The organism is Mesorhizobium sp. M0195 (assembly GCF_040322115.1).
GTDB lineage: Bacteria > Pseudomonadota > Alphaproteobacteria > Rhizobiales > Rhizobiaceae > Mesorhizobium.
Window position 1 is genome coordinate 1 of the sequence record NZ_JAMYSV010000013.1, and the last position, 55,272, is coordinate 55,272.

Genomic DNA, 55,272 nt, shown 5'->3' on the forward strand with positions numbered 1-55,272 from the left:
AGGTCGCCTACACGCCGCTTGGCATCGTAATTGCGCTGATCTTCATCGGCCTGCCCTTCGTCGTACGCACCGTGCAGCCGATCATGGAGGAGATCGACAAGGAGGTAGAGGAAGTGGCCGCCACGCTCGGCGCCAATCGCTTCCAGATCATCAGCCGCGTTCTGCTTCCCGGACTGGCGCCGGCCATCGTCACCGGTTTCGCGCTGGCCTTCGCGCGCGGCGTCGGCGAGTACGGTTCCGTCATCTTCATCGCCGGCAATCTGCCCTATAAATCCGAAATCGCACCGCTTCTGATCGTCATCCGGCTGGAGGAATATAATTACGCGGCGGCGACCGCGATCGCGGCGATCATGCTGGCACTGTCCTTCGTCATGCTGCTGGTCATCAACCTGGTGCAGACCTGGAGCCGCAAGCGCTATGGCTGACCCGGAGATCAAATCCTACGCGCCGCACCATGAAAGCCAGTCGCCGGCGGTGACCGAAAGCCGCACGGCGAGAACCGTGCTGATGGCCGTAACGTTTGCGTTCCTTGCCATCTTCCTGCTCTTGCCGCTGATCATCGTCTTCAAGGAAGCTTTCGCCAAGGGCATCGAGGCCTACACACAGGCGCTAGGCGAACCGGATACGCGCTCGGCGATCCGCCTAACGCTTCTGGTCGCGGCGATCTCGGTGCCGCTCAACATCGTCTTCGGCATTTCCGCCGCCTGGGCCATCGCCAAGTTCGAATTCAAGGGCAAGGCGTTCCTGACCACGCTGATCGACCTGCCCTTTTCCGTCTCGCCGGTCATTTCGGGGCTTGTCTACGTGCTCTTGTTCGGCGCGCAAGGCCTGCTCGGCGCCTGGCTCAAGGCGCATGGCATCGTCATCCTGTTTGCGGTGCCGGGCATCGTGCTGGCCACGATCTTCGTCACCTTCCCCTTCGTCGCCCGCGAGTTGATCCCGCTGATGCAGGAGCAGGGCAATGGCGACGAGGAGGCGGCCCTGTCGCTCGGGGCCAATGGCTGGCAGGCGTTCTGGTACGTGACGTTGCCCAACGTCAAGTGGGGATTGCTCTACGGCGTGCTGTTGTGCAATGCCCGCGCCATGGGCGAGTTCGGCGCGGTTTCGGTGGTGTCCGGCCACATACGCGGGCTGACCAACACCATGCCGCTGCATGTCGAAATCCTTTATAACGAGTACAATGCCGCCGCCGCCTTTGCCGTCGCTTCGCTGCTTGCCGGCCTGGCACTCGTCACGCTGGTCTTGAAAACACTTCTCGAGATGCGCTACGGCGCCGAGATCGCCGCGACGCGCGGACACTGACAAAATGCATGTCGCCCAAAAGTGGGAACCGGTTTTGGGATAACGACATGTATCAACTACAAAAGGGATTTGCATGGAAGTTCGCGTTGCCAACGTGCGCAAGGAGTTTGAGCGGTTTCCGGCCCTCCGCGACGTTTCGCTCGACATCAAGTCGGGAGAACTGATCGCTCTGCTGGGACCGTCCGGTTCCGGCAAGACGACGCTGCTCAGGCTGATTGCCGGATTGGAGCGGCCGACCCGCGGAAAGATCTTCTTCGGCGAAGAGGATGCCTCGCAAAAGTCGATCCAGGAGCGCAATGTCGGCTTCGTCTTCCAGCACTACGCGCTGTTTCGCCATATGACGGTCGCCGACAATATCGGCTTCGGACTCAAGGTCCGGCACGGGCCGTCACGCCCGTCGGCGAAGGAAATCCGCCGCCGCGCCTCGGAACTCCTCAACCTCGTTCAGCTCTCCGGTCTGGAAAAACGCTATCCGGCGCAGCTTTCGGGCGGCCAGCGCCAGCGCGTGGCGCTGGCCCGCGCCATGGCGATCGAACCGGCCGTGCTTTTGCTCGATGAGCCGTTCGGCGCGCTCGATGCCCAGGTGCGCCGCGAACTGCGCCGTTGGCTGCGCGACATCCACGACGCCACCGGCCACACGACGGTCTTCGTCACCCATGACCAGGAAGAGGCGCTGGAGCTTGCCGACCGCGTCGTGGTGATGAGCCAGGGCCGCATCGAGCAGGTCGGCACCGCCGACGAGATCTACGACACGCCGAACTCGCCCTTCGTCTACGGCTTCATCGGCGAATCGAGCTCGATTCCGGTCAAGGTCGAGGACGGCCAGGTCTGGATCGCCGACCGGCCGATCGGGCTTTCCGCGCCGCACGCACCGCAAGGCGAAGCGACGCTGTTCTTCCGCCCGCACGACGTCGATCTGGTGGAAGAATGCAACGGCTGCATCGCCGGCACGGTCGCCGCCAGCCGCCGCGTCGCCGGCACCAGGCGGGTCGAGCTCGAAATCGGCGGCGAACGTCAGCGGGTCGAGATCGAATTGCCCGTCGATCATCCGGCGGCGCAGAAAAGTCGAGTGGCTTTTAGGCCGCGGCGCTGGAAGCTTTTTCCGGCTGCTTGATCCTCTATCAGCCGCTACACCAGCCAGTTCTCGACCTTCAGGCCTTTGATCCGGTTGAACTCCCCGGTGTTGGCGGTCACCAGGGTAGTTCCAAGCGCACGGGCGTGGGCAGCAATAAAAAGGTCATTTTGGCCGATGGTCCCCTGCCTTCCAGTTCTGCGCGAATCGCGCCGTACTCGGCATCCACCGGCACATCGAGCGGCAAGACGGGTATCTCAGCCAGCAATTCCTCGACCTTCTTGTGCAACTTGGCTGATCTTTTCTTGACGCAACGCCGACGGCATCGGCGCCGCTGCCAAGCTGTCCTGAGACTCTGCTTGAAAGAAAAAACTAGAAATCGCCCACAACGGGACTACTTTTTCTCGCGATAATGTCGAGCGGCCGCTCTGCGTGCCTCGTCGCGCACGATGCCTTGCCGCTATGGTCCGGCATTAAGCTCATGGCATTGGAGCCTGTTTTCATGAAGCGATTTTTGCTTGGCGTCGCCACGTTGGCCGGCCTGGTCCTCGCATCCTCCCAAGCCTGGTCGGCCGACAGATTGCTGAACGCCTCTTACGATGTCGGCCGCGAACTGTTTGCGCAGGTCAACAAAGCGTTCGTCGCCGGACACCCCGGCGTCACCATCGATCAGTCGCATGCCGGAACCTCGGCACAAGCACGCGCCATCGCCGAAGGCCTCGGCGCCGACGTCGTCACGTTCAACCAGGTCATCGACATCGACTTCCTGGTCAAGAAGGGCCTCATCTCCGCCGACTGGCAGAAGGACTTTCCGGACAACGCCTCGCCTTTCTATTCGCTGCCGTCCTTCCTGGTGCGCGCCGGCAATCCGAAGCACATCAAGGATTGGAACGATCTCGTGCGCGACGACGTGCAGGTGATCTTCCCCAATCCGAAAACCTCGGGCAATGCGCGCTACACCTATCTTGCGGCCACCGCCTACGCCAAGGAAGCCTTCAAGGACGACGACGCCAAGGTGAAGGAGTTCGTCACCAAGCTGTTCAACAACGTGCCGGTGTTCGACAGCGGCGGGCGCGCCGCGACCACCACTTTCGTGCAGCGCGAAATCGGCGACGTACTCATCACCTTCGAGTCGGAAACGCGCGGCGTCCGCAAGGAGTATGGCGAGGACAAGTTCGAGCAGGTAACGCCTTCGGTCAGCCTGTTGGCGGAATTTCCGGTGGCGATCGTCGACACCGTTGCAGACGAGCATGGCACGCGCGATCTCGCCAAGACCTATCTCGACTTCCTCTATACGCCGGAGGGCCAGGACATCGCCGCCCGCAACGGCCTGCGGGCCCGGGACGCGGCGGTCGCCGCCAAATACAAGGCTGAGTTTCCCGATGTCCGCCTGCTGACGGTGGAGGACGTCTTCGGCGGCTGGGCCAAGGTCCAGGCCGAGCACTTTGCAGCGGGCGGCCTGCTCGACCAGACTTATGGCAGCCGCTGAGGCGATCTTCCAACTTTGACAGAAGCCGGCTTTGCCGGCTTCTTTGCTTTCGCGCCGCGAACGGTGATTTCTGGCACTTTCCGGGCGCATTCCGTCCAAAACGTTACAAAGAATCAACGCGTTTGTGCCTACCGTGAGAACGGACGGCTTGTTTTCGCGAACGGCTTCGCGTGATCAAACCGTCATGATTTGCACACAAACAGCCGCCAGACGCGGGTGGTTGGGGCTTCATGGGTTGACTCGGGGCATGCTTACCAAAAAAGGCAAATACGGCCTCAAGGCCCTCGTGCATCTGTCGGGCCTGCCGGTCGGCCAGCTCGCATTCGTCAACGACATTGCGGTCGCCAATAACATCCCCAAGAAATTCCTGGATGCCATCCTGGGCGAGTTGCGTAACGCCGGCTTCGTCCAGAGCCGCAAGGGCAAGGAAGGCGGTTACCGCCTTGCCCGGCCGGCTTCCGAGATCAAGATCGGCCATGTCGTGCGTGTCCTCGACGGGCCGCTGGCGCCGATCCCCTGCGCCAGTCGCACGCAATACCAGCGCTGCGAGGATTGCGACGAGGCGACCTGCCAGGTTCGGCACATGATGCTGGAGGTCCGGCAGGCGATCGCCGAGGTGCTGGACAACCGCAGCCTCGCGGCCATGCGCGACGCCGACAATGACGATTTCCCAGTCGAACTGACGTCGCAAATCTAGCGCGCGAGCAGGCTCAAGGCAGTCGCGACGGTGTCGGCGACCGGACGCGTGCCATCCAAGGTTATCGCCGCCTCGTCCGCCGCTGGCGCCTCGAGCGTGGTGAACTGGCTGTCGACCAGGCTTGCCGGCATGAAATGACCCTTGCGATTGCCGACGCGCTGTTTTGCCGTTGCCGGGTCGATCTCCAGGTAAACGAAAACGATATCCGGGCAAAAGCCGCGCAGGCGATCACGATAACTGCGCTTCAGCGCCGAGCAGGCGGCGACCACACCTTGCCCGCTTGCGACCGACGCGGCCATCCGCTGGCCGATCGCGTCGAGCCAGCCCTCGCGCAGCGCGTCGGTAAGCGGCTGCCCGCTCGCCATGCGCGCGACGTTTTCGGGCGGATGCAGCCTGTCGCCTTCGATAAAGACGGCGCCCAATGCCGCTGCAAGCGCTTCGCCGACAACCGACTTGCCGCAGCCGGCAACGCCCATCACCACGATGACGGGTATCGTTCGAACAGTGCTCGCCGGCTTATATGCCACGTCTTTACCGGTCATGCAGGTCAGCGGCTTGCCGGCGCGCGGCCATAGAGCAGCAGCATGGCGACGATGACGACGCCGTAGATGATCTGCCGTCCCGCCTCCGGCATCTGCATGACAGAGAGAATGGACTGCAAGAGGGTGATCAGGATTACCCCGGCGACGGTGCCGAGATAGGAGCCGCGCCCGCCGAGGATCGAGGTGCCGCCGAGCACCACCGCGGCGATCGACGGCAGCAGATAGGCATCGCCCATCGACTGTGCCGCCTTGGAGGCATAGCCGGCCAACAGCACGCCGCCGAAGGCGGAGAGCCCGCCCGAAACCGCAAAGGCGATCATCACCACGCGCCTTGTATCGATGCCGGAAAGATAGGCGGCACGCTCGCGATTGCCGATGCCGTAAACGGTGCGGCCGAAGCCGGTGCGGCTCAGCACGAACACCATTGCGGCGCCGATCAGCGCCCATATGAGAACTGCGTTAGGCACGGCAGGAACGGCAAAGCCGGTCGCCAGATAGCGCATCGCACCGGTCGCCGAATCCTGCGGCGAGAAACCGCCCGTGTAGACCACCATCAGCCCCTGCGCGACGGCGTTGGTGGCAAGCGTGATGATCATCGAGGGAATGCGCAGATAGGCGACGCCGATGCCGTTGACGATGCCGATCAGAACACCGCAGAAGATGCCGAACGGAATGGCAAGCGCCACGCCGACGGTACCGTATGCGGCCGCGGCGCAGGCCATCATGGCGCCGGCCGCCACCGACCAGGGCACCGACAGGTCGATCTGGCCGAGCAGGATGACCAGCATCATGCCGGTCGCGATGACGCCGAGAAACGACGCCACCTTGAGCTGCTGCAAAAGGTATTCAGGCGACAGGAAGCTGCGCGAATAGAGGCTGCCGAGGAACAGCAGCAGCACGATACAGGCGAACGCCGTCAGCACCGCCGGGTCGGCGCGGCGGAGGAATTTCGGCATGCGGCCGGCGAGACCACTCACAGTCGTTTCGCTCACAGGAACCACTCCAGCCGGTTGCGGACCCGAAACAGGGCGAACGCGCCGAGGCTGACCGCGATCAGCAGAATGACGCCCTGGAACAGGGGCTGCCAGAGCGGATCGAAATCGAAGACGAACAGCAGGTCGCCGATGGTGCGGAAGGCAAGCGCGCCGAAGATCGCGCCGATGGCGCTGCCCTTGCCGCCGAACAGCGACACGCCGCCAAGCACGACCGCGGCAATCGAAAACAGCGTATAGGCGTTGCCGCTGGCATAGGCCGCATCACCGGTATAGGTGAAGAACGTCAGGAACAGCCCGCCGATCGCGGCAAGCAGACCGGCAAGCGCATAGGCGGCGAACTTTCCACGCCGGATCGGCACGCCGGACATGTAGGCCGCCATCTCCGAGGAGCCGGCTGCATAAGCGGCGCGGCCTAGCACCGACCGGCTGAACGGCACCCAGACCACGAGCACGACCGCCAGCAGCGTCACCAGGCTCGCCGGCACAAAACCAAACAGGCGCCCGGTCAGCGCATCGGCGAGCCCTTCATTGACCGAGCCGCCGGGAAACGGCCGAAGCAGCAGCGCGATGCCGAAATAGACCGCGCCCGTGGCGATGGTGGCGACGATCGGCTGCAGGCGTCCATAGATGACGATCGCACCGTTGATTGCCCCGCACAGCAGCCCGGTGCCGAGCACGGCGAGGACGCCGAAAACGGTCCCGATGCCGGTGCCGACGACCAGCCACGAGGCCAGGCAGTTGGTCAGCGTGAAGATCATGCCGACCGAAAGATCGATGCCGGCGGTGATCACCACCAGCGTCTGCGCCATGGCGACGAAGGCGAGCAGCACGCCCTTGTTCGAGGCCGTCTGTACGACGTTGGCGGTGAAGCCCGCCGGATGGTTCGAGGTGTAGATGACGAACATGACGACGAAGATGCCGAACGCCAGCAGCGTTCCGCGCTGTTCGGCAAGCCAGTAGCGCCAATCCTTCACGCGTCCGCTCCTTGCTTTGGCATCTCTTCGTGAATGTTGAGCGCGCTGGCGATCAGCGCCCGCTCGGTGATTTCGGCGCCGACCAGTTCGCGCTTGACCGCGCCGTCATAGAGCACCAGCACCCGGTCGCAGCAGCCGATCAGCTCGTCATAGTCGGTCGAATAGAACAGGATCGCCGCGCCCTGGTCGGCAAGCTTGCGCATCAACTGGTAAAGCTCCTGCTTGGTGCCGACGTCGATGCCGCGCGTCGGGTCGTTAAGCAGGATGATGCGCGGCTGCCGCATCAGCCATTTGGCGATGACGACCTTCTGCTGGTTGCCACCGGATAGCGCGCCGACCGGAATGTCGAGGCCGGCGGTTTTGATCGCCAGAAGACCGACCATGTCGTCGATCAGCCGCTGCTCGGCGGCGCGATCGATGATGCCGGCCCTGGACAGCCGATCGAGGGCGGCAAAGGAGAGGTTTTCGCGCACCGTCATCGGCAGCATCAAGCCTTCGGTCTTGCGGTCCTCCGGGATCAACGCCATGCCGATCCGGTCATCGCGCGCCGCGGCCGGGCTGGCGATCGCCACCGGCCTGCCGTCGATCAGGATCTGGCCCGACAGGCCACGCAGCACACCGAAGAAGGCGAGCAGCAATTCGCGCTGGCCCTGGCCGTCGAGGCCGCCAAGCCCGACCACCTCGCCCGCCCCGACCGATAGCGAGACATCGTGCAGCCGATCCGTCCAGGACAGGCTGCGCGCCTCGAGAACCGGCGCGGCTGCGGCAGCCGCCCGCGCGGGCTTGGGCGGAAAGATGTGGCTATATTCGCGCCCGATCATCAGCTCGACGACCTCGTTGTCGCTTTTTGTACCGGCCGCGTAGCTGGCGACATTGCGGCCATTGCGGAACACCGTGCACTGGTCGGCCAGCTCGGCGATCTCGTTCATGCGGTGCGATATATAGAGCAGCGCCAGCCCTTCCGAACGCAGCCGCTTCAACACGGCAAAAACCCTGGCGACGTCAGCCGCGGTCAGCGCCGAGGTCGCCTCGTCCAGGATCAGGATGCGTGGCTTGCGCGCCAGTGCCTTGGCGATCTCGACCATCTGCCGTCTCGAAAGAGGAAGATCCTTGACCAGCGCCAGCGGATGGATATCGGAGGCGCCGGCGCGAGCAAGGGCTTCTTCGGCGATGCGGCGCTGCGCCTTGCGGTCGATCATGCCGAAACGCTTCGGCGGATCGGAAATGACGATGTTGTCGGCAACGCTGAGTTCGGGGACGAGCGACAGCTCCTGGAAGATGCAGACGATGCCGGCCTGGTTGGCGGCGGCCGGCGAAGCGAAGGTAACTTCGCTTCCGTCCAGCATCATCCGGCCCTCGTCGGGCGCAACGACCCCCGCCATGACCTTGATCAGCGTCGATTTGCCGGCGCCGTTCTCGCCGAGAATGGCGTGGATGCTGCCTGGAGTGACCGACAGTTCGGCCTTCTCCAGCGCCCTCACGCCGCCATAGCGCTTGGATATGCCTTCCATGCGGAAGAGCGGAACCGCACCGTCCATCGGCCCTCCCCAGGCGCTTGGCAATCAGGATGTCGAGCGCCGACGCCGCGGGATTCCCGCGGCGTCGGGCTGTCGGAGTTTACTGGTTTTCCTTGCTCTGGCCCATGATTTCCTGCGCCGTGAAATTGATGCCGCAGGTCGGGAAGGAATTGCCGACGAAGAAATTGTCGGACTGGTCGGGGAAGTAGTCCTGGCCTGCCTTGAAGTTCGGATCCTCGACGATCGCCAGCGGCAGCTTGACCGCTTGCGGCACGACCTGGCCTTCAAGTGCTGCAATCGCCGTCTTGATGGCAACCGCCACCTGAGCCGGGCCGGTACCCGCCGAGGAGCATTTCAGGCCGTCAGCGGCGAACTTGGCGCAGAATTTGCGGAAGCCGTTCTCCGTCTCGCCGCCGAACGGCACGAACGGATGCTTGGCATCGATCATCGCCTGCACAATGCCGGTATCGCCGCCCTGTCCGGTAATGCCGTCGAAGGGGCCGTTGGTGGCAATGGCATCGGCCGTAGCCTTTTGCGCAACGCCGTCATCCCACTTGCCGACGACCTCGGTGACATCCCATTTCTTGCCGGAAGCGTCGAGGACCTCGTGGATGCCGTTATGGCGATCGGTGTCGACGGACGTGCCGGCGACGCCGCGCACTTCCAGCACCTTGCCGCCGTTCGGCACGTGCTTGACCAGCCAGTTGGCCCACAATTCGCCAAGGCCCTTCTGGTCGACATTGACGTTGATGGCATCCTTAGTGTCGAGGATGTTGTCGAAAGCGACCAGCACCACACCGGCTTCCTTGGCCCGCTTGATGACCGGGCCGAACGCGGTCGGGTTCTGGGCGTTGACGACAATCGCGTCATAGCCGGAATCGATGAAATTATTGATTGCCGAAATCTGGGCCGGCACGTCCTCGCCGGTCGAGACCACCTTGAATTCCTTGAGCTTGGCCGCGACCGCCGGCTGCGCTGCATAGGCCTTCGCCGTCTGCACCATCTGGATGCGCCATGTGTTGGCGATATAGCCGTTGGCCAGAGCGATACGGTACGGGCCGTCTTTCTTGGGGAACTTGAAGAACTGCGTATCGGCCGACCAGGGCGCGAAGCAGTCAGGCTCGGCCGATGGCCCCTTGACGATTTCAGGATCGGCGATCGCCGACGAGCTCAGCATGACGAAAGCAGTGGCGGCAACGATACCGCCAACGAGTGACTTGATCATCGATATTCCTCCCAGTTGCAGTTTTGTTTGTTGTTACGCCGATGAATTTGCGCGTTTCCGGCCCGGCACCTCCCGCCGTACCCGTCGCGCGTTCAGGTGGCCGAATGCCGACCCGATCCCCTCCTTTGCTGCCCGGCTAGTCCCACAAAAACTATCATATTATACATAATAAACAAGCATGAGCTGTCGCTTATGTATAATAAACAGCCTCCCATCGTCGGGGCGAAGTATCGCCCGGCGATAACTGGTAGCGCTACCATGACGTAGTGTAAAGCGCCATTGCGTCGAAGCTCGCTTCAGCGCGCCGTGCTTTCACGTCGCTTGAGTTCGAAGCCGAGATCGACAACGCGCGACTCCGGCCTATTGCCCTCGATCGCCGCAAGCGCCATGGCGACCGCCCGCCGGCCGATCTCGTAACGATAGGTCCGAACGCTGGTGACCGACGGAAACGCCACCTCCATCATGTCGAGATCGTTGAAGCCGACGATGCCGATCGTCTTCGGCACGGCGATCGAAGCGCGATGGCATTCGAACAGCACCCCGAGGGCGATATCGTCATTGTTGCAGAACACCCCATCGAGGCTCGGCACCTTGGCCAGCGCGTCGCGGAACAATTCGCGGCCGAGGGTGACGCTGGAGGGCACCGGCGTCGTGGTGGTGAGCCTCGGATCGAACAGGCCGGCCGCCTCCATCGCCGCGCGATAGCCGGCAAGCCGCCGCTGCGAACGCGGATCCATGCGCGCACCGATGAAGCCGATCCGGCGATAGCCTGCCTCGATCAGATGTTCGGCTGCCGCCTTGCCGCCTTCGAAATGCGAGAAGCCGACCATCATGTCGACCGGATCGGGCCCGGTCTCCATCACCTGCACCACCGGACAGCCTGCCGTTTCCAGCAGTTTTCGCGACGCCGGCGTCTGGTCGATGCCGGCCACGATCAGCGCCGCCGGGCGTTGCGGGCCAAACACCTGCAGCAGCCGCTCTTCCTCGAGGCCGGAATAGTGGGTGTTGCCGAGCTGGATCCGGAAAGGGCCGTCCGACAGGCTGTCGTAGATGCCGCGCACCACTTCGGCAAAGACGTTGTTGGTAAGCGACGGCACCAGAACGCCAAAGACCTCGGCGCGCGCCGAAGCCAGCGCCCGCGCATTCGGGTCGGGCACATAGCCGAGCTCGTTCACGGCGGACTGGATCTGGCGGCGCAGATCTTCCGAGACACGCCCCGGCTCACGCAAGGCGCGCGATACGGTAATGGCGCCGACGCCGGCCTTGCGGGCGACGTCGGCGATGGTCGGGCGGCCGCCGCCGCGGCGTGAGCGCGGCTTGATCACCGTACTCGTCCGGACGCCGGGCAACCGCCCACACGCGACCGTGAAACGATGTTCAGCGTTTTTGAAACTGCTGCCATGCCAAACTGGCCCGTTGCCACACCTTGTCTGGCGTCGCGCAGCCTTCGGCTGTTGTCAAGCGACGGCCGGAGAGACTGTATCCGTACCGCTGTGCTTCAGGCCGCCACAGCAGCGCTGCGCCGGGCCTTCCACAGCAGCAGCACCATGGCCAAAATATTCAGCAGGTTCCAGGCAATGCCGTTGAGGAACGCGGCGGCATAGGAGCCGGTCAGATCGTAGATCCAGCCCGACATCCAGCCGCCGATCGCCATGCCGAAGATGGTCGCCATCATGACGATGCCGACGCGCTGGCCAGCTTCCTTGGCTGGCATATATTCGCGCACGATGATCGCATAACAGGGCACGATGCCGCCTTGCGACAGGCCGAAAACCAGCGAGACGACATAAAGCGAGGCAAGCCCGTCGAACGGGATATAGAACAACAGCGACAGGCATTGCAGCACCGAGCCGATCAGCAGGGTTTTCACACCGCCGATGCGATCGGCAAGGAAACCCGAGCCAAGCCGGCTGACGACGCCCGCCGCCAGCATGATCGACAGCATATCGGCGCCATGCGCCACGCCGTAGCCGAGATCAATGCAATAGGCGACGATATGGACTTGCGGCATCGACATCGCCACGCAGCAGCCGAGCCCGGCCACGATGAGCAGCGCCTGCAAGGCCGCCGGCGACAGGGAGATCGGCTGAACCACGCGGCTGCCCGGCGATCCCGGAGCCGCCTGGGGCGGTGCGCCGCGCCGGAGCAGCAGGATCAAGGGCACCATGGTGACCAGGCAGACGACGCCGATCGCGGCATAGGTGAAGCGCCAGCCTTGCGCCTGCATGACATAGGGCATCGCCGTCGGCCAGATCGCTCCGGCGAGATAGTTGCCGGATGCCGCAGCCGTCACCGCGACGCCGCGGCGCCGGTTGAACCAGTGCGAGATGTCGGCGATCAACGGCCCGAAGATCGCCGACGAGCCAACGCCGATCAACAGGCCCTGGACGAGGGTGAACTGCAGGATCGAACTGGTCAGCGACGCCAGCAGGAAGCCGGCGCCAAGTGTAATCGCGGCAATCAGCGCCGGCACCCAATACCCCATGCGGTCGATGGCGCGGCCGAACAGCACATTACCGGCGGCAAAGCCGACCATGGTCGCGGTGTAGGGCATCGAGGCAGCGGCGCGATCGACGCCGAATTCTGCCTGCACGGCAGGCAGCACCACGACCACCGCCCACATGCCGACCCCGCCGATCGTTGCCAGCAGCATCGAGATGCCCAGCCGTATCCAGGCATAGGCACTGTCGATGCCTGAACTTCCTGCCTGGCTTGAGACGATTGGGGTCAAGAGCGTTTCCTGTCCGCAGTTCTTGAATCGGCGGTTCTGACCACTATCGGCGCATTCGCATCGCTGAGCAGCGCCACGACAGGCAAATCCGTGGCTCCAGGGATTCGGGCCGAAGTGGAACAGGGGTGCGCCATAAGGCGTTTTCCCGGCAACGACCTAGTGAAGGAGTTTGCCATGACCGCGCAACGGAAATGGTCCGCCGACGTCACCGGGCATAGCGACGCGCTGGACCTCGAGGAACACATCTTCGAATCCCACGATCCCAAGAAGATCGCCGCCTCGTTGAAGCGCTCGGCCGAGCACAGCGACCGGCGCAAGGCAGGGCCGTTCCAATCCGCCATGTCGATGCTGAATTTCTACATCAACCGCGCCGGCAAGAACCTGCCGGCGGCGCAGAAGAAAGTGCTGGAGGACGCAAAGGACGAACTGCGCGCCCTTTTTGGCCGCCCAAAGGAAGACTAGAATCGGTCACCATTAATTGGTTCTGCCAGATTCGGCTGAACTGGACCTAGTGACAGGGCCTCTTTGTCGCCAGTTTGCAGGCTCGGCTTGTATTCCCAAGCCCGCAAAAGCCTGGCGTCATGACGGTCAAGATCGGCATCAATCCCATCACCTGGAGCAATGACGACGTTCCGGCGCTTGGCGGGGATACGTCCTTGGACACCTGCCTGTCGGAAACCGCGCTGGCCGGCTACCGCGGCACCGAACTCGGCGGCAAATTTCCGCGCCAGGCCGAAGTGCTTGGGCCGCTCCTGTCTTCCTATGGCCTGGAACTCGTCTCCGGCTGGTATGATGGCCGCATTCTCGACCGCACGGTCGACGAGGAATTCGCGGCGATCACCCCACATCTTCAGCTGTTGCGCGACCTTGGGGCCAGGATCGTCGTCTACGCCGACACCTCGCGCGGTCGCCATGACGGCATTTTCGCACCGATCTCCGAGCGTCCGCGCCTCGCCGACGGCGACTGGCCGTCCTATGGCGAGAAACTGACCGCCCTCGGCGACCGCATGGCCGCATTCGGGGTCGGCATGGCCTTCCACCACCACATGGGCACCATCGTCGAGACGGACGATGAAGTCGACAGGCTGATGGCGGCGACGGGCCGAAGCGTCGGCCTGTTGTTCGATACCGGCCACTGCCTGTTTTCGGGCGGCGACCCGCAATCGCTGCTGCAACGGCATCTCGACCGTATCGTGCATTTCCATTGCAAGGACGTTCGCAGGGCGGTGCTGGAACGGGCACGCCGCGAGGACATGAGCTTCATGGCGGCGGTAATGGACGGCATTTTTACCGTGCCCGGCGACGGCTCGGTCGATTTCCTGTCATTGCTGAAACCCCTCGCCGCGCGCGGCTATGAAGGCTGGCTCGTTGTCGAAGCCGAGCAGGATCCGGCCAAGGCGCATCCGCTGACCTATGCCAGCAAAGGCCATTTCTCGCTGCTCGCCACCGCCCGCGAGGCCGGCTTCGAAGTGGCGACGCGGCAGGTAAACTGACCGGCCCGCATTGCGAGCCGGAGGAACATAATGGGCGCGCGCCTCGATGGGTTAGCGACGCGAAAGCGCCCGGCGATCCGCGCCGCCTTGCTCCCTACGCGGTGCGGATCGCAGAAACCCGGCTCTGGATTTCAAGCCACGACTTTCAAGCTTGAGGCCGGCCGGAAGCCGTGCCTTGATGCAACCGAGGAGGAGCGACATGGCTTTCGAAGCTGCGCTTGGCATAGAACGGCTTTGCACCATCCGCGAGATTGCCGAGAAGGCGGAACTTGGCGCCGCCACCGTGCATCGCGCGCTGAAGAACAGCCGCGAGATCCGTCCCGAAACCAGGCGGCTGGTGCTCGACACCGTCTGCCGGCTCAACGAGGAAAAGATCGCCCGCGCCGCCCGGTTCGTCGGGGGATAGTGCCTTGCCCGACCACATGCGCCTCTCCCTCGACATCATGTCGGTCGACCGCGCCTCGGAAGAACCGATGCATCGGCAGATCTACGGCGCTTTGCGACGCTTCATCCTTGACGGCCAGATCCCGCAGAACACTCTGCTGCCGTCGACGCGCTCGCTGGCCGAAGATCTGAAGGTCGGGCGCAACACGGTCATCGCCGCCTATGACCAGCTCCTTGCCGAAGGTTTTATCGAGGCGCGTGCCGGATCGGGCACCTGGGTGGCGCCGATCCAGCAGAACCGCCCCTTGGCATCCCTGCGCGCCGGATTGCCAGCGCCGCAAAAGCTGTCGCGGCGTGGCCAGACCATCGTCAACGGCCCGCAACCGCCACGCAATGCCGGTGTCATCAATTTCCATCCCGGCGTGCCTGAAACGGCATCGTTTCCGTTCACCATCTGGTCAAGCCTTCTGGTGCGCAATGCACGCAGCCGCGACGATAGTCTGCTTGGTTATCTCTCCTTTGCCGGTCACCCCGGCCTGCGCCAGGCCATTGCCTCGACCATCGGCCTGTCGCGCGGCATCAGTTGCACCGCCGACCAGGTGATCATCGTCACCGGTGCGCAGGCAGCGCTCGATCTGGTCTCGCGCGTGCTGATGGACGAAGGCGACCATGTCTGGATGGAAGAGCCCGGCTATCTCGGCGCCAAAAGCGCCTTTCTCGCCAGCGGCGCCAAGCTGGCACCGTTGAAGGTCGACCGGCGCGGCTGGCATCTTGCTGATCCGGAGCTGCCGCCGCCGCGGCTAATCTATGTGACGCCATCCTGCCAATGGCCGTTCGGCACCATCATGCGCATCGAGGAGCGGCTGCAACTGCTCGACATCGCCGAACGCAACGGCGCCTGGATCGTCGAGGATGACTATGACGGCGAATACCGGTTCCGCGGCCGGCCGGTGCCGGCGCTGCGCGGGCTCGACCATGCCGACCGCGTCGTCTATATCGGCAGCTTCGGCAAGACGCTGATTCCGGCGCTGCGCATCGGCTATCTGATCGTGCCGCGCGAATTGTCGGTTCCGTTCGACCGGGCGGTGAGCATCACCGGCCAGTTCGCGCCGCTGATCCTGCAGGCAACGGTCAACGACTTCATCAGGCAGGGCTATTTCGCCACGCACCTCAAGCGCATGCGCCGGCTCTATGCGCGCCGGCAGGTGAACTTCGTCAAGCTGTGCCAGGAGCATCTGGCCGAATGGCTGACCGTCACGGAAAACGATTCCGGCATGCAGCTGCTGGCGAGCTTCGTCAAGCCCTATAAGGACAGCGACGTGGTCGCCGCCGCCGTCAAGGAGGGGCTCGATGTCCAGGGCATCTCGATCAACTATCATTCCACTGAACCCGAGCACGGGCTGCTGCTCGGCTATGCGGCGATGGACGAACGCCAGATCCTGCGCGCCGTGCTGGCGCTGCGCGCCGCGTTCCTAAGATTGGATAGAAGCTAGAGCCGGCTCTCCATCTCGTTCACCGCGGGGTTGAATCGGTCGTCCGCAGTGATTAGGAATATGGGACGCCGGTCCTTGTTTTTCGGCGTCCGCGCAAAGCGCGCTTCCCAAGGCCGAACCTCCCCGAAAACCAGAAGCATGCCCACCGCCGGTATAGGCGGGCAACGCATTCATCTGAACCATGAGGATTGCCATGAGAACCGCATCCTGTGCCTGCGGGCAACTGAGGATCTCCTGTAACGGAGAGCCACAGCTGGTCGCACAGTGCCACTGCCTCGACTGCCAGAAACGGACCGGCAGCACATACGGCGTCGCCGCCTTCTTTGCGCGCGACAAGGTAGAAGCCGGAGGCGACGCCAGGACCTACAGGCGGTCAGCTGGGAGCGGCCACCACGTCACTTTCCATTTCTGCCCGGGCTGCGGCTCGAGCGTCTTCTGGGAGCCCGAGCGAAAGCCTGAATGGATCGCCGTCGCGGTCGGCTGCTTCGCCGATCCCGCCTTTCCGGCCCCGGCACATGTTGGGTGGGAAGAACGGCGTCATCCCTGGGTTTCCGGTTAGCGACGCCGACCCGCCAGGGCAGCGCTTTATCTTACTGGTTGATCTCGGGTTCAACGAGCTTCGCCAGATTTCGCAGCGACTCCTGCCAGCCGAGATAGCAGGCCTCAACCGGGATGGCGTCTGGAATACCTGCTTGCGTGATATTCACTTCGGTGCCGACCGACACTTTCTTCAATGTCACGGTCACCTCGATCTCGCCGGCCAGGTTGGGGTCGTCGAAGCGGTCGGTGTAACGCAGTTGCTCATTGGGCACGAGCTCGACATATTCGCCGCCGAACGAGTGGCTGTCGCCGGTGGTGAAGTTGCGGAACGACATTTTGAACGTACCGCGGACTTTCGCCTCGAAGTGATGAACCGTGCAGGTCAAGCCGTTCGGCGGAAGCCATTTCGCAAGTGCATCCGCTTCGAGGAACGCGCGGTAGACTTTCTCCGGGCTGGTTGTCAGAACGCGGTGCAGCCGTACGGTGCCGGGCATATCGTTAATCCTCCGTGTTGGTGATCGATGCCCCCTAGGACGAGCGGAGCCCGGCCTATCCGACACGGGCCTGCGGATTTTTTGGCGGCTGGTTATGCCGGCCGGAATCCTCGGCCGGCCACCGGACAAGGAACTCGACCGCAGGGGAGCAAACCGCGCCGGAACTGGTCTAGTTCACACTGTCGAACTTCTGCAGGTCAACAGGTGCCGCCTTGCGCAATTCGATATCATCGAGCGAAGCATGCTCCAGCGCCACCCGCGCCGCCGCGTCGATGTTGTGGATCATGTCCTGAATATCGGTATCGCTGTGCGCCGGGTTCATGGCGACCATCACGGTGCGGTTGAGGATGTCGAGCGAGCGCTTGCCGAGGTCGTCGGGATAATCCAGCCGCAGGCCCTGGTTCTCGGGCAGCGCGTAGGGATTGAGCGCGGGGTGATGCGCCCCTTCATGCATCAGCACCTGGTCCCACTGGGTGAAATTGTGACGGCCGGTCTTGCCGGCAACGACGCTCGGAATGGTCCTCGAAAAAGTCTGCGCCGCCTGCTCGCTCGGCAGCAGGTACATCACCTGTGCGGCGCAGTCGTCGTCCGCGCTGTTCATCGGCGACGGCGTCAGCCCAAGATTGCTAAGGTGGCGGGTACCGGCCAGCACCGTCTTCTTCTCTGCCCGCATCGCCTCGATGATGCCGTCCAGCCGGTCGAGCTGGACATTGAGCATCGCCCCCATCAGTTCGGAAGCACGCGCGCCGATGCCGGCGAAGGGTTTGATGCTGTCGCTTCTGCCCTGCCAGTAGAAATGGCAAGGGTCGATGGCGCAGCGCGCCCGCTCAGCAACTTTCGGGTCGCGGGTGGCGATACCGCCGCCCTCGCCCGAGGTCATGTTCTTGAAGTAGTTGAAGGAATAGGCGCCGGCATGGCCGATCGAGCCGAGCTTGCGGCCCTCATAGCCGCCGCCGATGCCTTGGCAGACATCCTCCAGCACCAGCAGTCCGCGCTTGGCCGCAATGTCCATGATCGCATTCATGTTGCAGGCCGCGCCCCACATATGCACCGGGATGACCGCCCTGGTGCGCGGCCCGATGGCGTCCCGCAAGGCGATGGGATCGATGGTCAGGCTCTCGTCGATGTCGACGATGACGGGAATGGCCCCGACCGAAAGCACCGCGGTCGCGGTCGCCATATAGGTGTGCGCCGGCACCAGCACTTCGTCCCCCGGGCCGATGCCGAGGCCGATCAGGCCGGCGGCGAGCCCATAGGTGCCGCTGGCGGCCAGCGCGAAATGCTCGACGCCAAGATGCTGCGCATAGCGGGCCTCGAAGCGGTCGCATTCGCTGTCCTTGCCGTAACGAAACAGCGCGCCCGAGCGGATCACCTTGGCAATGGCTTCGATTTCCTCTTCGCCGGCGGTGTACATGACAGGCCTCCAGTCACTTGATAGTGTGGGTCACTTGATAATGTGGTCGCTTGATGGTGTGGACAGCTGTAGGCTTGTCGGCACGGTTTGAAAGAACCACTCCGCCGCTATTCGACCAAGCCATCTGCGCCCGGAAGACGGTTCCTATGACTGGTTTTGAACCGTGATTGGGGAAATCGGCAGCTAAGTGTCTCAGCCGGCAGACAAATCGTACCCATCCGAATTCGCCAAAGTGGCCCTGTCGGAAAGGCAGGTTTCGGCGTTCCATTCCGGCCAGTTGGGCAAACGGTTGGTTCCATGAAATACGGGACACACTTTGGAAGACCCTCGAAACCGGCGTGCCGGCGGAAAGGCGGCCGTTCGTGAACGCCGCCGGCTCCAGCAAACGGATCGTGCTCCACGAGGACGATGCCGGCATGTGCCACGGCGCCAACAGCGCCTTCCTCGAATTGAGCGGGCTGGGTGGTCTGCAGTTCCGGCGCGGTGATGGTGCCGTGCCCGTGGTTCCTCGAAATGGCCGAAAGCGCCGCCGCCAACCCTGCCCTCGACCTTGGCGTCCACCTGACGCTGAACAGCGAGAAGCAGCACTACAAATGGCGGCCGTTGACCGCGCCGTCGCGGGCGGCCGGCTTGACCGACGAGTTCGGCTTCTTCTGGCCCGATGTGGCGACCACGCGCCGCAAGGCGGTGCCGCAGGCGGTCGAGGCCGAGCTTCGCGCCCAGATCGACACCGCCTATCGCGCCGGCATCGACGTCACCCACCTCGACGCGCATATGGGAGCGGCATTGTCGCCGGAATTCTGCAACATCTACATCAAGCTCGGGCTCGAATATCAGCTGCCGGTGCTGCTGACCAAGACGCTGTCCGCCTATTCCCCCAACGACAATCTGGTCGGCGTTACCGAGGAGGCGTTCCAGCGCGGCGTGGCGCTGGCCCGCGCCGGCGGCTTTGCCATTTTCGACGCCGCGATCCAGACAACCTGGGGCCGGCCGCGTTCCAGGTCGATCGAGCCCGCTTACAAAGCGCTCATCGAGGGTGTGCGCGAGGGCCTGACCTTCTTTTGCCTGCATTGCAACGCGCCCGGTGAACTCGAGCTGATCGAGCCGCGCTCCGCCTATATTCGCACCGAAGAGTACGAGCTGTTCCGCGACCAGGGCTTTCGCGACTGGCTCGCCGCACAGCCGATCGATGTCATCGGCATGAAGCCGTTGCGCGAGGAGCTTCGCGCAGCGCTCTCGGCCGGGCGATCATCAACAACAGCCCGCGGCAACACCGTGGGCGAACAGCGATCGGCGTCGGCAAAGGCCCGCAAAGCGGCCACCCGATCCGCAACGTGAGCCGATCGTGGGGGCCGGAAAACGGAGCCAGAGGGATTGGAACTGCAACGACAAATGGGAGAATAAGATGAAAACGCTTCTGAAAGTGGCATTGGGCGCCTTCGTTTCGGCGGGCCTGATGACGGGTATCGCGCATGCCGCGGGCCTCAAGGATCCGAAGGACGTCCGCATCACCTTCGTAGTGCATGGGTCGGCATCCGATCCCTATTGGTCGGTGGTCAAGCGCGGCGTCGATGACGCGGCCGCCCTTACCGGTGCCAAGGTCGAATATTACGCGCCGCAGGTCTTCGACGTGGTCGAGCAGGCCCGGCTTCTCGACGCCGCTATCGCCACCAAGCCGGACGGTATCGCCGTCTCCATCGCCGACGCCAATGCGCTCGGCAAATCGGTCAAATCCGGGCTTGCCGCTAATATTCCCATGGTGGTTCTGGATTCCGGCGAAAAGGAAGGCGCCGAGCTCGGCACGACGCTCTATGTCGGCACCGTTTCCGAATATGATTCCGGCAAGAAGGCCGGCGAGCGGCTGGCCAAGGAAGGCACGCTCAAGGTCGTCTGTATCAACCACGAGGTCGGCAATGTCAGCCTCGACCAGCGCTGCCAGGGCCTCAATGACGGGCTGAAGCCCTCCGGCGGCGGCACCGAGGTTCTGGCCGTGGCGCCCGATCCCGCAGACATCCAGCGCCGCACGGAAGCCTATCTGTCCGCGCATCCCGACACGCAGGCCGTCTTTGCGCTCGGCGCCACCGCCGCCAACCCGCTGATCCCGATGTTTCGCGACAAGGAACTGTTCGGCAAGCTCAAGCTCTACACATTCGACATCAGCCCGGAGGTCCTCGATTCGGTCGTGGCCGGCGAAATGGGCTTCGGCATGGACGCCCAGCAATATCTGATGGGCTATCTGCCGGTGATCTATCTGGTCGAGCAAGCGACGCACGGCTTTTGGCCGCAGAACAACGCCTATACCGGACCGCTGTTCATAGACTCGCCGGAAAAAGCCAAGGCGATCCTGGCGCTCGCCAAAGAAGGCATCCGCTAATGCATGTCGCGCAAAAGTGTGCAGCGGTTTTGCGGTAACGACATGCATCAAAATTTAGGCCAGCGCTCCGACGGAACGGGAGAATGCGCCAAGCGCTCTCCCGTTCCTTCGAAGATTGCGATTTGAGCGATTGGAGAGCCTAATGGCGGTCGTGGAAGACAAGGCTATATCTCCGGGCGAACTGAAGGCGACCGACCGCTTCGGCATGACGTCGAAGCGGGCCGCCGGCGCCGACGAACGGTTGGCCAGCACCGGCAAGCTGACCCAGTGGCTGCGCCGGCCGGAAGCCGGTGCCGCCGGTGGGCTGCTTGCGACGATCATCATCTTTGCGCTGCTGCCGGGCGCGGCGAACCTCTATTCGCTGCAGGGGTCAATGACCTTCCTGACGCTGTCGGCGGAGCTCGGCATCGTCGCCACCGCGGCAGCACTCCTCATCATCGCCGGCGAGTTCGATCTTTCGGTCGGCTCCATGGTCGGCTTCGCCGGTGTTGTCATCGGGCTGACGGTGAAGTACTGGGGACTGCCGCTATGGGGCGGCATCGCCTGCGCCTTCGCCGTTGCCATCCTCACCGGCTATCTCAATGGCCTGATCGTGGTGAAGACGCGGTTGCCCTCCTTCATCGTCACGCTCGCCACGCTCTATATCCTGCGCGGACTGTCGATCGGCATCACCCGCGCCGTCACGGGCCGCACCCAGATCCCTTACATACTCGAAGGCGCACCGGATCCGGCGACGGCCGGCATTTTCAACGGCCATCTGCTCACCGGCCTGTTCCACTGGATGGGCGCGCAAGGCTGGATCGCCACCCGCAGCGACGGCATCCCGTTCGTCGCCGGCATTCCGATGTCGATCGTCTGGTGGCTTGGCCTGACGGCGCTGGCCGGCTACGTGCTGACCCAGACGAAATACGGCAACTGGATCTTCGCCACTGGCGGCGACCTGATCGCAGCCCGCAACGTTGGCGTGCCGGTCGATCGCGTCAAGATCAGCCTGTTCATCTACACCGCCTGCGCGGCGACGCTGCTTGCCACCATCCAGGTGATGGAGGCGGGCTCCGCCGACACCACGCGCGGCCTGCTCAAGGAATTCGAGGCGATCATCGCCGCCGTCATCGGCGGCGTGCTGCTCACCGGCGGCTACGGCACCGTCTATGGCGTGCTGTTCGGCGCGCTGATCTTCGGGCTGGTGCAGATGGGCATCTTCTACACCGGCATCGACACTGACTGGTTCAAGGTCTTCCTCGGCATCGTCATCCTGATGGCCGTGCTGGTCAACAACTACATCAGGCTGAAGGCGCTCGGCCGCGGAGGTGGCAAATGACCGAGCCGGCCCAAATGACCGCGCCAGCAATGGAACTGCGCGGCGTCAGCGTCAATTTCGGTTCGGTGCGCGCCCTCCAGGACATCGACATCAAGGTCTATCCGGGCGAGGTCCACTGCCTGCTTGGCGATAACGGCGCCGGCAAGTCGACACTGATCAAGGTTCTGTCCGGCGTCTACCGGCCGACCAAGGGCGAAATCCTGGTCGACGGCAAGCCGGTCACCTTCCGCAGCCCGCGCGACGCGCAGGAGCTCGGCGTGGCAACGGTGTTCCAGGATCTCGGCATGATCTCGCTGATGTCGATCACCCGTAACTTCTTCCTCGGCCGCGAGCCGACCAAAAGCAGCCTGCCCTTCTCGCGCATCGACAAGGAGCGCGCCAACACCATCGCCAGGCAGGCGATGGCCGATATCGGCATCGACGTGCGCGATCCGACGCAAGCCGTCGGCACGCTGTCGGGCGGCGAGCGCCAGTCAGTGGCGATCGCCCGCGCCGTGCATTTTGGTGCGCGCGTGCTGATCCTCGACGAGCCGACCTCCGCACTCGGCGTCCACCAGGCGGCGATGGTGCTGAAATTCATCATCGAAGCGCGCATGCGGGGCCTGGCCGTCATTTTCATCAGCCACAACATCCACCATGCCTATCCGGTCGGCGACACCTTCACCCTGCTCAACCGCGGCCGCAATCGCGGTACCTACGCCAAGTCGGAGATCTCGCGCGACGAGGTCATCTCGATCATGTCGGGCGGCGAGGATCTGAAGGCGGTCGAGGCGGAGATTGCCGGCCTGCTCGCCCAGATCGGCAACCGGCCGCCTGCGGCGCCTTGAGCTGACAATCGGACATTGCGGGGAATGATCCAATGAGCAGGATACGCGTCGGGGTCGTCGGCGCCGGCATGATCTCGCAGCTCGAGCATATTCCCAATCTGCTGCGCCTCAGTGAATTGTTCGAGCTGGTCGGGGTCGCCGATCCCTCCAGGATCTCGCGGCAGTTCGTCACCGACACGCATGGCATTGCCAATTTCGAAACGATCGACCAGCTCTTCGACCAAAGCCTCGACGCGGTGGTGATCGGCTCGCCGGACCCGCTACATCACGAACAGGTGCTGGCGGCGCTGGCGGTTGGCCTGCATGTCTTTTGCGAAAAGCCGCTTTGCTATTCGCTGGCGGAAATCGCCGAGATCATCGCCGCGCGCGACGCCGCCAGGAAAATCGTTCAGGTCGGCTATATGAAGCGCTTCGATCCGAGCTACCGGCTGGCGCTCGCTTCGCTGCCTGGAACATCAAGCACGCTGCGCGCGGTCTCGGTGGAAGTGAACGATCCCGACGCCTGGCCGTTCATCACCCACCAGCCTTACAGGCGCGGCACCGATATCCCAAAAGACATGGTCGCCACTGTCGCCGCCAAGCAGAAGCGCCAGGTCGAAGAGGCCGTCGGCGTGCATCTGACCGATCTCGCTTTCCGTGGATTTACCGGCGCTTACAGCTCGGCCTTGATTCACGATGTCAACGCCGTCCATGGCCTGCTCGATGCGCTCGGCGTGCCGGACGGCGAGGTCGTCGGCGCGCAGATCTTTGCCAATGGCGACGGCGGCCACGGCGCCGTCAGGCTGCTGGACGGGCAGGCACTGTGGACCATGACGCATCTCACCGTGCCCAAGCTCGCCGACTACAAGGAGCGGATCACGCTGTTCTTCGACGATGCCAGCCTCGAGCTCGAATTCCCCTCGCCCTGGCTCAACCATCATCCGACCCGGCTGACGGTGACGACCTCGGACGGTCACACGCTGTCGAAGAAAGATTTGCGTGCCGGTTACGCCGAAGCCTTCGTCGAAGAGATGCGTGGCTTCTGGGCAGCGATCGTCAATGGCGATGCCGTCGTCAACCCACCCGAACACGCCGCCCGCGACCAGGCGCTGCTGATCGGGCTGACCCGGCGGCATCTGGCGACCGCACCCTTCGACTGAGCGCTCAACCTGTAGCCGAACGGCCGCTACCTGGACTTGATGACGCTGTCGGTATTGGCCAGCAGCTTGCGCACCGCGTTGCGCGCCGCGTCTGGCCGCTGCAGGCGGATGCTCTTCTCGATTGCCTCGTGCAGCCTCTGGGCATGCTGCAAATCGTCGAGTTCCCGCGTCGTAAAAGCGAACAGATGATCGAACGCCGATTCGATCAGCACGCCGAGCGGCACCAGCAGATCGTTGCCCGAGGCGCGCAGGATGGCGAGGTGAAACCGCGTGTCGGCGCGCGTGCGCTCCTGCAGGTTGGTCGCCTCGCCCATCTCGCGGCAGGCCTGGCTGATCTCGGCCATCTGCTCGTCGGTGCGCCGCATGGCGGCAAAGGCGCTGGCCTCCGGCTCGATGATGTGGCGGAATTCCTGCACGGTCCTGAGGAACACCTCACGATCCGGCGAGGTCGCGTACCAGGCCAGCACATCGCGATCGAGCAGGTTCCAGCGTTCCTTCGGCTCGACCCAGCTGCCGATTTTGGGACGTGACGACAGCAGGCTCTTCGCCATCAGCATTTTGATGGCTTCGCGCACCGCCGAGCGGCTGACGTCGAAGGTCTCGGACCATTTGGCCTCGTTGGGCAGGATGGTTCCCGGCGGATAGTCGCCGCGCACGATCCTCAGCCCGATCTCGTTGGCCAGCGACGCGTGAACGCTCGACCCGGGTATGCGCGCCGCATCGGCTCGGCGAATACCGCTCGTGCGTTCGGCGAACGCCTCGGCCGCTGTCTTTCCCTTGTTCGGCTTCGCGTCCTGCATAGCTCCACAAAGTCCGGATTTGGAGGCGTGTCAAGGAGATGAAATCGACGGCAATATCTCAGTTTGGTTTTCCGCCTCAGTCCCCTCCCCGACACCGCGCTTTGCCGAGCGCTCACGCCGGAGCGGCACAAACAGCTTCTCTTTGTTCCGATTGAATTCCTCGATCAGGAAATCAAGGAAGACGCGGATTTTCGGGGCAAGATGCTGCCGTGCCGGATAGACCGCGTAGAGCGTGGTTTCGACCTTTTCCCAGTCGTCCAGGGCCGATTGCAGCCGGCCTGCTTTCAGGTCGCTCTCGATATAGGGATAAGGGATCAGGCTGACGCCGAAGCCGGCGCGCAGCGCATCGCGCACGGCAAGGCTTGACGAGACCGTGTATCGTCCGTCGATGGCGATCCGCTCGACGCGGCCGTCCTTGCGGAATTCCCATATGTCCGCGTGTCCCGAGAGGCTGAACCGGATGCAATTGGCCGCCTTCAAATCGGCAGGCGTCTTGGGCCGGCCATGCTCCTCGAAATAGGACGGAGCTGCGCAAAGCACGTGCGGCATGACCGCAAGCTTTCTCGCGACCAGGCTGGAATCCTCGAGATTGTCGCTGCCGCGAATGGCCAGGTCAAATCCCTCCCGCACGATATCGACGCGCCTGTCGTCAAGATGCAGATCGAGTTTCAAATCGGGATAGCGCGATAGAAACGCGGGGATGGCAGCCGAAAGCCGCGTCAACGTGACAGTCATCGGCGCGCTGACCCGCAACGTGCCGCTCGGCGCCGTCTTGATCGGGCCGAGGACCTGGTCGGCCCTGGCCAGCGCATCGAGCCCATGCGTGACATGCTCCAGATAGATGCTGCCTTCTTCGGTCAGGGCCATGCGCCGCGTCGTCCGGTTGATGAGCCGCACCCCCAGATACGCCTCCAATTCGGCGATGTTCTTGCTGACCGCGGGAGGAGAGAGACCGAGCCGCCGTCCGGCTTCGGCAAAGCTGTTCAGTTCCGCCACATGGCGGAAAACCTGCAACGCCCTCAGGCGATCCATCTCATCATTCTCTTCTAGTAAACAATGTCTTTCAATTATCGCGTATTATCGCTCATTGGTAAATTCTCTATCTGCTATCCGAACGGCTTGCTCAATTTCGGAATGACATGATGACCAACCCCACAATCTCCCTGATCGAGCGGCGCATGTCTGCCAATCGGTTCGATGCCTCGCATGCATTGACGGATGCCGAGGTCGAGGAACTGGCACGCCTCGCAACGCGCGCGCCAACCGCCTACAACCTTCAGAATTGGCGGTTCATCGCCGTGCGGACGCCGGAAGCAAAGGCGCGGTTGCGCAGCGTGGCCCATGGCCAGGCCAAGGTGCAGGAAGCAGCGGTCACCTTCGTCATCTGCGGCGTACTGCCCGACCACGCTGCCCTCAATGCAAGGCTGCTTCCTTTCGTGGAAGCCGGTTTCATGCCGGCGGATATGGCTTCGGGCTGGCGGGAGGGCGCCCGCGCCCAATATGCCGATCCTCTAGCGGCTCGCGACGAGGCGGTGCGCTCGGCAACGCTCGGCGCCGCAACGCTGATTTTCGCGGCCGAAGCGCTGGGGCTCGTCTCCGGTCCGATGGCCGGCTTCGATGCCGAAGGCGTGGCGCGCGAGTTTGGCCTTGGGCGCAACGAAGTGCCGGTGATGCTCATCGCGGTCGGCCGCGCCGCGCCCGGAAACTGGCCGCAAAAGCCCCGCCGCCCTCTTGCCGAAGTACTGGAAATCTTATGAAAACGCGCCGTTCCGATCTGTTGCTTACAGCCATTGCACCCGCAATATGGGGCAGCACCTACATCGTCACCACGCAGTTCCTGCCGAACTTTTCGCCGATGACGGTTGCGATGCTGCGGGCCTTGCCCGCCGGATTGCTGCTGCTCGCGATCGTTCGGCAACTGCCGACGGGCATCTGGTGGCTACGCAGTTTCCTGCTCGGAGCCCTCAACATCTCGATCTTCCTGAGCCTGTTGTTTGTCGCCGCCTACCGGCTTCCGGGCGGGGTCGCCGCGACCGTGCTGTCGGTCCAGCCGTTGATCGTGATTTTCCTTGCTGCTGCCCTGCTTGACAGCCCTGTCCGCCGGTTGGCGATCGTCGCCGCCCTTGTTGGGATCGCAGGTGTTGCATTGCTGGTGCTGACCCCGAATGCGGCGCTCGATGCGGTCGGCGTTGCCGCCGGCCTCGCCGGGGCGGCCTCTATGGCCTTCGGAAGCGTATTGGCCCGTAAATGGCAACCGCCAGTATCGCTGCTTACCTTCACGGCATGGCAACTGACCGCCGGCGGTCTGCTGCTCGTTCCGGTGGCTCTGCTTTTCGAGCCTTCCATCCCGCTGCCGACCGGCGCCAACCTGCTTGGACTGGCGTGGCTTGGGCTGATCGGTGCGGCGCTGACCTATGTCCTCTGGTTCCGGGGCATTGCGCGACTGGAATCCGCAGTGGTGTCATCGCTGCTTTTCCTCAGCCCGGTGACCGCCGTGCTGCTTGGATGGGTATTCCTGGATCAGACGCTGACCTTGCCTCAAATCGCCGGCGTCGTTTTCGTCATCGGCAGCATCTGGCTGGCTCAACGGCCCAACCGGAATGAGGCTTGAGCCTGAGCGGGAAGTGGGTCAGTTTGAAAATTCGATCAAGACGGATGGCCGAAGACGGTTAAAATAAGCGGGACCGCACCGAAGCTGCAGAAAAACACAACAGCACCATACGCAATCACCCGACGCGGTATCAGGAAGCGGGCTGACCAAAATCTAGCACGAAGCCTTGCGTCTCGCCTCCCCAGCCGTTTGCTCCATGGAAGGTTCTGCTCATCAATTGACCCATAGAAATCGGTGCACAGAATTATGCTTAGGAGTGCGACGAACATGGCTGCGAAGCTCAGGGCCAAGACAACGACACAGGCCGTTATTGGAATAAACAAGTGAGGATTGTTCGCCCACTCGTACTCCAAATGTCCTCACTCCCCTGCTATTTGTCCGCGGACCATAGGCTTCTCTGCCTCTTTGGCTTGGATCAGCGCGACGATATCACTGATCTCCCAAAGCTCGCGAAAGCGCCTATCCGGGTTTTGTCGGCCAAGGCGGAAACGCCTATATGCTTACCCGAAAGCATGGAGAGCGACAGTGCTCAGTTTCACGCAAGATGGATTGGAGTGCTGGACGTTCGTGGCTGACGAGATATCGGTTGGCCACTACCGAATCCGTGGCCGTCATTTTGACGGTCGTTCGGTCGAACGCCACGGGTCCGACTACGATGCCCTTAAAACTGAAGGTATAAATGATGCGCGGACGCTTGGGGCGAGGCTGAATGCCAACCGGACCTAAAGGCCAGAAGCGCCCCGCCGACGTGATCGGCAACGCCGTCCGCGTCATGCGCATTGCTACCGGCGAGGAAGCCGACGACGTGCAGGACGACGGCAAAGACCCTGCCGCAAAGGCACTTGGCGCAAAGGGCGGAAAGGAGCGCGCCGAGACCATGACGCCGGTGCGGGCACGCCGAGATCGCTAGGAAGGCTGCTGAGAAGCGTTGGGCGGCTAAGAGATAAGTTTCTCTAATTCCGTAAGTGTCTCGATATGGTCATCGGTCGAGAGCGGCGCTAGCGAAAAGAACGTGTTGGAATCCCAAGCATGACCAACGCGCCGTTCAAGACGGAATGGCTCTGGCGCTGGCCCCTCAAGGCTGCCAACAAAGCTAATCCCAATCCCACGGAATTCATCATTAGGTCCGCCAGCACGTCGCTCGGTGAACGGCAGATCCTTACCATGCGCATGCAGATGCTCCCCCTTACGCGCCTGGCTAATGCGTTCTCAAAGAAAGTTCGAAAACCGCGCTTACATGGTCGCGCTGTTCACTGGCTGGTGCACTTCATCCGTGTTCACAAGACTCTGAAAAATGTCCAAATTTCAAAACTGACTCACTACCGCCTAGGCCGTTGACTTGTGTCAGCGGATTGTTCGGCACTATGGTCAAGCGGCGGAGGATCTGCCGATGCCACAACGGCCCTATGATGAGCGTCTGCTCCGTCAGGCGTTCGAAGTCGCGCGCCGAGCCCGCGATGCTGGCGAACATCCCTTTGGTTCGCTCCTCGCCGACAAGGACGGCAATGTGTTGCGCGAGCAGCCCAACGCTTACAAAGCCGGCGGCGGCGACCGCACCGCTCACGCCGAGAGGCTGCTGGCCTCATGGGCGGCGATGAATGTCAGTCTCGAAAAGCTGGCTTCCTGCACCCTCTACACCTCGGCCGAACCTTGCGCGATGTGCTCTGGAACAATCTATTGGGCGGGCATCGGACGGGTCGTCTTTGGGCAGAGCGAACATGACCTCAAGCGGGTAACGGGTGCACATGTCGAGAATCCCACGCTCGACCTGCCCTGCAGGATCGTCTTCGAAGCCGGGCAGCGTCCGACTGAAGTCGTCGGCCCGCTGCTTGCCGATGAAGCGGCGCAACTCCAGGCCGATTTCTGGAAAGACAAGTAGCTCGATTGCCCGCGCGCGGCAAACGCGCGAGCCTAGCCTCGTGACGAAAAATCGGGGCTGGCCCAGTGCCGGCTCCGCGTCAGCTGCGCGCCAGTCAGCTCGCCTTGACGTATTTCCGCCAGCTGTGCTCAGGCCGGAAGCCGAGCATGTCGCGCGCCTTGCGGTTGGAGAGCAGCGTCTCGTATTCGCCAAGATCGCCCTTGACGGGCACGTCGGGATAAAACCGCTTCAAAAGTTCGGCCGTCGGCAGGTCGGACGAGGTGTCGTCATTGGCGGCGTTAAACACCTGATAGCCGAGCCCGTCCTTCTCGATGGCGCGCAGCGTGATCTGGCCGAGGTCGCGCGCGTCGATATAGCTCCAGGCGATGCGCTTGCGGAAACCCGGATCGGCGAACCATTTCGGAAACAGCGAATATTCATGCGGCTCGATGACGTTGCCGATGCGCAGGGCATAGATGTCGCTGCCATCGCGTTGTGCAAACGCCCGCGCGGTCTTCTCGTTGACGACCTTAGACAGCGCATAGCTGTCCATCGGATCGACGTCGTATTCCTCGTCGAGCGGAAAATGCGTCGGATCGCGCGGTTCGTTGGCGAAGACCAGGCCGTAGGTGGTTTCGCTGGAGGCGATCACCACCTTGCGGATGCCGAGCTTCACCGCAGCCTCGATGACGTTGTAGGTGCCGAGCGCGTTGATGCGGAACACCTCGTTGTCGGGCGTGATCATGATGCGCGGGATCGCCGCGAAATGCACCACGGCATCGACCGGCTGCGAACGCAGCGAAGGATCGAATTCATGCAGGCCCATATAGCTCGACAGCGCATTGAACACCTGCCCGCTGTCGGTGATGTCGGTGATCAGCGTGCGCACCTTGGGATTGTCGAGCGGCTTGGTGTCGATGTTGAGCACCTGGCAGCCCTGCTCGACCAGATACTGCACGACGTGGCGCCCGGCCTTGCCGCTGCCGCCGGTGAACATGATCCGCTTCGTCATTTTGCTCTCCTAAGATTCATGTGTATTGTCAGACAATACCGAACTCTGCAATCGCCTGCCACGGCATGCGGCAAAAACCCGCTTCAACAATTCGCCGGCAAGCTGCAGCGCCGTCATCCATCATTGCAAAATAGGACGAAACGACATGAACACTACCGCCGCGAGCGAAAAGATCGGCTTCATCGGGCTTGGCCTGATGGGACACGGGATCGCGAAGAACATCGTCGACAAGGGCTATCCGCTGACGTTTCTCGGCCGCAAGAACCGCGCGCCGGCGCAAGACCTGCTCGGCCGCGGCGCCAGGGAGGCGACGACCTCGCGCGACGTGGCAGCGGCATCCGACATCGTCTTCATTTGCGTCACCGGCTCGCGCGAGGTGGAAGCCATCATCCGCGGCCCAGGCGGCCTCAAGGAAGGCCTGAAGCAGGGATCGGTTATCGTCGACTGCTCGACCTCGGATCCTGTCTCGACGGTGGCGCTGGCCGCCGAGCTCAAGGGGCTCGGCGTCGATTATGTCGATGCCCCGCTCAGCCGCACGCCGAAGGAGGCTTGGGAAGGCACGCTAGACACCATGGTCGGCGCGCCCGATGCAGTCTTTGCCCGGCTGAGGCCGGTGCTCGAAACCTGGGCCGGGCGCATCGTCCATATCGGCGACACCGGCGACGGCCACCGCATGAAGCTGCTCAACAACTTCATTTCGCTCGGCTACGCCGCGATCTATTCCGAAGCGCTGGCGCTGGCGCAGAAGGTCGGCATCTCGCCGCCGCGCTTCGACAGCGTCATCCGCAACGGCCGCATGGACTGCGGCTTCTACCAGACCTTCATGCGCTGGACGCTGGAAGGCGACCGCGACGCCCACAAATTCACCATCGCCAACGCCTTCAAGGATCTCACCTATCTCGAATCGATGGCGGGTGCCGCCGGTATCGCCAACCCGCTCGGCAACGCCACCAAGAACGCCTTCGCAGGCGCCTTCGCGGCCGGCCCCGCCGACCAGTACGTGCCGATGCTGGCCACGCATATCGGCAAGGTCAACGGCGTCGACCTGATGCCGACCAGGGACGGCAAGAAGCAGACGATCTGAGAACGTTGGGATTAACGCCTGGGAGTGGTCGCAACTGTAGACGTTCGCTGCCGACCAGCTACAGCCGCCAATCTCCAACGCTGGCGATTAGCCACATGACACCACACCTTCGTCATCCAAGGGCGGAGCAGGAGCGAAGCGACGTCGCGCAGACCCTGGGATGACGAAGGGAGGGGATGACGAAGGGAGGGTTTCGGCTAATCTCCTAAATTTGCGATTTGCGACTGACGGGAACGATCGACCTTCGTTGCTGGTTGACCCGACTTACACGCAGTTGGCCGAGAAACGATCGAATCAGCGCCGAAACCGGCCGATAACGTCGTCGGTATTGGCGAGAAGTCTGTGCACCAAAGCACGCGCACTTCCGATCGGAAGAAGCCAAAAACAAAAACCCGCCTCGGTGGGCGGGTCGTCGGCGCCAATTCGCACCATACCCAAATTAGTAGCATAGCTGCCGGCACAAATCAAGAACAAAGTACATTGCGACGATAAAAACCGAATTCCTGTCCCACCCGAGTTCGCCAGCCCTGTGCAACCATCACCGCCGCGACCGGCCGATAACGTCGTCGGTGTTGGCGAGAAGTCTGTGCACCGCGGCACGGGCTGCAGCCGGTCGCTGCAGGCGGATGTTCTTCTCGATCGCCTCGTGTAGTGCCTGCGCCCGCCGCTGATCGCTGGTCTCGCGGGTGACGAACTGGAACAAATGGTCGAGCGCCGATTCGATCAGCACGCCGAGCGGCACCAGCAGATCGTTGCCCGAGGCGCGCAGGATGGCGAGGTGAAACCGCGTGTCGGCGCGCGTGCGCTCCTGCAGGTTGGTCGCCTCGCCCATCTCGCGGCAAGCCTGGCTGATCTCGGCCATCTGCTCGTCGGTGCGTCGCATCGCGGCAAAGGCGCTGGCCTCCGGCTCGATGATGTGGCGGAATTCCTGCACGGTCCTGAGGAACACTTCGCGGTCCGGCGAGGTCGCATACCAGGCCAGCACGTCGCGATCGAGCAGGTTCCAGCGCTCCTTCGGCTCGACCCAGCTGCCGATCTTCGGGCGTGACGCCAATAGGCTCTTCGCCATCAGCATTTTTATGGCTTCGCGCACCGCCGAGCGGCTGACGTCGAAGGTCTCGGACCATTTGGCTTCGTTGGGCAGGATGGTTCCCGGCGGATAGTCGCCGCGCACGATCCTCAGCCCGATTTCGTTGGCCAGCGACGCATGCACACTCGAGCCGGGAAAGTGTGCGGCATCGGCACGCCGAACGACGGCCGGCCGCCCAGGCTCTGCCTTGAATTTGGCGGGTCGCTTTTTTGATGTCGCGTCCGGCATTGGTATTCCCCGGCAACTGCTTGTCGAAAGCCTGAACTCAGGGCACGGCAAAGCAGCGGCCTACGCTCCAAAGCAGCGTCGCCTCGTGCGTTTGTATGGACGATGTGTAACGGGGCGCCCGTCGAAGGGCGCCCCGAAATTGCCGACCTACTTCTGGATGCAGGTGTCGACCGTGTCCTTGGTGCATTCGTCGAGGCCGGTGAACACCGGATCGGCGACCGGCTTGCCGTCGACCAGGTCGATCATCACCGAGGGCGCCTTGTAGCCCATCTCGAACGGCCGCTGGCCAACCAGCGCGGTCACCAGCCCGTCACGAGCAATCGCCACCTCGTCGCCGATCGTGTCGGCGGCGCCGATGACGAAGGCGTTGCTGGCGATCTTGTCGGCCATCGGCTTGAACAGGTCGCGGTAGGGCTGCGGAGCGCCGAACAGCGGCCAGCCGCCCATGATGCCGAAGGCGTCGAGATCGGGATTGGCGGCGAGGATGTCGGTCATCGCCTGCACGCCCTTGGCGCCGTCGTCATTGGTGAACACCGGGCAGCCGGCAACTTCCGTCCAGCCGCCTTCGCCCGCCAGCGCCGCGAGGCCGTCCTTGCCCGACAGCGCGTCACGCATGCCCTGCGCGCGGCGCAGGATGTTGTCGGCGGCCGGATTGCCTTCGATGGTGCAGATCTTGCCGCCATTCGGCTTGGCCTTCTTGATGTATTCGCCGATCTTGTGGCCCATCAGGTAATTGTCGGTGCCGAGATAGGTCTTGCGCAGCGCCGCATCTTCCTTGCTGAGGTCGGCATCGAGGGTCATGATCGGGATCGACGGATTGGCGCTTTTGATCGTCTGCGCGATCAATGGCGCGTTCGATGGCGAAATCGCCATTGCCACCGTGTCGGGCTTGCTCAGCATGTCCTGGACGATCTGGGCTTCACCGGCCTCATCCGAGGTCGATGCCGGTCCGGTGTAGAAGCACTCATATTCCGAGCTGGCGTTTTCCTTGTTCCATTTCTCGCAACCCTGGTGGATGGCCTCGAAGAATGGATTGTCGAGACCCTTCACCACGATGACGAGCTGTTTCTTGGCCATAGCCGGCCCGGCACCCAGCGCCATGACGGCGGCGGCAGCGAGCAATAGTGATTTCCTCATGTCAGTCCTCCCTTTGAAACAAACGGACACGGCGTGCCCGCCACACACAGACCGACCCGGAGCAAGATGACAGAGGACGTCGCACTCGTGTCGCCAAGCCAGGTCGATAAGCATTTTCATATTCAGTCTCAGACCGGCACCGACAGATATCGCTGGTTACCAAATCCCTGACCGACAAACCCTCACCGATTCCTTCCGGCAACCCGGTGGCTCGGCGCAAGCTCCTCCGACACTTAGCTAATATCGCCTTGTCATCGACGTCAATGCTATTTGTCCTACAAAACTGATTTTTCGAAAGAAGCCGTGGTTGACGCCAAGGAGGCTTATGCGTAAATGGGCAAAATCGCTGCTTCCGGGAGGAACTGGGGAGAGCGAATGGCCGCGGCAGAACCGCAGGCCGCAAAGCACGGGGAGGCAAGAAGGCTGGTGGCGGTTCTCGAACTCACCAACATCTCGAAGCATTTTGGCGCCATCCAGGCGGTCAACGACGTTTCGTTGTCGATCGAGGCCGGACAGGTTGTCGGCCTGATGGGCGACAACGGCGCCGGCAAGTCGACGCTGGTCAAGATGATCGCCGGCAATTTCCCGCCGAGCCATGGCACGATGCAGATGGACGGCAAGGAGCTGATCCTGCACAAGCCGGTCGAGGCGCGCCAGCACGGCATCGAAATCGTCCATCAGGACCTGGCACTGTGCAACAATCTGACGGCCGCCGCCAACGTCTATCTCGGCCGTGAATTGCGCCGCGGCCTCGGGCCGCTTCGCATCCTCGACTATGCCGCGATGTACAAGCGTGCCGGCCAGATCTTCGCCGAGCTGAAATCCGAAACCCGCCCGCGCGACCTGGTCAAACAAATGTCGGGCGGCCAGCGGCAAGCGGTGGCGATCGCCCGGACCATGCTTTCGCAGGCCAAGATCGTGCTGATGGACGAGCCGACGGCGGCGATCTCGGTGCGCCAGGTCGCCGAGGTATTGAACCTGATCCGCCATTTGCGCGACCAGGGCATCGCCGTCGTGCTGATCAGCCACCGCATGCCCGACGTCTTTGACGTTGCCGACCGCGTTATCGTCATGCGGCGCGGCCGCAAGGTCGCCGACAAGACGATAGCATCCAGTTCGCCGGAAGAAGTCACCGGACTCATCACCGGCGCCATCGAACAGGTATGATTGACGCCTCAACCATGAGTAAAAAAGGTCGATAATGGCTGTCACCCTTGATCAGACGATCGCGCACAAGCAGCACACCTTGCTGAGCAAGGTGTTTGCCAGCCAGACCTTCTGGGTGGTGATCGCGGTCATCCTCGCTTGCCTGTTCCTGTCGGTGGCCACGGATTCCTTCGCCACGACCAAGAACCTCTACAACATCACCCGCAACGTCACCTTCGTCGCCATCGTGGCGCTCGGCATGACCTTCGTCATCATCACGGGCGGTATCGACCTGTCGGTCGGCTCGGTGCTTTGCCTTTGCTCGATGGTGCTGGCCGTGACAATGCATGCCGGCTACGGCATCGAGATCGGCATTGGCGCTGCGATCGCGACAGCGCTGATCATCGGCGCCTTCAACGGGGTTCTGATCGCCTATCTCGGCTTTCCGCCCTTCGTGGTGACGCTCGGCATGCTGTCGATTGCGCGCAGCCTTGCCATGGTCGCCTCCAACAACACCGTCGTCTTCCAGTTTGGGCCGGACCACGACAAGCTGCTGGCGCTAGGTGGCGGCGCATGGGTGTTCGGCATCGCCAATCCGGTGCTCTACATGATCGTGCTCGCGTTGATCACCGGCTTTGTGCTGCGCTGGACGAAATTCGGCCGGCACATCTTCGCCATCGGCGGCAACGAGCATGCGGCGACGCTGACCGGCGTTCCGGTCCGCCAGATCAAGGTCGTCGTCTACATGATCTCGGCACTGGCGGCTGGCCTTGCCGGCATCATCCAGACCGGCTGGCTGGGCGCGGTCACCACCAATCTCGGCAACGGCATGGAGCTTCAGGTGATCGCCGCCACCGTCATCGGCGGCGCCAACCTGGCCGGCGGCATGGGCACCGCTTTCGGCGCGGTCGTCGGCGCGGCGCTGATCGAGGTCATCCGCAACAGCCTCGGCCTGCTCGGCATCAATGCCTTCTGGCAAGGCGTGTTCATCGGCGGCGCCATCCTGCTCGCCGTGCTGTTCGACCGCATCCGCAATTTCAGGCGCAACGACTGAATATTCGGCCGGATCTCGACGCCGAAGCAGATCGTTCGCTCGTCGAATTGCCGGCCCCGAGGCCTCGCTGGCGCTGGTCGCCGGCCGACGGCATCGGTCTTGCCATAGCGGCCTGGAAACGCTCGCCGTCCTCCTATCGCCGAGTCTGAAAATCCGCCGGTGCGGCGCATGCCGGCGCCCGGACGTGCACATGCGTCTTGACGCAAGCCCAAACTGAGCCGCACAATCGCCCGCAGCAGGCGAAGGGAGGCCAGTCGCCTGCGGGAGGATATACCCATGACGGAAGCGATCAGGCTCTACTGGGGCCGGTTCGGACATGTTTCTGTCCTGAACGTCGCCAGCGACTTCGTCACCCATGCCCATGTCGAGGCGCATATCATCATCTGGCTGGAAGGCACCGCCGGCGAGATGACCATCGGTCGCGAGACGGTGCGGCTTGGACCGGGCACCGCGGCCGGCATCAATTCCTTCCAGCCGCACAGCCACGCTCTGTCCCGCGACGGCACGCCCGGCCTGTTCCTCGCCTTTTACATCGATCCGGACTGGGCACGGAAACGCCGCGAGCTGCCTTCCGCCGCGCCGCTGTTCTCCGCCCCGGCAATCACGCTCGAGCCTTGGCTGCACAAGGCAGCGGCTAACCTCCTCGACCATCTCAGCGACAATGAGAGCATCGACGACATCGCCAGTTACGAGATCGAGCGCTTCATCGACAGCGTGCTCGATGCCGCCGACGCGTCCGCACCGCAGACCGTGCGTGCCCGCGTCAACACCATGCAGGACTTCCGCGTCCGCAAGGCGATCCAGCTGATGAAAGCCAATGTCTGCGAGCGCATCTGCTTCGACGACGTGGCGCGCAGCGTCGGCCTGTCGCGGCCGCATTTCTTCGCGCTGTTCAAGGAACAGACCAATCTGACGCCCAACGTCTATTGGAATACGCTGCGCATGGAGGAAGCGGTGCGGCAATTGCAATGGTCGCAGGAGCCGCTGATCTCGGTCGCCTGCAATCTCGGCTTCACTACCCAAGGCAATTTCTCGCGCTTCTTCCGCGACCATGTCGGCGTCCCGCCGACGCTTTACCGCGAGGCGGCACGGGCGATCAGCTGAGCGCCCGTTTTTCAGACTATTTGATAGGCGTTCAAGACGCATTGATAAGCGCCGCCAAGTCCGCCGCCCTACCCTCCCAGGCAGCTGATTTGCGAGGGAACGATCAAATGGCGAAAGTCACTATCTCCAGCGTCATCGACGCGCCGGTCGAAAAGGTCTGGGCGCGCATACGCGACTTCAACGGCCTGCCGACCTGGCACCCGCGCATGGTCGAAAGTCATATCGAGGACGGCAAGGATGCCGGCACGATCGGCTGCATACGCAATTTCCAGCTCGCCAGCGGCGCCCGCCTCCGCGAAAAGCTGCTCGATTTCTCCGACGAGAATTTCCTCATCAGCTACTCCATCCTCGAGACGCCGCAGCCGCTCACCAACCACAAGGCGACGCTGCAGTTGCGACGGGTGACCGACGGCGACCGCACCTACGCCGAATGGACCGCCAGCTTCGACGCGCCCCCGGCAGAAGCCGACAAGCTGGCCGAAGGCATGGGCGCAAACGTCTTCCAGGGCGGCTTCAACGCTCTGAAGGCCCATTTTGCCGGCCAAGGTTGAACTGCACTGAGCTGACAAACAGGAGCGTTCCATGACGCTTGCACTGCAGACTTTCCCGACGGTGAAGGACGCCGGCGCGGCGCTGAAAGCCGCCGGCGTCCGCTATCTCGGCGGCGGCACGCTGGTCGTTCGCGCCGCCAATGAAGGCGATGTGTCGATCTCCGGTTTCGTCAAGTCGATCGAGCCGGTGCTGTCGGCCGTCGCCGTTTCCGACAACGAGGTCCGCATTGGCGCTTCGGTGACCATGGCGGCGATCGCCCGCCATCCGGATCTCGCCCCCCTGGCCCACGCCGCGCGCGGTGTCGGCGGACCGGCGATCCGCAACATGGCGAGCGTCGGCGGCAATCTCTTCGCGCCGACACCTTACGGCGATTTCACCGTTGCGCTGCTGGCTCTGGACGCAACCGTCAGCACCGGTGACAGCGAGCTGCCGATTGAGACATTCCTCGCAAGGCGCGAGAGCAATGACGCCATCGTCACCGCGGTCGGCTTCAAGCTTCCGAAGGAAGGCGGCTTTCGCTTCCTGAAAGTGTCGAGGGTCAAGCCAAAGGGCGTCTCGGTGCTGAGCATCGCCACCGTGCTGGAACAGGCGCCGGACGGAACCGTGTCGTCAGCGCGGATCGCGTTCGGCTGCATGGCCGACCGGCCGATCCGTGCCAGGGCGGCGGAGAAAGCCTTGATTGGCCGCAAACTCACCGCAGACGGCATTGCACCGGCACTGGCTGTTGCCCGCGACGGCACTTCGCCCCCAACCGATCCAATCGCCAGTGCCTGGTATCGCAACGAAGTCCTGCCGGTCCATCTCGCCCGGCTGCTGCTCGCCTGAAAGCCCATGGCGCGCATGTCCGTCTGGCTGCGGCGCAAGGAGTAAAAAAGATGGCAAAGGTCCCGGTTCAGTTCACGCTCAATGGTGCGGAGAAAGCCGAGTTCATCGACAGCGGCACGACGCTGCTTCACGCGCTTCGCGACAAGATCGGCGACACCTCGCCGAAGGGCGGCTGCCATCAGGGCACCTGCGGTGCGTGCTCGGTCATCATCGATGGCGAACTCAGGCTCTCCTGCCTGACGCTGGCAGAGGCCTGCAATGGTGCGACTATCACCACAACATCAGGGCTTTCGGAAGGCGGCGTGCTGCATCCGCTGCAACGCGCTTTCCTCGATGCTTTCGCCACGCAATGCGGTTTCTGCACACCGGGCATGATCATGGCAGCCAAGGTGCTGCTCGATCACACGCCGAACCCCAGCCGCGAGGATGTGGTCGAGGCGCTGTCGGGCAATATCTGCCGCTGTACCGGCTACGAGCCGATCATCCAGGCGGTGCTGACCGCCGCGCCGTCCAATTCGCAGAACGCGGCTTGAGGGGGTTAAGAAAATGGAACTCCGCAAGAGCTATTTCGCCGACCAGCGCAAGGACGATCTGCACGAGATCGGCCAGCCGCGGCCGCGTTCGGATTCACCCGGCCATGTCACCGGCAAGACCACCTATTTCGCCGACCGCAATTTTCCCGGCATGCTGCATTTGAAGATGGTGCGCAGCCCGCACCACCACGCCCGCATCCGCAGCATCGACATATCCGAAGCGGAAAAGCACCCAGGCGTCGTCAAGGTGCTGACCGCCAAGGATGTGCCACACAATGTCTACACCATCCTGATCCTGATCCAGATCGGGCCGGAGGACGAGACGGTGCTGGCCGACGGCAAGGTGCGCTGGAAGGGCGAGGCGGTGGTGGCGGTGCTGGCCGATACCGAGCGTGCCGCCCAGGAAGCCGCCGCCAAGGTCAAGGTCGATTACGAGGTGCTGCCGGCCGTCTTCGACATGGACGAAGCGCTGAAGCCCGGCGCGCCGATCGTCAACGAATATCACGGCCGCAATTATTACCTCTACGACAGCGGCAAATGCCGCAAGGTGCGCTTCGGCGATGTCGAGGCAGGCTTTGCCGGAGCCGACCACGTGCTCGAACAGACCTACCAGTCTTCACCGATCGAGCATGCGCCGACCGAGACGACAGGCTGCATCGTCGCACCCGAGGGTAACGACCGCTTCACCTGCTACACCAACACGCAGGCGATGTTCTTCACCCTCGACAACACCTCGATCATCCTGCAGATGCCCGGCAACAAGCTGCATTTCGTCGGCGGCACCGTCGGCGGCGGCTTCGGCGGCAAGGTCGACGTCATCGTCGAGCCGATCGCCATCCTTGGCGCCAAAATAACAGGACGACCGGTCTGTTTTATCTACAGCCGCGAGGAAGAGATGCAGATTTCCTCGCCGCGCGCCGCCGAGAAGGTCGTCATCAAGGACGGCGTCATGAACGACGGCCGCATCGTCGCGCGCAAAGTGACCGGCTACACCGATGCCGGCGCCTATTCGCGCCATTCGCCCTACGGCGCGCAGAAGGGCGCAGGCCACTATCCCGGCCCGTATACGATCCCGAACGTCTGGATCGACACTTATTGCGTCTACACCAACCGCACCCCGTCCTCGGCGATGCGCGGTTTCGGCGTCACCATCGGCGATTTCGCGCTCGAGGTGCAGATGGACAAGCTCGCACGGCTGATCGGCATGGACCCGCTCGAATTCCGCTTCATCAACGCCTACCGCGACGGCGACATGAAGGCGCATCGCCAGCCGACCGAGGGAGCGGCGCTGATCGAGTGCATGCAGGAAGCCTCACGCGCCGCCAACTGGCCGGTGGCGGAGAAGTTCATGGCGATGTCGTCTTACGCGAAGGGAGCTTGAGATGGCGATCAGGCGCGGACGCGGCGTTGCCGCGATCAACTATCCGACCGGCATGAATCTCGGCGGCGACCCGACCCAGGCGCTGGTGCATTCGACGCCGACCGGCAATTTCATGGTGACGCTGTCGAGTGTCGACCTTGGCCAAGGCATGAAGCAGATCATGGCGCAGATCTGCGCCGAGACGATCGGCGTGCCGACCGACCGTGTCGTCGTAGACACCGCCGACACCGACACTGGTCCGCACTGCATGGGCACCTTCGCCTCGCGTGGCACGCACCGCGCCGGCAATGCGGTTATCCAGGCGGCCAGGGAAGCCCGCCAGGTGATGTTGGAAGTAGCGGCCGAGGAGCTGGAGGTGAATGCGTCGGACCTCGAGACTGATGGCCAGGGCAATATCCTGGTCAAGGGCGCGCCACAAAAATCGATCTCGATCTTCGATGTCGCGCTGTCGGCGCATTTCAAGCGCGGACGCTCGATTTCCGGCCGCGGCATGTTTTTGATCCCCCGCTCCTATCCCGAAAAGGAAACCGGCGCGATGAAGCCGTCGACCTGCTACGCCCACGCCTGCACGGTTGCCGAGGTCGAGGTCGATGACGAGACCGGCGAAGTCACCGTGCTGACGGTGAAGAACGTCTTTGAGATCGGCCGCGCGCTGAACCCGAAAATGGTCGAGCAGCAGCTCGTCGGCGGTTCGTGGATGGGCATCAGCCATGCTCTCTACGAAACGACCGAGCCCTATTATCCCAACCGCGACCATGGCGGCACCGACTTCAACCAATATCTGATGCCGGGTCCTGGCGATCTCGCGCAAACCGAGATCATCGTGCTGGAGAGGCCCTCGGCCGACGGGCCGTACGGCGCCAAGGGGCCGGGCGAAATGTGCGCCAACCCGCAAATCCCGGCGGTGGCCAACGCCGTCTTCGACGCCGTCGGTGTGCGCATCGACACGCTGCCGATCACGCCGGAGCGCATCCTGCGGGCGCTGAAGGCGCAAGCATCGAACTGAGTGCTGGAAATGGCCAAGAGAAGCGCCCGGACTTCAAGCGCAGAGACAGTCGCGACCTCGCCGGAGGCGGTGGCGTCCCGCCTCGCCGCCTCGCGCTATCTCGCCGATGAAAGCCTGGCCACCGCAATCTTCCTGGCGATCAGGCTGGGTAAGCCGCTGCTGCTAGAAGGCGCGCCCGGCGTCGGCAAGACCGAAGCGGCGAAGGCGATAGCCGAACTGCTCGGGCGCGATCTGGTGCGGCTGCAATGCTACGAAGGCATCGACGCCGCACATGCGCTATATGAGTGGAACTACCAGCGCCAGCTGCTCGCCATCCGCCATGCCGGCGAGCACGAGGTCGACATCTACGACGACCGTTTCCTGATCGCGCGGCCGCTGCTGCAGGTGCTGAAGGCGCCGGAAAAGCGCGTGCTGCTGGTCGACGAAATCGACCGTTCCGACCATGAATTCGAAGCGCTGCTGCTGGAGTTCCTGTCCGATTTCCAGATCAGCATTCCCGAGCGCGGCACTATTCGCACGACGGCGCAGCCGATCGTCATCCTGACTTCGAACCGCACCCGTGAACTGGCCGAAGCGCTGCGGCGGCGCTGCGTCTATCACTGGATCACCTATCCCGACGCCATTCGCGAGGCCGAGATCATCATGCTGCGCGCCGGCGACGTCGCCGAGGCCACGGCGCGGGCCGTGGCTTCCGCGGTGCGCGACATCCGGGCGCATCCGCTGGCCAAGCCGCCAGGCATCGCCGAGGCGGTCGAATGGGCCAATGCCGCCACCATCCTCGAAAAGGGCGGCAGCCCCTGGCCAGAAGCCTTCCGCCGCGCCATCGGCGTGCTGATCAAAGACGAGGAGGACTTTTCCTGCATCGCGCCCGAGCTCGGCAAGATTGTCGAGGAGGCGCTAGCGTGAGCGCGGCGGGCCTGCCTCAAGGGGCAGCACCCTTCCTCGGCTTCGGCCGGCTGCTGCGCCGCTACGGCTTCCCGGTGGCGCCCGAGCAGGTCTCCGGTTTCATGCAGGCGGTTACGTTGCTGGGCCCACGCTCGATGGCCGACATCCGCGAAGCGGCCCTCGCCACGCTGGCGCCGCCGCCCGACCGCCGCGACGAATTCGAGGCGCATTTCCGGAGCCATTTCTATGGGGATGCCACGGCGCTGGTCGAAGGCGACGCCGACGAGGAAGCTCGCATCAAGGACGACGGCAAAACCAGCAAACAAGAAATCGAAGTGGTCCGCCAGGAGGAAGGTGGCGAACTGTCTTCGGCCAGCGAACAGTTGAGCGTCCGCGAGTTCCAGCGCGATAGCGACGGGCTTGCCGCCTTCCGCCGCAAGCTCGCCACCGCTTTGCCCGCCCGCCGGTCCTTCCGCACCGTGCGCACGCATGCGCGCGGCAAGCTCGACCTGCGCCGCTCGCTGCGCGAAATCGTCAGTGCCGACGGCGATATCCCCTCGCCGCTGCTGCGCCGGCGGCAGACAGTGCCTCGCAAGCTTCTCATCCTGATCGACGTGTCGGGCTCGATGAAGCACTACACATCGGACTATCTCAAGCTGGCACACGCGGCGGTGCAAGGCGCCGACCGGGCGGAGGTATTCACTTTCGGCACACGGCTGACCCGCATCACCTCGGCGCTGCGCATTCGCGACCGCGACCAGGCGCTGGCCCGCGCCGCTGCCCAGGTCGACGACTGGGACGGCGGCACCCGCATGGGTCCAACGCTGCTAGCCTTCCTCTCGGTGCCGCGCTTCTCCGCCTTTGCACGCGGGGCGGCAATCGTCATCCTGTCGGATGCGCTCGAGCGCGGCGATCATGCCGAGCTGGAAATGGCGATGCGCCGGCTGAGTGCCCGCGCCTTCCGACTCTCCCTGGCGACGCCGTTGGCCGGCGATCCGCGTTTCCAGCCGGCAACGGCAGCACTTCGCGCCATCCTGCCGATGCTCGACGACCTGGTCGACGGCTCGTCCATCGCGGGCCTCACCGATTTCATCCTGTCGCTCGCCCGCCCCGCCCCCGTGGCCGCGGCAATCTGGAAGAGGGTTTCGTGATGCAGAAGGCGATCGACGCGCATTTCCACATCTGGCGCCAAAAGGACCAGCCGTGGCTGGTCGGGCCGATGGTGCCGCGCATCTTTGGCCCCTACGAGCCGATCCGCCGCGACTATCCGATCGAGGAATTCCTTGCCGACCAGCAAGGCTCGGGCGTCGAGAAGGCGGTCTATGTCCAGACCAACTGGGCCAAGGAGGATTTCGAGAACGAGGTCGCCTTCCTGCAGAAGACCGCGGAAGAAACCGGCTGGCCGCACGGCATCGTCGGCTATGCCGATATGACCGTGAACGACGTGCGTTCCCAGATCGACCGGCTGATCAAATACCCGCTGCTGCGCGGCGTGCGCATGCAGCTGCACTGGCACGAAACGCCGGCCTTCCGCTTCGCCGCCTCGGCCGATCAGGTCATCGACCCGAAGGTGCGGGCCAATGTCGCGCGGCTCAAGGATTACGGCCTGTCCTTCGACCTGCAGCTTTTCCCCGCCCAGATGAAGGATGGGCTGACGCTCGTCGGCGAGAACCCCGAGACCAATTTCATTCTCACCCACGCCGGCATGCTGACCGGCATGGAGCCCGAAACCACCGAGGCCTGGAAGGCAGGGCTGCGCACGCTGTCAGCGGCGCCAAACCTCTATGCAAAGCTGTCCGGCCTCGGCACCTTCGTCCACCGTAACGATCCGGCGCTCATCGGCTATATCGTCGACAATGCCATCGACATCCTCGGCAGCGATCATCTGATGTTCGGCTCGAACTTCCCGATCGAGAAACTGTGGACCAGCCACGCCGAGCTGATCAGGGCGCACAGAGATGCGGTGGGCAAGCACGGCGCGGCGGCCGCGGCGGATATTTTCTGGAAAACGGCGGAGAAGGTTTATCGGCCAGCGTAAGGCTGAATGCAGTCGAGCTCCCAGATCGGGCGCGATTGCGGGTCGACTATGCGCGTCCTGCGGCTTTGGCCGCGAGATCAGCCCACCCGCCCAGGTTCTTCCAACCGTTTTGTTGCTTGAAGTCGTATGTCATCGCTCCGTGATTGAGCGGAGACAGATGGCCGGGCGCTGGAGTGGCAAGGTACTTCGGGAATGATGGCACAGGCCCGAGATAGTCTTCATAGCGATGCCAAAGACCGTCGGTAGCCAATTCGAAAAGTCGATATGTCCCGTCCTCGATCTTCCCAACGCCCATGTATTCGAGAGGGTCTGGACCTCTAGCGTGAGGGACTCGATCCTCAATGTGGGTCAAACTATTGATGCTGGCGGCCATGAGGCCTTTCTGCTCGATGACACTCCTTGCGATCTCATAGCGAACCCAGCGTCGGCCCCATGTCTCAGAACCAAACAGAACGCAAACGACCGAACTGTACCGCATCTCTCGCTGGATCATGCCTTTAAGCGATTCAGGATTAATGAGCCGCGCCTTTTCCCATACGCTCTTGTCCACGAAGCAACTGGCTTCTTTGATTTCCTTCTGGAATTGCATCGCATTGCGAACGTTGTTCACTCGATGGATGTCCGCGTAGTGGAATGAGAAGAAAATCCCACGCCTCTTCGGCTCGGCGCTCAGAAGATGTTGCGGAATCGTCGGCGAGCTCAATCCCCTAAAGCCGAGACCCATAGGGCCTATCGGCCTTTCATCTGCCGCTGGAGATAGCAAATCGAACAAGCTATTGAGCGGATTTTCGCGGCGAGGTGCCAAACCTCTAAGAAATTCACCAAGCGAGTTAGGTGCCGGTTGCGGAGATATTGATCCCAACAAGCTATTGAACGGGTTTTCACGCCGAGGGGTCGAACCTCCAATAAGATGACCAAGCGAGTTAGGTGCGGGATCGCTCCTTGTCAGAGCGTTGATGATAGCCTTGAGAAGGTCTCCGTTTTCGTCCGTCATGGATGACCTCCGTAGCGCCAAACAGCCACTAAGATAATTACGACCCCGATGTACGGCAACGCGACCGTCCACGAAAACGCCAGACGGAAAGGGCCCGCAACCCGATGTCGGAATTCCCGCCAGTCCATGGAAAATGGAGAGACTTCCTCGTCCAACCGGACCGCATCGTATAGGCGTCTGTAGGCCCGCTCTACATGCAGCTGTTTGGCCGTCAGTCCCCAAAAGATTAGAATCGGAAAAACCGCGATCAGTGGAAGGTAGGATGGCGTCGAGCCGGGTGACATTGCGCCCTGTGTCTGGCCAAGCGCTATGATTGCTGCCGCGATCGTAATGGCCAGAGTTTTCAAAATCTGGCTGTCAGATGCCATCCGGCCAATGACACCTTGGATCATTCCAAGATGAGCGATTTTCTGTTCCAACATGCGAGTCCCCGATTATCCATGCTTAGCATATACCATGGGTCGAACATATGGGGAACAACCTCGATACGGCTCACTTCACCAATCCACTGATTTTTCGTCCGGAACTACAACATATCCGCCGTAAGCTGGCCGCGTTTTGTAAACTCTAACGTCGTCACTAAACCGCGAACGAACTAGCTCGCGGATTCTCGGCAAGCTGATTGGGCATAGCGGGCCTAAAATCACTTCTGAGAGATCTAGATCCGATTCAAAATCCTTGAAATGAAGCGAGCCTTCTTCATTCATTTTCTTCAGATTGAGTATCATTCGATGCTCGGCTTCATAAGCCCAGTGCTCAAACTTTGTTTTTATCAGTAATTCCTTCACCATATCGGAGAGACCATCGGGGGATGTCCCGTCTAAGGTGATGCCTCGTCGACGCTTACCTTCATAGATGACCTTCGTAACCACATTTCTCGGGACGTCAAATCCCAGACAAATTCCAGTATGTTTTACAGCATAGTGACTCCAAAGCAGAGGGTTCGACCAATTCACGCTAAAACAAAGCAATCCGTGTTTTAAATCGTAGTTCTTTTTGTAGCTCTCCGCCGCAGATCTTATTGAAGAGTCTTTACAGTCAGCTGCCAATAGCTCAAAAGGATCGTTGAGGGCCGAAAATCGAGCCACTTTCAAGCGCTTCAGACCAATATTGCTAAGTCCATATTCAGCCGAGGTGATATGATAGAGACGCAGTAATGCCGGCGACGGAGGGGGGACCACCGCACTACTCCCCATTTGGGTTCCGTATCCGGCTTGTTTCCACTCGGCGCGCAGCCATGGCTTCATTGCCATCAGTTACCCCTTCACAAGAACTCTTGCAAAAAAGTGACGTATACTCCGACTTCTGAGTCGACGCACGTTGATGCGCAGTGAAATTGACGAGGTGTGAACATCCATAAGGCAAGCCACCTCAGTTCACCTCGAACTGCGGATCGAGCGAGATCTGCATCGCGGTGACCATCTGGTTGGTCTGGCCGGCCAGCCCGATGATCGAGACCAGCTCGCCATGCTGCGCATCGGTCATGCCCTTGGCCCGCGCTGCCGCCAAAGGCGACGGCGACGATCAGCGCCACCCGCCGGGCTTGCCGCGCCGTCGCGGTTTCCGGCAAGGCTTTGTTTTCGGGAATGGCGGTCATGCGCAGAACTGTCCGAAGGGGAATTTTCACCCGCTCCATCGGCAACCGCACAATTGTCCGGCAAACCGATGACGCACCGGTTTCAACAGCATCTGGCCGGTGCCGTCCAGACAGGGACCAACAAACGTTCGTGTGGCATCGCAGGCGGCCATGCGATGACCTGGCCCTGGCGCCGAACCGGCCTTTTACGATCCGCGATGACGCTTTGTGCCTGCCGGGGCGTCTTTATGCGGCTTCGATCTTCTCCAGGAACAGGCTGAGCTGGTCCGGGTCCATGTGCACGACGTGTCTGTCTTCGGGATAGGCTAGGCTGTTCACATCGGCGACATATTCGGAGAAGGCAGCGATGCGTTCGGCCTGCAGGCGATCGTATTCGGCGGCGAAATTGCGATAGACCTTGGAATGGCGCGGCATGTGGCCACGGTTCTGGCCGAGGATGTCGTCGGCGAACAGGTATTGCGCATCGCAGCCGGTGCCCGCCCCCATCGACAACATGATCAGCGACGTCCGTTCCGAAATCGCCTTGGCCACCTCGACCGGCACCACCTCGATCTCGGCGCCGATCGCGCCGGCGGCCTCCAGTTGCTTCACCGCCTCGAACACCTGCATGGCGGTATCGGCGGTCTTGCCGACGGCCTTGAAGCCGCCAGTCCAGGTGGCGCGTGACGGGATAAGACCGACATGGCCGATTACCGGAATGGCATCGTCGGCCATCCGCTTGATGGTGGCGTAGCCGGCGCTGCAGTAGACCGCATCGGCGCTGGCCTTGTAGAGCCGGAACGCCCAGCGGACGAAATCATCTGCGGTGCCGATCTCGAAGAAGTTCTCGCCCGGCATGGTGAACAGGCTGGGTGCCGCATCGCGGTATTGCGGATTGAGCACCAGCTCCGGCGGTACCGAGACGATATCGACGCCGGCGCGTTCGGCGGCCTCGGCCTCGTCCATCGTCAGCACGCGCAGCATCGTCAGCTGCCGCTTGCCCTTCATGGCACGCAGGTCTGCGACGGTCGGTCTTTTCCGGCTCATGGATTTTGGTCCCCTTTGCTACGTGACAGAAGGCCGGTCAGGCGATCTGGATCATCACCTTGCCAGCTTCCACCTTGACGGGATAGGTCTGCAGATTGACACAGACGGGAGCCCCTTTGGCCTGGCCGGTTTTGTAATTGAAGCGGCCATTGTGCTTTGGGCATTCGATGATGTCGTCCATCACAAGCCCGTCGGCCAGATGCGCCTTCTCGTGCGTACAAAACCCGTCGGTGGCGAAGAATTCATCGTCCGGCGAACGGTAGATAGCGAAGGTGCGGCCGCCATGGTCGAAGCGGATGACATCTTCCTCGTCGACATCGTCCACGGCGCACGCTTCGACCCAATCGGCCATCCCTGCTTCTCCCGAAATTTCTGCGTTGCGCTGCTGCGGTGCCTATTCAGCCGCCGCCGACATGTTCACTTCGTGGAACTCGCCACGATAGGGCCGTGCCGTTGGCGGCAGCTCGCGCTTGAGGAAATAATCCTCGTATTTGAGCTGCCTGAGCAGGACAGGCCAGACCTCGCGATAGGCATGCCATATCGACGGGTTCGGCTCCGGCAGATCGTGCTTGATCAGTTCGTGCAGCCTGGGCAGCGCGTGGTAAGGCACCATCGGAAACATGTGATGCTCGACGTGATAATTCATGTTCCAGTAGATAAACCGGCTGATCGGGTTCATGTATACGGTCCTGGTGTTGAGCCGGTGATCGACGACGTTGTCGGCCAGACCGATGTGTTGTAGCAGGCCGGTCATCACCATGTGCCAGGTGCCGTAGAGGCGCGGCACGCCGATGAGCACCACCGGTATCCACGACCTTATGAAAATGGCGAGCGCGATCGTCGCAACGTAGATGGCGATGTGCCAGCGCGCGGCGATAACCGCCTTGTGCTGTTCCATCTCGGGAACGTAGCTTTTCTCGTCGGGCGTCAGCTTGCCGAACGCCTGGCGTACCAGCGCCGGAAGCGAATAGCGAAAATCGAGGATACCGGTGAAAGCCAGCGCCGCACGCAAAAGGTCTGGCGGGCGCATCACGGCGATCTCGGCGTCGCGCCCGACGATAATGGTGTCGGTGTGGTGGCGGGCATGGCTCCAGCGCCAGGTCACCGGGTTGCGCATCAGCATGAAGCTGGCGATCTGGTAGACGACATCGTTCATCCAGCGCGTGCGGAAGGCAGTGCCATGGCCGCATTCGTGCCAGCGCGAGTCGCTGGACGAGCCGTAGAGCACGCCGTAGACGAAGAAGAACGGCACGCACCACCAGGTACCCCAGAAATAGATGGCGCCGGCGGCCGAGCCGAGGATGGCGACGATCCAGAGGATCGTGTCGCGGATCGCCGGGCCGTCCGAGCGCTGCATCAACTCCTTGATCGCCTTGCGGGGGACATCCGTGTGGTACCACTCCGCCGAGGCCAGTCCCGTCTCGATCGCCCTGCGCGTGCTTTCGCCGACCAGGCTGTAATCGCGCTTTACCGTGCCAGCCATTGTGACCTCCAATTCCCGATCGGCCGCGAGCCCTCCCCGCTCCGGCCGGAGCCAGCCTCCCAACTGGTGTCTCGTATCCTGTTCGCCATTATCACGACCTGCCTCCAAGAACAGGAAAACGGCCCGACGGCTGCGGATAGTCCTGCTGCGGCTGTCTGGCAATCGCCGCGATCCGGCTTTCGGCGGCGGCGATCTCGCCGGCACCGTCGAGAACCCGGAACACCGCCTCGTAGGTGCGGCTCTCGGCGTGCTCCAGCCAGATCATCTCGCCGCGTTCGCGCGCCGCCAGATTCCCAAGCACATGATGCGTCGACGGCTCGATGCCAAGCGCGTACTGTCCGGCCTGGAAATTCTGCCATTGATAGGCGCAGGGCAACTGGTCCTTGCGCGTGACCACCTCGAAACCGAGGCCGAGCCTGTCGTTGACCACCGCCACCGGGACTTGGCCGGTGCTGTCGGCGCCGAGTTCGTGCTGCCAGACCTGTTCCTTGAATCCCGGTTGCGGCGCCGGCACCGTGCGGTAGCCGACCTTCTGCGCCTCATAGCGCTCGCCGGCATGGCCTGCCCAGACGACGTCGCGGATCGGCGCCAGGTAGCGCGATCCCTCGTCAAGCACCGGATGACTGACATTGATGTGATAGAAATACATATGAGGAGTCCGGTTGAAGCCGCGATTGACGACACGGTCCGAAAGCCGGATCTCGTTGCCGCCAACATCGGCTTCGATGCGCCGCAGCAGGTGCAGATCCTCGCCGAATACAGTCGATTGCTGGACGATACCTTCGGCCCACAACACGCAGTGGTCGCCGTCCCAGGTCTCGCCGTAGCCGGTCAGCCGCGCTGGGATGGTACTGACGCGGCCATGCAGCGAGTGGCGCACCGTCTTCTTGGGCGGGTAGTTGTAGGTGTCGGCCGGTACCTCGTTCATGAACAATATATGGTCGAGGCCGCAGGTCAGCAGAAGGCCGGAAAACGACCGCGCCCAGGCCAGCCCCTCCTCGCCTTCGTATTCGTGCAGGCCGGGATGGCGAAAGCCGCTCGGCGAATGCCAGCCGATCGCCTGGCCCCTGAAGTCGCAATCGGCGATATCGAGCGCCCGGTCGACCAGCGCGGTGAAACGCAGGCCGGAGCCGGTGCGGAATTCGAGCATACGGATGCCGCGCTCCACCCCGTCGCCAAGCGTCATCAGCCGCACGCCGGCGAATTGCGACAGCATGCCCGAGCGTTCCGAGACCTGCCGGCGCGACAGCGTCTTGCCGTAAAGCTCTACCATGTGACGGCCAGTTCCTTCACTTTGCTCCCGTCCTTCACTTCGCTCTCGTCTCCTTGAGGAGGGCCGACATGTCGGCGCCGGTGATGATGCTTTCCACGGTCAGCAGGTCGGTGTCTGCGACTGTCTGCTCGGCGACGATCTCGCCACGGCGCATGACGATGATGCGGTCAGCGACCTGGAAGACGTGATGGATATTGTGGGTGATCAAAAGCACCGAGTGACCGGCATCGCGCACCTCCTTGACGAAGCGCAGTACGCCGTGTGTTTCCTCGACGCCGAGATTGTTGGTCGGCTCGTCGAGGATGATGACCTTGGCGGCGAACTGCATGGCGCGCGAGATGGCGATCGACTGACGCTCGCCGCCTGACAGCGTTGAGACCAGCGCATCGGCGTCGAGTTTCTTCGAGATGCCGACGCGCTTCAATAGAGCCGACGCGGCATCGCGCAATTGAGCGAGATCGAGCGGCGCGAACACGCCAAGCCATTTGAGATTGACCGGCTCGCGGCCGAGGAAAAGATTGCGCGCGATGCTGAGATCGGGAGCCAGCGAGGTGTCCTGGTGGATGGTCTCGATGCCGAGATCCATCGCGTCGCGCGTCGAGCGGATGGAGACCTTCTGGCCGCGCACATAGATGTCGCCGCGATCGACCGGAAAGACCCCGGAGATCGCCTTGATTAATGTCGATTTGCCGGCGCCGTTGTCGCCGAGCAAGGCCACCACTTCGCCCTCGTTGAGCGTGAAGGAGGCGCTCTTCAGGGCGCGGACGCTGCCGAAGGATTTTTGCAGGTTCTGCAGCCGAAGCACTTCCATGATCAGCTCCTGGCGGCGTTCTTCTGCAGCAAAGCGTGCAGGATGAGCATGGCAAGGATGATGACACCGACGAAGATGTTGTAGGCGAGCCCTGGCACGCCGATCAGCACGATGCCGTTGCGGATGCTGCGCAGCATCAGCGCGCCAACGATGGTGCCGAAAATGGTGCCGCGCCCACCGGTCAGCGCCGTGCCGCCGACGACCACCATGGCGATCACCTCCAGCTCATAGCCGGTGCCGGCCACCGGCGATGCCGCCGAGATGCGGAAGGCGCTGATCATGCCGGCGAGACCGGCCAGCACCGAGGTCAGGATGAACAGCCAGATCTTGACCGCATCGGCCGGCACACCACGCGCCACGGCAGCGTTACGGTTCGAGCCGATAGCGCTGATCCAGTTGCCGAGCTTGGCGTAGCGCAGCACATAGACCGCCAGCAGCGACAGGCCGATGAACCACCACAGCGAGGTATAGAAACGGAACGTTCCGATACTAAAGCTGCCGGCCAGCAGCGTCACGAAGAAGCCTGGCTGGTCCCAGGACTTCAGCGGAAAGCCCTGGGTGATGTAGAGGGCCGCGCCTCGCACCACCAGCAGCATCGACAGCGTCACCAGGAAGGACGAAATGCCGATCTTGGTGACGATCAGTCCGTTGATCGCACCGATCGCTATGCAGAGCACCAGTCCGGCCAGCAGCGCCACGCCGATATCGACCCCGCCGTTCTGCACCAGCAGCATGACCACGACCGGCGCCAGCCCGAATACGGCACCGACCGAAAGGTCGAACTCGCCGGCTGTCAAAAGCAGCGTCATGCCGAGCGCGATGATGCCGAGCTCGGGCAGGAACGCCATCATGTTGGAGATGTTGAGCGGCGACAGGAAATTGGCGTCGGCGATCGCGAACACCGCCAGCAGGACAATCAGGATGACGAGCGAAGAGAACTGCGGCGAGCGCATCAGGCTCGACCTGCGTCTGGCACGCGGCATTTCCTCTTCTGCAGCAATTGTCATGACAGCTCGAACCATACGCTAAGTGACGCCCGCCGCCTGCGCGGCGAGCGTCAGTTCCAATCACTTGTTGTAGAGTTTCAGGATCGGTTCGACGCTCGAGGCGTCGTAGAGGCTGAAGGTGTGGATGTCGTAGCCGATCGGTTCGCCAGCGGCGGCCAGCCCGAGCAGCGCCACCGGCATGAAGCCTTGCGCCGAGGGAAACTGCCAGGCAGCCGCGTTGATGAACCCAGACTTGACTGACTCGGCCGTTTCCTTCGAATTTCCCCAGCCGACGACCGGGATCTTGCCGGCCGGCACGCCGGCGCCGTCGAACACCCGCTTGACGCTGGCCGCAACGGAATCGCCGAGCGCGATGATTGCCGGCGGGTTGTTGGCGACCATGTAGTCGGTCATCTTGGCGATGATGCCGGCCGGATCGGTGCCGCAATCGACCACGTCATATTTGATGCCGAGCGGATCGAAGACGCTGGCAATGCCTTCGGTCTCGAGCTGCTGGTAGCTGGCGCCCGGCACTTCGACCGGCAGGAACACCTTGTCGCCTTGCTTCACCATCTTGTGGTCCACCAGATACTTCGCCCAGATGACACCGGCTTCCTTGAGATCGGCGCCGACGTAGGCTTGCCGGCCGGTCGCCGGATCGTCGGTGTTGAAGAACACGATCGGGATACCGGCAGCCTTCGCCGCCTTGACCTCCTCGGTCCACAGGCCGGGCTGCGCCGAGGTGGTGGCGATGCCGTCCGGCTTGGCGGCCAGCGCCGAGTTGAAGGCTTCCTTCTGCGCCGCCATGTCGCCCCCGCTGAACGAGATCTTGCAGGTCACCTTGAGCTGGTCGCACGCCTTGGTGGCACCGGCATTCCAGTCGATCCAGAAGGCGTCCGACGGGCCGCCATGCGACAACAGGTAGAACGTCTTCTGGGCATCCTGCGCCACCGCCGAGCCCATGGTCACGCCGGCGAGCACGATCGCCGCAGCCGCGATTTTCAACGCGAGTTTCAACATTTCTCTTCCTCCCTTGTTTCGTAGCCGAACCGCGCCGTCACAGTCCGTTGGCGCGGAATTTCCCGTCGAGGAATTTCTTGGCGCGCGGCACGTCGTCTTCCGAAAGATGCTCGATTATGACCGGAATGTTCGGATGCTTTTCGGCCAGCCGCTTGAGATAGAGGTCGTAATTCAGCGAACCGAGGCCAGGCGCCGGCAGCTCGATCTCGCCGACGCCGCGGAAAGTGTGGCTCTCCAGCGCGTCCTCGTCGCCGATGTCGGCGTGCTTCTCCGACTTGTCGCCGCCAGAACGCTTGACGTCCTTGGCGTGGGCGATTTTGATCTTGTCGGTCAGCGTGTCGAACACCTGGTTCAGGATCTGGTCCATCCTGTCGATATTGTGCGTTTCGAAATAGTTGGTCGGGTCCATCAACAGGCCGAGGCCTGGGTGGTCGACCTGCGCGAACATCCTCACCGTCTCCTCGACCGAACCGACGACATTGTTGACATAGGTTTCGAGCAGGAACACCGCGCCGTGGTCGTAGGCGGTCTGGGCAAGGTCGGCGATGATCTTGCGACATTCTTCAAAACCTTCCTCGGTCTTGTTCTTCGGGTGATGCACCCAGTCGGACTCGGTGTTGTAGGTACCGGTTTCCGAGATCACGTAAGGGGTGCCGAAATGGCGTGCGTTACGGATGATCTCCTTCAGATAGCCGACGCGCCGCTCGCGCTCGCCCAGGTCCGGATGGATGATGTTGGTGTAACCCGATACGCAGCAGATCGGCAGATTGTGGTCGCGAAACGTATCGCGGACGGTCTTGGCCTTGTCCCTGGTGATCTGTCCGGCCGACAGGTCGATGTCCCTAAAATGCAGGTCGAGCTGCACGGTGTTGAAATCGAGCGCACGGATCTTCTGTGCGGTTTCCTTGAGACCATACGGAAAATAACCCGTGAAAATACCTGCCTGCATCATGGTGTGAAGTCCTCCCTGTAAGTGACTCAGTCAGTTGATATTTCGGAAAGTTTGACCGTCCGGCCCTTGTCGATGGAGCGATAGCCGGCTTCGACCAGCGCCATGGTCTTGACGTTGTCGGCGACGGACAGCGCCGGCGGCTCGCCAGTCTTGACCGCGTGCTGGAGCTGCTCCATGACGCCGATAAAAGCATGCGGGAACCACATCGTGTCCCAGCTGGGTGTCACCCATTCACCACCGGTGGTCTCGGTCGAGGCATAGGTCAGCGTCGAGGCAGCGCCAGTCGGCCAGCCGATGGTGCCCTTGGCGACGCCCTTGGTGCCGTCGACGCGCCAGTTGATGTGCTGGTCGTCCTTGTAGCCCTCCTGGCGCGGCCCGGACCAGACATCCTCCAGCGATACGGCAAGCACACCGGATGGGAACTTGATCGTCGACACTGTGATGCCGTCCGAATGGTCGAAGCGGGTGCGCGGGTCCTTGCGGGTCAGGGTGGTGATCTCTAAGGGATCGCCGAACAGGGAGCGTAGTACGTCGAGATGGTGGACGCTCATGTTGGCGAGCGTCAATCGGTCATAGTCCTCGAGGAAGCTCTGCCAGTGCGGGATCGCATGCATATCGATCTGGGCGAAGACGATGTCGCCGAGCGCGCCGCTGTCGATGACCTGCTTCAAGACGCGCATCGACTGGTCGTAGCGCATGTTCTGGTTGACCGAGAGGATCTTGCCTGCCTTGGCCGCCTCGTCGCGCAGTTTGACGGCCTCTT

Annotated in this window: 59 protein-coding genes and 2 pseudogenes (1 of these 61 only partly in view); 32 read left to right on the top strand and 29 right to left on the bottom strand. The window is 62.7% G+C overall.

The features are described from left to right. The 3 genes from NKJ12_RS22200 to NKJ12_RS22210 form a co-directional block, all read left to right on the top strand. Window positions 1-425 (top strand): ABC transporter permease subunit (locus NKJ12_RS22200; RefSeq protein WP_352705120.1); only part of this gene is annotated, 425 nt, incomplete at its 5' end. Then, the gene (cysW, locus tag NKJ12_RS22205; protein WP_254819066.1) at window positions 418-1,302 is read left to right on the top strand and encodes a sulfate ABC transporter permease subunit CysW; all 885 of its coding nucleotides are present in this window, start codon (window positions 418-420) and stop codon (window positions 1,300-1,302) included. The genes NKJ12_RS22200 and cysW, both read left to right, overlap by 8 nt. A gap of 73 nt (window positions 1,303-1,375) precedes the next feature. Beyond that, on the top strand, window positions 1,376-2,416 hold the full coding sequence (locus tag NKJ12_RS22210) for a sulfate/molybdate ABC transporter ATP-binding protein (RefSeq protein WP_254819067.1): 1,041 nt from the start codon (window positions 1,376-1,378) through the stop codon (window positions 2,414-2,416). A 14-nt stretch (window positions 2,417-2,430) separates the two neighbouring features. On the opposite strand, the pseudogene NKJ12_RS22215 reads toward NKJ12_RS22210, so the two are convergent. Continuing rightward, window positions 2,431-2,696, bottom strand: a pseudogene (locus tag NKJ12_RS22215) (PIN domain-containing protein); the annotation flags it as partial. Between the two features lie 180 nt (window positions 2,697-2,876). Between NKJ12_RS22215 and NKJ12_RS22220 the strand changes: the two are divergent. After that, a complete protein-coding gene (locus tag NKJ12_RS22220; RefSeq protein ID WP_352453286.1) occupies window positions 2,877-3,863 on the top strand; it encodes a sulfate ABC transporter substrate-binding protein in 987 nt (328 codons plus the stop codon). Between the two features lie 247 nt (window positions 3,864-4,110). Then, a complete protein-coding gene (locus tag NKJ12_RS22225) occupies window positions 4,111-4,560 on the top strand; it encodes an RrF2 family transcriptional regulator (protein WP_006202816.1) in 450 nt (149 codons plus the stop codon). On the opposite strand, the gene NKJ12_RS22230 is transcribed toward NKJ12_RS22225, so the two are convergent. The 7 genes from NKJ12_RS22230 to NKJ12_RS22260 form a co-directional block, all read right to left on the bottom strand. Continuing rightward, entirely contained in the window at window positions 4,557-5,102 is a 546-nt protein-coding gene (locus NKJ12_RS22230; RefSeq protein WP_352705122.1) for a gluconokinase, read from the bottom strand. The two genes, NKJ12_RS22225 and NKJ12_RS22230, sit on opposite strands and share 4 nt — an antisense overlap. A gap of 5 nt (window positions 5,103-5,107) precedes the next feature. Then, complete coding sequence (locus NKJ12_RS22235; RefSeq protein ID WP_352705124.1) at window positions 5,108-6,094, bottom strand: ABC transporter permease; 987 nt, start codon at window positions 6,092-6,094, stop codon at window positions 5,108-5,110. Further along, window positions 6,091-7,071, bottom strand: coding sequence for an ABC transporter permease (locus NKJ12_RS22240; protein ID WP_352705126.1), 981 nt, complete (start codon window positions 7,069-7,071; stop codon window positions 6,091-6,093). Before NKJ12_RS22240 ends, NKJ12_RS22235 begins: the two co-directional genes overlap by 4 nt. Continuing rightward, on the bottom strand, window positions 7,068-8,609 hold the full coding sequence (locus tag NKJ12_RS22245; RefSeq protein WP_352705128.1) for a sugar ABC transporter ATP-binding protein: 1,542 nt from the start codon (window positions 8,607-8,609) through the stop codon (window positions 7,068-7,070). The genes NKJ12_RS22240 and NKJ12_RS22245 overlap by 4 nt, the downstream gene beginning before the upstream one ends. Before the next feature lie 79 nt (window positions 8,610-8,688). Continuing rightward, complete coding sequence (locus NKJ12_RS22250) at window positions 8,689-9,813, bottom strand: sugar ABC transporter substrate-binding protein (protein WP_352453282.1); 1,125 nt, start codon at window positions 9,811-9,813, stop codon at window positions 8,689-8,691. A 296-nt stretch (window positions 9,814-10,109) separates the two neighbouring features. Further along, window positions 10,110-11,138, bottom strand: coding sequence for an HTH-type transcriptional regulator GntR (gntR, locus tag NKJ12_RS22255; RefSeq protein WP_352705130.1), 1,029 nt, complete (start codon window positions 11,136-11,138; stop codon window positions 10,110-10,112). A 173-nt stretch (window positions 11,139-11,311) separates the two neighbouring features. Beyond that, window positions 11,312-12,544 carry an MFS transporter gene (locus NKJ12_RS22260; protein ID WP_352705132.1) on the bottom strand — a complete coding sequence of 411 codons (1,233 nt, stop codon included), beginning with the start codon at window positions 12,542-12,544 and terminating at the stop codon, window positions 11,312-11,314. 174 nt (window positions 12,545-12,718) lie between these two features. Here NKJ12_RS22260 and NKJ12_RS22265 point away from each other — a divergent pair, with 174 nt between their 5' ends. The 5 genes from NKJ12_RS22265 to NKJ12_RS22285 all read left to right on the top strand — a co-directional run bounded on the left by NKJ12_RS22265 (window position 12,719) and on the right by NKJ12_RS22285 (window position 16,473). After that, window positions 12,719-13,006, top strand: coding sequence for a DUF3175 domain-containing protein (locus tag NKJ12_RS22265; RefSeq protein WP_352473504.1), 288 nt, complete (start codon window positions 12,719-12,721; stop codon window positions 13,004-13,006). Between the two features lie 119 nt (window positions 13,007-13,125). After that, window positions 13,126-14,037, top strand: a complete 912-nt coding sequence (gene iolE, locus NKJ12_RS22270) for a myo-inosose-2 dehydratase (RefSeq protein ID WP_352687511.1) — start codon at window positions 13,126-13,128, stop codon at window positions 14,035-14,037. 199 nt (window positions 14,038-14,236) lie between these two features. Then, window positions 14,237-14,443 carry a LacI family DNA-binding transcriptional regulator gene (locus NKJ12_RS22275; RefSeq protein ID WP_352687507.1) on the top strand — a complete coding sequence of 69 codons (207 nt, stop codon included), beginning with the start codon at window positions 14,237-14,239 and terminating at the stop codon, window positions 14,441-14,443. A 4-nt stretch (window positions 14,444-14,447) separates the two neighbouring features. Beyond that, on the top strand, window positions 14,448-15,914 hold the full coding sequence (gene mocR, locus NKJ12_RS22280) for a rhizopine catabolism transcriptional regulator MocR (RefSeq protein ID WP_352705134.1): 1,467 nt from the start codon (window positions 14,448-14,450) through the stop codon (window positions 15,912-15,914). A gap of 193 nt (window positions 15,915-16,107) precedes the next feature. Next, window positions 16,108-16,473, top strand: a complete 366-nt coding sequence (locus NKJ12_RS22285; protein WP_352705136.1) for a GFA family protein — start codon at window positions 16,108-16,110, stop codon at window positions 16,471-16,473. 31 nt (window positions 16,474-16,504) lie between these two features. Here the strand turns inward: NKJ12_RS22285 and NKJ12_RS22290 are convergent, their stop codons facing one another. The 3 genes from NKJ12_RS22290 to NKJ12_RS22300 all read right to left on the bottom strand — a co-directional run bounded on the left by NKJ12_RS22290 (window position 16,505) and on the right by NKJ12_RS22300 (window position 18,780). Continuing rightward, the gene (locus NKJ12_RS22290; protein ID WP_352705138.1) at window positions 16,505-16,948 is read right to left on the bottom strand and encodes an SRPBCC family protein; all 444 of its coding nucleotides are present in this window, start codon (window positions 16,946-16,948) and stop codon (window positions 16,505-16,507) included. A 169-nt stretch (window positions 16,949-17,117) separates the two neighbouring features. Continuing rightward, window positions 17,118-18,362 carry a DegT/DnrJ/EryC1/StrS family aminotransferase gene (locus NKJ12_RS22295; RefSeq protein WP_352705140.1) on the bottom strand — a complete coding sequence of 415 codons (1,245 nt, stop codon included), beginning with the start codon at window positions 18,360-18,362 and terminating at the stop codon, window positions 17,118-17,120. 13 nt (window positions 18,363-18,375) lie between these two features. Continuing rightward, the gene (locus NKJ12_RS22300; protein WP_352705142.1) at window positions 18,376-18,780 is read right to left on the bottom strand and encodes a hypothetical protein; all 405 of its coding nucleotides are present in this window, start codon (window positions 18,778-18,780) and stop codon (window positions 18,376-18,378) included. Window positions 18,781-18,824: 44 nt separating this feature from the next. Here NKJ12_RS22300 and NKJ12_RS22305 point away from each other — a divergent pair, with 44 nt between their 5' ends. From NKJ12_RS22305 to NKJ12_RS22325, 5 genes are all read left to right on the top strand, one after another. Continuing rightward, window positions 18,825-19,700, top strand: a complete 876-nt coding sequence (locus tag NKJ12_RS22305) for a ChbG/HpnK family deacetylase (protein ID WP_352705144.1) — start codon at window positions 18,825-18,827, stop codon at window positions 19,698-19,700. Window positions 19,701-19,767: 67 nt separating this feature from the next. Beyond that, the gene (locus NKJ12_RS22310; protein ID WP_023675817.1) at window positions 19,768-20,736 is read left to right on the top strand and encodes a rhizopine catabolism ABC transporter substrate-binding protein; all 969 of its coding nucleotides are present in this window, start codon (window positions 19,768-19,770) and stop codon (window positions 20,734-20,736) included. A gap of 205 nt (window positions 20,737-20,941) precedes the next feature. Beyond that, window positions 20,942-22,057: an ABC transporter permease gene (locus NKJ12_RS22315; RefSeq protein ID WP_352491125.1), complete on the top strand. Its 1,116-nt coding sequence runs from the start codon at window positions 20,942-20,944 to the stop codon at window positions 22,055-22,057. A gap of 14 nt (window positions 22,058-22,071) precedes the next feature. Beyond that, window positions 22,072-22,884, top strand: coding sequence for an ATP-binding cassette domain-containing protein (locus NKJ12_RS22320; RefSeq protein WP_254819104.1), 813 nt, complete (start codon window positions 22,072-22,074; stop codon window positions 22,882-22,884). Between the two features lie 32 nt (window positions 22,885-22,916). Continuing rightward, the gene (locus NKJ12_RS22325) at window positions 22,917-24,023 is read left to right on the top strand and encodes a Gfo/Idh/MocA family protein (protein ID WP_352705146.1); all 1,107 of its coding nucleotides are present in this window, start codon (window positions 22,917-22,919) and stop codon (window positions 24,021-24,023) included. A 26-nt stretch (window positions 24,024-24,049) separates the two neighbouring features. On the opposite strand, the gene NKJ12_RS22330 is transcribed toward NKJ12_RS22325, so the two are convergent. Both NKJ12_RS22330 and NKJ12_RS22335 read right to left on the bottom strand, forming a co-directional pair. Continuing rightward, a complete protein-coding gene (locus NKJ12_RS22330) occupies window positions 24,050-24,823 on the bottom strand; it encodes a FadR/GntR family transcriptional regulator (protein ID WP_254819087.1) in 774 nt (257 codons plus the stop codon). 30 nt (window positions 24,824-24,853) lie between these two features. Further along, on the bottom strand, window positions 24,854-25,855 hold the full coding sequence (locus NKJ12_RS22335; protein WP_352705148.1) for a LysR family transcriptional regulator: 1,002 nt from the start codon (window positions 25,853-25,855) through the stop codon (window positions 24,854-24,856). Between the two features lie 110 nt (window positions 25,856-25,965). Here NKJ12_RS22335 and NKJ12_RS22340 point away from each other — a divergent pair, with 110 nt between their 5' ends. The 5 genes from NKJ12_RS22340 to NKJ12_RS22360 all read left to right on the top strand — a co-directional run bounded on the left by NKJ12_RS22340 (window position 25,966) and on the right by NKJ12_RS22360 (window position 29,313). Then, complete coding sequence (locus NKJ12_RS22340; RefSeq protein ID WP_352705150.1) at window positions 25,966-26,580, top strand: nitroreductase family protein; 615 nt, start codon at window positions 25,966-25,968, stop codon at window positions 26,578-26,580. Next, window positions 26,577-27,434 carry an EamA family transporter gene (locus tag NKJ12_RS22345; RefSeq protein WP_352705152.1) on the top strand — a complete coding sequence of 286 codons (858 nt, stop codon included), beginning with the start codon at window positions 26,577-26,579 and terminating at the stop codon, window positions 27,432-27,434. Before NKJ12_RS22340 ends, NKJ12_RS22345 begins: the two co-directional genes overlap by 4 nt. Before the next feature lie 709 nt (window positions 27,435-28,143). After that, window positions 28,144-28,344, top strand: a complete 201-nt coding sequence (locus tag NKJ12_RS22350) for an RNA-binding protein (protein WP_352705154.1) — start codon at window positions 28,144-28,146, stop codon at window positions 28,342-28,344. 119 nt (window positions 28,345-28,463) lie between these two features. Next, window positions 28,464-28,772, top strand: coding sequence for a hypothetical protein (locus tag NKJ12_RS22355; protein WP_352705156.1), 309 nt, complete (start codon window positions 28,464-28,466; stop codon window positions 28,770-28,772). Between the two features lie 52 nt (window positions 28,773-28,824). Continuing rightward, window positions 28,825-29,313, top strand: coding sequence for a nucleoside deaminase (locus tag NKJ12_RS22360; protein ID WP_352705158.1), 489 nt, complete (start codon window positions 28,825-28,827; stop codon window positions 29,311-29,313). Between the two features lie 94 nt (window positions 29,314-29,407). On the opposite strand, the gene NKJ12_RS22365 is transcribed toward NKJ12_RS22360, so the two are convergent. Next, window positions 29,408-30,304, bottom strand: a complete 897-nt coding sequence (locus tag NKJ12_RS22365; RefSeq protein WP_352505523.1) for an NAD-dependent epimerase/dehydratase family protein — start codon at window positions 30,302-30,304, stop codon at window positions 29,408-29,410. 145 nt (window positions 30,305-30,449) lie between these two features. On the opposite strand from NKJ12_RS22365, the gene NKJ12_RS22370 reads away from it, so the two are divergent. Continuing rightward, entirely contained in the window at window positions 30,450-31,388 is a 939-nt protein-coding gene (locus tag NKJ12_RS22370) for an NAD(P)-dependent oxidoreductase (protein ID WP_352505522.1), read from the top strand. 538 nt (window positions 31,389-31,926) lie between these two features. Here the strand turns inward: NKJ12_RS22370 and NKJ12_RS22375 are convergent. Beyond that, window positions 31,927-32,706, bottom strand: coding sequence for a FadR/GntR family transcriptional regulator (locus NKJ12_RS22375; protein ID WP_023675806.1), 780 nt, complete (start codon window positions 32,704-32,706; stop codon window positions 31,927-31,929). Window positions 32,707-32,853: 147 nt separating this feature from the next. Continuing rightward, a complete protein-coding gene (locus NKJ12_RS22380) occupies window positions 32,854-33,843 on the bottom strand; it encodes a sugar-binding protein (RefSeq protein WP_023675805.1) in 990 nt (329 codons plus the stop codon). A 426-nt stretch (window positions 33,844-34,269) separates the two neighbouring features. Between NKJ12_RS22380 and NKJ12_RS22385 the strand changes: the two genes are divergently transcribed. From NKJ12_RS22385 to NKJ12_RS22435, 11 genes are all read left to right on the top strand, one after another. Beyond that, window positions 34,270-35,010 carry an ATP-binding cassette domain-containing protein gene (locus NKJ12_RS22385; protein WP_023675804.1) on the top strand — a complete coding sequence of 247 codons (741 nt, stop codon included), beginning with the start codon at window positions 34,270-34,272 and terminating at the stop codon, window positions 35,008-35,010. Window positions 35,011-35,044: 34 nt separating this feature from the next. After that, window positions 35,045-36,043 (top strand): ABC transporter permease, encoded by a 999-nt coding sequence (locus tag NKJ12_RS22390; RefSeq protein WP_254820532.1) that lies wholly within the window; start codon window positions 35,045-35,047, stop codon window positions 36,041-36,043. 276 nt (window positions 36,044-36,319) lie between these two features. Next, entirely contained in the window at window positions 36,320-37,147 is an 828-nt protein-coding gene (locus tag NKJ12_RS22395; protein WP_352475460.1) for an AraC family transcriptional regulator, read from the top strand. Window positions 37,148-37,254: 107 nt separating this feature from the next. Beyond that, on the top strand, window positions 37,255-37,698 hold the full coding sequence (locus tag NKJ12_RS22400) for an SRPBCC family protein (protein ID WP_352687472.1): 444 nt from the start codon (window positions 37,255-37,257) through the stop codon (window positions 37,696-37,698). A gap of 31 nt (window positions 37,699-37,729) precedes the next feature. Then, entirely contained in the window at window positions 37,730-38,524 is a 795-nt protein-coding gene (locus NKJ12_RS22405) for an FAD binding domain-containing protein (protein ID WP_352705161.1), read from the top strand. Window positions 38,525-38,574: 50 nt separating this feature from the next. Continuing rightward, window positions 38,575-39,057, top strand: a complete 483-nt coding sequence (locus NKJ12_RS22410) for a (2Fe-2S)-binding protein (protein ID WP_352705163.1) — start codon at window positions 38,575-38,577, stop codon at window positions 39,055-39,057. A 13-nt stretch (window positions 39,058-39,070) separates the two neighbouring features. Next, entirely contained in the window at window positions 39,071-40,438 is a 1,368-nt protein-coding gene (locus tag NKJ12_RS22415) for a xanthine dehydrogenase family protein molybdopterin-binding subunit (protein WP_352705165.1), read from the top strand. A gap of 1 nt (window position 40,439) precedes the next feature. Further along, window positions 40,440-41,444 (top strand): xanthine dehydrogenase family protein molybdopterin-binding subunit, encoded by a 1,005-nt coding sequence (locus NKJ12_RS22420; RefSeq protein ID WP_254820526.1) that lies wholly within the window; start codon window positions 40,440-40,442, stop codon window positions 41,442-41,444. A gap of 9 nt (window positions 41,445-41,453) precedes the next feature. Then, a complete protein-coding gene (locus NKJ12_RS22425; protein ID WP_352705167.1) occupies window positions 41,454-42,350 on the top strand; it encodes an AAA family ATPase in 897 nt (298 codons plus the stop codon). Continuing rightward, on the top strand, window positions 42,347-43,480 hold the full coding sequence (locus NKJ12_RS22430) for a vWA domain-containing protein (RefSeq protein ID WP_352705169.1): 1,134 nt from the start codon (window positions 42,347-42,349) through the stop codon (window positions 43,478-43,480). Before NKJ12_RS22425 ends, NKJ12_RS22430 begins: the two co-directional genes overlap by 4 nt. Continuing rightward, window positions 43,480-44,367 (top strand): amidohydrolase family protein, encoded by an 888-nt coding sequence (locus NKJ12_RS22435; protein ID WP_352705170.1) that lies wholly within the window; start codon window positions 43,480-43,482, stop codon window positions 44,365-44,367. Before NKJ12_RS22430 ends, NKJ12_RS22435 begins: the two co-directional genes overlap by 1 nt. A 46-nt stretch (window positions 44,368-44,413) precedes the next feature. Here the strand turns inward: NKJ12_RS22435 and NKJ12_RS22440 are convergent, their stop codons facing one another. The 13 genes and pseudogenes from NKJ12_RS22440 to NKJ12_RS22500 form a co-directional block, all read right to left on the bottom strand. Next, window positions 44,414-45,361 (bottom strand): TIR domain-containing protein, encoded by a 948-nt coding sequence (locus tag NKJ12_RS22440; RefSeq protein WP_352705172.1) that lies wholly within the window; start codon window positions 45,359-45,361, stop codon window positions 44,414-44,416. Then, complete coding sequence (locus tag NKJ12_RS22445; RefSeq protein ID WP_352705174.1) at window positions 45,358-45,783, bottom strand: hypothetical protein; 426 nt, start codon at window positions 45,781-45,783, stop codon at window positions 45,358-45,360. Before NKJ12_RS22445 ends, NKJ12_RS22440 begins: the two co-directional genes overlap by 4 nt. A gap of 75 nt (window positions 45,784-45,858) precedes the next feature. Continuing rightward, entirely contained in the window at window positions 45,859-46,614 is a 756-nt protein-coding gene (locus NKJ12_RS22450) for a DUF2971 domain-containing protein (RefSeq protein ID WP_352705176.1), read from the bottom strand. Between the two features lie 118 nt (window positions 46,615-46,732). Beyond that, a pseudogene (locus tag NKJ12_RS22455) lies at window positions 46,733-46,876 on the bottom strand (carboxymuconolactone decarboxylase family protein); the annotation flags it as partial. A 307-nt stretch (window positions 46,877-47,183) separates the two neighbouring features. Next, window positions 47,184-47,984 (bottom strand): 3-methyl-2-oxobutanoate hydroxymethyltransferase, encoded by an 801-nt coding sequence (locus NKJ12_RS22460; protein WP_023675787.1) that lies wholly within the window; start codon window positions 47,982-47,984, stop codon window positions 47,184-47,186. 37 nt (window positions 47,985-48,021) lie between these two features. Then, window positions 48,022-48,336: a MocE family 2Fe-2S type ferredoxin gene (locus NKJ12_RS22465; protein ID WP_287249971.1), complete on the bottom strand. Its 315-nt coding sequence runs from the start codon at window positions 48,334-48,336 to the stop codon at window positions 48,022-48,024. A 42-nt stretch (window positions 48,337-48,378) separates the two neighbouring features. Continuing rightward, window positions 48,379-49,467 carry a fatty acid desaturase family protein gene (locus tag NKJ12_RS22470; protein WP_352705178.1) on the bottom strand — a complete coding sequence of 363 codons (1,089 nt, stop codon included), beginning with the start codon at window positions 49,465-49,467 and terminating at the stop codon, window positions 48,379-48,381. 91 nt (window positions 49,468-49,558) lie between these two features. Next, complete coding sequence (locus NKJ12_RS22475) at window positions 49,559-50,740, bottom strand: aldose 1-epimerase family protein (RefSeq protein WP_352705180.1); 1,182 nt, start codon at window positions 50,738-50,740, stop codon at window positions 49,559-49,561. A 34-nt stretch (window positions 50,741-50,774) separates the two neighbouring features. Beyond that, window positions 50,775-51,557: an ATP-binding cassette domain-containing protein gene (locus tag NKJ12_RS22480; RefSeq protein WP_254820537.1), complete on the bottom strand. Its 783-nt coding sequence runs from the start codon at window positions 51,555-51,557 to the stop codon at window positions 50,775-50,777. Further along, window positions 51,554-52,558 (bottom strand): ABC transporter permease, encoded by a 1,005-nt coding sequence (locus tag NKJ12_RS22485; protein ID WP_352705182.1) that lies wholly within the window; start codon window positions 52,556-52,558, stop codon window positions 51,554-51,556. Before NKJ12_RS22485 ends, NKJ12_RS22480 begins: the two co-directional genes overlap by 4 nt. Before the next feature lie 60 nt (window positions 52,559-52,618). After that, window positions 52,619-53,557, bottom strand: coding sequence for a sugar ABC transporter substrate-binding protein (locus NKJ12_RS22490; RefSeq protein WP_352705184.1), 939 nt, complete (start codon window positions 53,555-53,557; stop codon window positions 52,619-52,621). Window positions 53,558-53,594: 37 nt separating this feature from the next. After that, window positions 53,595-54,509 (bottom strand): sugar phosphate isomerase/epimerase family protein, encoded by a 915-nt coding sequence (locus NKJ12_RS22495; protein WP_352705186.1) that lies wholly within the window; start codon window positions 54,507-54,509, stop codon window positions 53,595-53,597. 26 nt (window positions 54,510-54,535) lie between these two features. Continuing rightward, window positions 54,536-55,272, bottom strand: the 3' portion of a protein-coding gene (locus NKJ12_RS22500; RefSeq protein ID WP_352705289.1) for a Gfo/Idh/MocA family protein. 352 nt of this gene lie beyond the right edge of the window; only the last 737 of its 1,089 coding nucleotides appear in the window; the start codon falls outside the window, past its right edge; the stop codon is at window positions 54,536-54,538.

Coding starts and splice junctions, on each gene's coding strand:
- cysW (WP_254819066.1), top strand. CDS start 418: ATGGCTGACCCGGAGATCAAATCCTACGCGCCGCACCATGAAAGCCAG.
- NKJ12_RS22210 (WP_254819067.1), top strand. CDS start 1,376: ATGGAAGTTCGCGTTGCCAACGTGCGCAAGGAGTTTGAGCGGTTTCCG.
- NKJ12_RS22220 (WP_352453286.1), top strand. CDS start 2,877: ATGAAGCGATTTTTGCTTGGCGTCGCCACGTTGGCCGGCCTGGTCCTC.
- NKJ12_RS22225 (WP_006202816.1), top strand. CDS start 4,111: ATGCTTACCAAAAAAGGCAAATACGGCCTCAAGGCCCTCGTGCATCTG.
- NKJ12_RS22230 (WP_352705122.1), bottom strand. CDS start 5,102: ATGACCGGTAAAGACGTGGCATATAAGCCGGCGAGCACTGTTCGAACG.
- NKJ12_RS22245 (WP_352705128.1), bottom strand. CDS start 8,609: ATGGACGGTGCGGTTCCGCTCTTCCGCATGGAAGGCATATCCAAGCGC.
- NKJ12_RS22250 (WP_352453282.1), bottom strand. CDS start 9,813: ATGATCAAGTCACTCGTTGGCGGTATCGTTGCCGCCACTGCTTTCGTC.
- NKJ12_RS22265 (WP_352473504.1), top strand. CDS start 12,719: ATGACCGCGCAACGGAAATGGTCCGCCGACGTCACCGGGCATAGCGAC.
- iolE (WP_352687511.1), top strand. CDS start 13,126: ATGACGGTCAAGATCGGCATCAATCCCATCACCTGGAGCAATGACGAC.
- NKJ12_RS22275 (WP_352687507.1), top strand. CDS start 14,237: ATGGCTTTCGAAGCTGCGCTTGGCATAGAACGGCTTTGCACCATCCGC.
- NKJ12_RS22285 (WP_352705136.1), top strand. CDS start 16,108: ATGAGAACCGCATCCTGTGCCTGCGGGCAACTGAGGATCTCCTGTAAC.
- NKJ12_RS22290 (WP_352705138.1), bottom strand. CDS start 16,948: ATGCCCGGCACCGTACGGCTGCACCGCGTTCTGACAACCAGCCCGGAG.
- NKJ12_RS22295 (WP_352705140.1), bottom strand. CDS start 18,362: ATGTACACCGCCGGCGAAGAGGAAATCGAAGCCATTGCCAAGGTGATC.
- NKJ12_RS22300 (WP_352705142.1), bottom strand. CDS start 18,780: ATGCCGGCATCGTCCTCGTGGAGCACGATCCGTTTGCTGGAGCCGGCG.
- NKJ12_RS22310 (WP_023675817.1), top strand. CDS start 19,768: ATGAAAACGCTTCTGAAAGTGGCATTGGGCGCCTTCGTTTCGGCGGGC.
- NKJ12_RS22315 (WP_352491125.1), top strand. CDS start 20,942: ATGACGTCGAAGCGGGCCGCCGGCGCCGACGAACGGTTGGCCAGCACC.
- NKJ12_RS22320 (WP_254819104.1), top strand. CDS start 22,072: ATGACCGCGCCAGCAATGGAACTGCGCGGCGTCAGCGTCAATTTCGGT.
- NKJ12_RS22325 (WP_352705146.1), top strand. CDS start 22,917: ATGAGCAGGATACGCGTCGGGGTCGTCGGCGCCGGCATGATCTCGCAG.
- NKJ12_RS22330 (WP_254819087.1), bottom strand. CDS start 24,823: ATGCAGGACGCGAAGCCGAACAAGGGAAAGACAGCGGCCGAGGCGTTC.
- NKJ12_RS22335 (WP_352705148.1), bottom strand. CDS start 25,855: ATGGATCGCCTGAGGGCGTTGCAGGTTTTCCGCCATGTGGCGGAACTG.
- NKJ12_RS22340 (WP_352705150.1), top strand. CDS start 25,966: ATGACCAACCCCACAATCTCCCTGATCGAGCGGCGCATGTCTGCCAAT.
- NKJ12_RS22345 (WP_352705152.1), top strand. CDS start 26,577: ATGAAAACGCGCCGTTCCGATCTGTTGCTTACAGCCATTGCACCCGCA.
- NKJ12_RS22350 (WP_352705154.1), top strand. CDS start 28,144: ATGCCAACCGGACCTAAAGGCCAGAAGCGCCCCGCCGACGTGATCGGC.
- NKJ12_RS22355 (WP_352705156.1), top strand. CDS start 28,464: ATGACCAACGCGCCGTTCAAGACGGAATGGCTCTGGCGCTGGCCCCTC.
- NKJ12_RS22360 (WP_352705158.1), top strand. CDS start 28,825: ATGCCACAACGGCCCTATGATGAGCGTCTGCTCCGTCAGGCGTTCGAA.
- NKJ12_RS22365 (WP_352505523.1), bottom strand. CDS start 30,304: ATGACGAAGCGGATCATGTTCACCGGCGGCAGCGGCAAGGCCGGGCGC.
- NKJ12_RS22370 (WP_352505522.1), top strand. CDS start 30,450: ATGAACACTACCGCCGCGAGCGAAAAGATCGGCTTCATCGGGCTTGGC.
- NKJ12_RS22375 (WP_023675806.1), bottom strand. CDS start 32,706: ATGCCGGACGCGACATCAAAAAAGCGACCCGCCAAATTCAAGGCAGAG.
- NKJ12_RS22380 (WP_023675805.1), bottom strand. CDS start 33,843: ATGAGGAAATCACTATTGCTCGCTGCCGCCGCCGTCATGGCGCTGGGT.
- NKJ12_RS22390 (WP_254820532.1), top strand. CDS start 35,045: ATGGCTGTCACCCTTGATCAGACGATCGCGCACAAGCAGCACACCTTG.
- NKJ12_RS22395 (WP_352475460.1), top strand. CDS start 36,320: ATGACGGAAGCGATCAGGCTCTACTGGGGCCGGTTCGGACATGTTTCT.
- NKJ12_RS22400 (WP_352687472.1), top strand. CDS start 37,255: ATGGCGAAAGTCACTATCTCCAGCGTCATCGACGCGCCGGTCGAAAAG.
- NKJ12_RS22405 (WP_352705161.1), top strand. CDS start 37,730: ATGACGCTTGCACTGCAGACTTTCCCGACGGTGAAGGACGCCGGCGCG.
- NKJ12_RS22410 (WP_352705163.1), top strand. CDS start 38,575: ATGGCAAAGGTCCCGGTTCAGTTCACGCTCAATGGTGCGGAGAAAGCC.
- NKJ12_RS22415 (WP_352705165.1), top strand. CDS start 39,071: ATGGAACTCCGCAAGAGCTATTTCGCCGACCAGCGCAAGGACGATCTG.
- NKJ12_RS22420 (WP_254820526.1), top strand. CDS start 40,440: ATGGCGATCAGGCGCGGACGCGGCGTTGCCGCGATCAACTATCCGACC.
- NKJ12_RS22425 (WP_352705167.1), top strand. CDS start 41,454: ATGGCCAAGAGAAGCGCCCGGACTTCAAGCGCAGAGACAGTCGCGACC.
- NKJ12_RS22435 (WP_352705170.1), top strand. CDS start 43,480: ATGCAGAAGGCGATCGACGCGCATTTCCACATCTGGCGCCAAAAGGAC.
- NKJ12_RS22440 (WP_352705172.1), bottom strand. CDS start 45,361: ATGACGGACGAAAACGGAGACCTTCTCAAGGCTATCATCAACGCTCTG.
- NKJ12_RS22445 (WP_352705174.1), bottom strand. CDS start 45,783: ATGTTGGAACAGAAAATCGCTCATCTTGGAATGATCCAAGGTGTCATT.
- NKJ12_RS22450 (WP_352705176.1), bottom strand. CDS start 46,614: ATGGCAATGAAGCCATGGCTGCGCGCCGAGTGGAAACAAGCCGGATAC.
- NKJ12_RS22460 (WP_023675787.1), bottom strand. CDS start 47,984: ATGAGCCGGAAAAGACCGACCGTCGCAGACCTGCGTGCCATGAAGGGC.
- NKJ12_RS22465 (WP_287249971.1), bottom strand. CDS start 48,336: ATGGCCGATTGGGTCGAAGCGTGCGCCGTGGACGATGTCGACGAGGAA.
- NKJ12_RS22470 (WP_352705178.1), bottom strand. CDS start 49,467: ATGGCTGGCACGGTAAAGCGCGATTACAGCCTGGTCGGCGAAAGCACG.
- NKJ12_RS22475 (WP_352705180.1), bottom strand. CDS start 50,740: ATGGTAGAGCTTTACGGCAAGACGCTGTCGCGCCGGCAGGTCTCGGAA.
- NKJ12_RS22485 (WP_352705182.1), bottom strand. CDS start 52,558: ATGACAATTGCTGCAGAAGAGGAAATGCCGCGTGCCAGACGCAGGTCG.
- NKJ12_RS22490 (WP_352705184.1), bottom strand. CDS start 53,557: ATGTTGAAACTCGCGTTGAAAATCGCGGCTGCGGCGATCGTGCTCGCC.
- NKJ12_RS22495 (WP_352705186.1), bottom strand. CDS start 54,509: ATGATGCAGGCAGGTATTTTCACGGGTTATTTTCCGTATGGTCTCAAG.